Here is a 57,671-nt window from a genome sequence, read left to right as displayed (position 1 = left end):
TTTTTTTCACATCCTGTATGGCTACACCACTTTTATCCAAACAGGCAGCCATGGCTTTCGGGACCTGACTCAAAGCAAATTCGTATATCTTGCGCCCGTGCATCTTAATGTAACGCACATCAGGGTCGTGGGTTTTATTGAAAGAGTTGCCGAAAAATAAATAGTAGGCCTCATCATACGTGAAGGTAGCCGTTTCGTGTGCCAGTATGCCACCGGCTTCTTCGGTAGCTTCAATAATGGTAGCTCCCGCACCGTCAGAATAAATCATACTGTCGCGGTCGTGCATATCCACCACGCGTGAAAGCGTCTCCGCCCCGATAACCAAACAGCGTTTTGCCATGCCGGCCTTGATAAAAGCCTGCGCCTGTATCACGCCTTCTACCCAGCCCGGGCAACCAAAGAGCATGTCATAGGCCACACACTTGGGATTCTTAATCCGTAAATCAAACTTGACACGGGTAGCCAAACTAGGCAACAAATCCGTTTGGATGGCGCCTTTTTTGACGTTGCCGAAGTTGTGCGCAAAAATGATGTAATCCAATGTTTCCGGATCAATGCCGGCATCTTCAATGGCTTTTTTAGCGGCCAGGGTCGCAATATCCGAGGTCAATAAATCATCAGAAACATAACGGCGTTCTTCAATACCGGTAATATCATAGAATTTTTCGGTAATCACTTCATTCGGAAGCGGAAAGGGGGTGCCGTCATCATTCAAAAAAACATGCTGTGCAAAATCCTTATTGGAAACTATTTCTGTTGGAATATAACTTCCTGAACCGGTTATCTTGATATTCATTGTGAATGCTATTTTGATGTTAAATTATTAATAAAAATAATTACTGACCTAGTAATTTGCAAGAAACAGAGAACTATTATGAATAATTTAAAAAATACAACCTATAATTACTGATGCCGTAATTAATTGTCTTTTTGCTGCGCAATTTTAATCTGCATAATGGTTCCGATACTCAGGGCCTGGGTTTTGATTTGTTCCGCTTTGGGCCCTTGGAAGTTTTCATCTACCGCAGCATAAAAATGATGCAGCCATATTTTAAACAACTCCGGAGACAGATACGATTGGGCATTAACATCCAAATGAATTTGTGTTAGGTTCTTCGTATAACCGCCGGTGCCTAAAATAGCCTGCGACCAAAAAGTCACCAATATCGGCAAATGTTCTTCCAGTTTTATTTTGACTACCTCGGTAAAAATATAGCTGATGGCATCATCAGCTAACAGCTTTTTATAAAATTCATCGACGAGTAAATACAAATCGTCTTGGGTTTGGATGTCTTGCATTTTTATTATTTGATAACAAAAGTAACCTTCTCTCTCGTTTTAATACCTGATGAAAGTCAGTTTTAACTAAAAATACCCGAAACCGACTCAAACGGGTATGTACGGTTTTCTAATCGGGAGGAAGGCAGTGTTGTTTGGGGTAAAAATAACCAAAAACAGCGGATAGACCGGGAACGGCAACAGCATTGTTTCGTGTTGGCTGAAGCCAATAACTATAATGTTCCCCGATATTTCTATGTCTAAAAGTGTTACCTTTGAATGGGTCTCTATAGGTTTGCATTCATTTTTAAAAGCGACAACATGAAAAAGATCTTTTTACTCCTGCTGCTCTTCGGATTGGTTTCCTGCCGGCAACAAGGCAGCAACACAGCAGCCTTGCAAAAAGAGGTAGACAGTCTGCGGGCCAATGCCTACAAGCCGGGTTTCGGAGAATTTATGAGCAGTATACAGGTACACCACAACAAGTTGTGGTTTGCCGGTCAGCATAAGAATTGGAAGTTGGCCGACTTTGAAATACACGAAATCATGGAAGCGGTAGACAATATCAAAAAATACCAAACCGAACGAAAAGAAAGTCAATGGATGCCGATGATAGAACCGGCACTCGACAGTGTCAATCGTGCCATCCAACAACAAAACAAGGTGGCGTTTGACCGCAGCTATACCACCCTGACGAATACCTGTAACCACTGCCATGAAACGGTACATTTTGAGTTTAATGTGGTTAAAGTCCCCGATACACCTCCTTACAGCAATCAGGATTTTAAAGCCAAATAAGAGGGTTCACTATCCCTGCTCATGGCAACGCGAAGTCTTATCCTTAGGTTAGGGTACCCCAAACGTAACAGCATCCCGATTGCCTTGGACGGTTCCGTCACCGGATAGTTATTACCCTTGCTTTACAATCCTGGAACCCCTCGCCGTTATTTCGCAACGCATCCCGTCAGGCAACCAAAAAAGTTGCTGATACCGTCGTGTTTCAAAACGAAAGGATTCTGGTTTTCTTCGGAGTGTGTCCGATATGTGTCCGATGTGTGTCCGATGTGTGTGCGATGTGTGTGCGATGAAAATAGGGTTTTATACGGACACATCCCGCACAGAACCCGTACGCAAATGGAACACACCATGAATAAGAGCGGCATGGTTTATGTAGTACATGAAGTAGGAGCCCGAATTATACGGCGGGTAAAAAGGATTAGTAGTTGAACTAAAATCGAATCGAGTATGGCCAATTTACATCACAAACAGCAATTGCAGGGGCTTATCGGACCCTTGTATGTACGTAACCTGAACGGTAAAACGATAGTACAAACCCGCCCAATCCACCCCAAACAAAGTAAGGGTACCCGTGCCAGTTCCGTCGATTTTAAATATGCGATGACCCAATCGCAGGCCATACGACAGGCGTTTCAACCGTTGTTGGTCTTAGGAACCCATCCCTATACCAGCCAGCGCCTGGCAGGGGTATTGCATAAAGGGTTTCATGTGCCGCAGGGGGTTGAGGAACACTATACCTTATTTACCGCCGATTTAAGCCATTTGATGGGGTTTGAGCTGCACAAAACCTGCCCGTTGGAACCGTTGGTGCCCGTGGCCTTTCCTTTTGCGTTGGTGGCTGACGGCAGTTTGCACTTGGCTCCGGTAGCGGTACCGCCTGTGAATGCTAAATTATTGCCCGAGGAGAATACCTCGTGTGCATTGGTGCTGATGGTGGCTTCCTGGCACCCCGACTTGGGCGCAACGGCCCAAACGACCGTTTTTAGTTTTGCACTGCAACGGCATGCCCCTACCACTATAGCGTTACAGACCGAGCCGTACCCCGCAGGCACCCGACTCATCGTGGCAGCACAGTTGCTGGTGTGGAACAGCCACACCGTACTGGGCGATAAGTATTATGGCAACAGCAAAACGTTTAACCCGGTACAGATTAGGTTTACGGGGGTGGTGTAGGGGAGGTTTTAGTGGATGACTACGCGAAGGGATTTGCGCGTTAGCTGGTGAGTTATTTTAGAATTTTATTATTGTCTTTAAAAGCTTTATATAGTTCAGTATTCTTTTTAAGATTTGGTTTGAAAAGACCTTTTTCTTTTGAGTAATATTCAATAAAGTATTCTTGATTTTTATTGTCGATAGTTTTCTCTTTGAATTTAATTGTAGGGACATACAGAATTTGATATCCATAGACATAATTCGAAGTAAGGGAGTTCACTAAATACCCATTTATTATACTTTTTCTATTCACAGTAACCATAAATTGATTACAGTATTTTACACGTTGTTTTATGGTTCTAATTTTCTTTGAACCACTTTCTGAAAAGACAATTTCATTTGTTTCAAAATTTATACCTTTTATTTCTGAAGAATTTATTAATGGATTGTTTGATAAGTCTTTTTCAGTTGACTTAAACTTATTTGCATAGTACACTTGCTTTGTTATTGAATCTACTTTAACAATATTGGTGTCAACAATAAAAGAGGTGCCTTTAGCATCTTGCAACAATTGATTATAAATGTTAGGATATTCAACTATGCTTTCACCTAAATAAGAAGCAATAGGTTTTTTAGGAGTATAAATTTCAATTATATCTACATTTTTTGAAGTTTCATTTTTACAAGAAACTAAGAAGATTAGTAATATTATAGAGGATGTTCTAGACATGTGGTTTTGATAATTGCTCAGAAGGTACTTCGGCTTGACGTCAGTAGCCACCAAGTTAGTAAAAAATGTGATGCGGAAAACTGAAAATGGCTATGTTCTTGGCAGAGCAGGATGGAGTTGTTGCGCAAAGCCCCTGTTGGCGGTAGTTCATTAATAAATCGGTTTTCTATATTTAAGCCAGATTTTAAATATTCCAATTCCGGTTAGATTCACAACTAAATAAAAAAGAATACTGTCTAATAATTCAGGAGACTTCAATTCGCCCCAATTAGTATCATAACCATATATTAACTCCATTATTTTACTAACAATATTTCCGCCAACGATTAACGCAACAATTGAAATTATTGATGCATAAATTAACTTTTCAAAAAAAATGAATTTGTCTATTGGAATTAAATATATAATAAAGCAAATGCAGATTATCAAGAAGTAATGAATAAATGGAGGGTCGCTATAATAATATGCATGATATGGAGGAACTTCAAGTTTTACGCTCAACAAGCATATTATGACTATAAGAATCGCTCTAAATTCAATTAGTTTTTTTATCATTTGCTTCTATTCAAGAAAATCATTTTATGAATTACCGCTGACTTCTGCATATGCTCAGCTCGCTTTTAATTGTATTCTTTTAGAGATACCATACTCAGCTTTTGAGTTCCTAAAGTAAGAAAAATTGAAACACTTTATCTGATAAGAGGTTTTTTTTGTGAAGATGAAAAAGGAGTGATGGTGAAACACAATTCTTCTTCCGTTCGTTTACAAAACAGTGTAAAGCCCCCAATAGGCAAACCAACCCATCAAAATAAGCAAGGCGACATGGTTTGCCGTAAGCAGTACTTGGGAAACGACAGGCCAACTCTTGGTTTGGATGATTTTCCAATTAGCGATACCTAACGGGAGGATGAGGCACAGTACCAGAAAGGGTACGTAAGCCATGATGTTTTGAATGGTAAATATATAATCTTGATAAGGGGCCGGGTTGTAAAAAATACCCACGTTTCGGAATAAGGAGTACATGTAAAAGGCCATAAGGATTCCCAAAGGAAACCAGGCTATTTTCACCCAGGCATGGCTGGTTGCTTTTCGGGTGCTGATATAGCTGACTAAAAAGTACAAAGAGCTAAAGAGAAACAGCCCGCCACAAAGCAATAAAAACAATTCCAACTTAGGGGTGTTTTGCGGCACGCGGTAGGTCAGCAGTCTTTGAAATTCCGCATTGGGAGGGAATAGTTTAGGGATTTCAAAAAAGTGATCGCCTTCGGCCAGTTCTTCTTTGAGGTTGTAGTGTAGGACCTTGCTATAATCGTGATAGAAGTAGAGGGTAATACCTCCGGTTTTTAAGTCCCAGTGAGAGGAGAGTAACGTGCCGTCTCCTATCTTTTTGCGGCATACGTGCATGGAGTCAGACAGGGCTTTGCAAAACTCGGGAGTCGTATCTACTTTGGTATTTAACAGTTCAACGCCTTTGCGATAACGGTCCAGTTTGTTGGCGTAAGCGGCATCCGTCACCGAGGGACAGAAATTGGATAAAACGTAATGGGCGTCATTACCAAGCGTCATGGTATAGGGTTCCACGATTAAGTACCGGCCTGATTTTTCGATGTAAATAAATACATCCTGCAGAAAAAAACTATGATTGTATTGGCTGATATAGCGTTTGACTTCGTCTACGGTTTTGCAGGTGTGTAAGATGTCTTTGAGATAACTGCATTCGTTGGGAATGGGTTTTTTATGACTCAGGTCCACTATGTTTGTTTCGGGTGTGGCGGTCGCCAGACGAGAAAACGAAAGCCCTGCTTCGTTCATCCCCGATTGAGGAGCGAATCCATGAACACCGCTTATTCTACCCCCTGAAAAGGCAGCGCCATAGGTGCCGGGTTGGACTGCGTTTTCAAACCAAATTCTGGGAGCGGTATAATAGGCATCAAAGTTGGTTCCGACTATTGTTTTGTTTCCGATGGTGATCTTATACATGCTACACGGATATCCGTTTGGAAAAGAGAGTAGCAAAAAGAACAGCGTCAGTACCGTTCGGAGGAGGTTCCTTTTTATCATGAGGTCAGGGTTGTTTTTTATACAACGGAGAAAAGTACTGAAAATTGTCTGATTTATACCTGTTTGAGGTTAGTGGTAGTATTTATTTATTGTTGACAGGCTCTTTTGTTAGGGTGCGGAAATAAAAAAAGGTTTCAAGTTGCCCTGAAACCTTTTTGTTTTTATTGGTTTGACGCTTACATATACGCCTCAATCGGTGCACAAGAGCACACTAAGTTTCGGTCGCCATAGGCTTCATCTACACGGCGTACGCTTGGCCAGAATTTGTTTTCGGCTATGTACTCCAGCGGGAAGGCTGCCTGCTCTCGGGTGTATGGGAACTCCCAAGTATCGGCGGTAATCATCGCTAAGGTATGCGGCGCGTTTCGTAAAATGTTATTGGCGTCGTCTTTGGTTGACGCTTCAATTTCTTTGCGAATGGCAATCATGGCGTCGCAGAAACGGTCTAATTCTGCCAGGTCTTCTGACTCGGTAGGCTCTACCATTAAGGTGCCCGCTACCGGGAAGGATACTGTTGGCGCATGGAAACCGTAATCCATTAAACGTTTGGCCATATCGGTTACTTTGATACCTTTTTCTTCAAAGGCACGGCAATCTAAAATCATTTCGTGTGCGGCACGTCCCATTTCTCCTGAATACAAGATAGGGTAGTGTTGCTCTAAACGCGCTTTCATATAGTTGGCGTTTAAGATGGCGTATTGGGTGGCGCTTTTTAATCCTTCGGCACCCAACATGGTGATGTAGCCGTAAGAGATTAAACAAACCAAAGCCGAGCCGTAAGGGGCAGATGAGATTGCCGTAATGGCTTGGTCACCACCCACCGGAAGCACCGGATTGGTTGGTAAGAACGGCACTAATTTTTCGTTAACACAAATAGGACCTACACCCGGGCCTCCACCTCCGTGAGGAATGGCAAAGGTTTTGTGTAAGTTAAGGTGACACACGTCAGCCCCGATAGTCGCCGGATTGGTCAACCCTACCTGAGCGTTCATGTTGGCTCCATCCATATATACCAAACCACCATTGTCGTGAATGATTTGGGTGATTTCACAAATGGCGCTTTCAAATACACCGTGGGTAGACGGATAGGTTACCATCAAACAAGACAGGTCGTCTTTGTGTTCGATAGCTTTGGCTCTCAAATCTTCCACGTCAATATTTCCGTTCTCCATGGTTTTGGTCACAATGATGTGCATGCCTGCCATAGCGGCTGAAGCCGGATTGGTTCCATGAGCCGAAGCGGGAATCAAACACACATTTCGGTGTTGGTCTCCACGTGATTGGTGGTAGGCACGAATAGCCATCAAACCGGCGTATTCGCCTTGTGCTCCGGAGTTCGGTTGTAACGTTGTACCGGCAAAACCGGTGATTACGTTCAATTGTTGTTCTAATTTTTTAAGCATGATTTGGTAACCCTCAGCTTGCGCAATAGGAGCAAAAGGGTGGATGCTGTTCCAGTTGGCCATAGACAGCGGCAGCATTTCGGCGGCAGCGTTTAGCTTCATGGTACAAGATCCCAATGAAATCATGGAGTGGTTTAAGGATAAATCCTTACGCTCTAATTTTTTGATGTAACGCATCAACTGCGATTCCGAATGGTGGTTGTTGAATACCTCATGTGGTAAAAACGCTGAGGTTCTTACCAAAGCGGCAGGAATGTTGGCGTTGCTGTTTACACTGCTTACCGTGAAGGCTTCTTTACCTACTGCTTCAGCAAAGATGGCAATGATTTGATTGACATCGGCCAACGATGTGGTTTCGTTTAACGAGATGGCAATGGTCTCAGCATCTATGTAAAAGAAGTTTACTTCGTGTTTTTCGGCAATCGCTTTTACTTTGTTGGCGTCTGCTTTTACCGACAGCGTATCAAAGAAGGCAGTATTGGTTTGGTAAACACCTAATTTATTTAAGGCATCAGCCAGGGTAACGGCTGAAGCGTGTACTTTGTTGGCAATATAACGCAAGCCTTTTGGTCCGTGGTATACGGCATACATCCCGGCCATAACGGCTAAGAGTACTTGAGCCGTACAGATATTGGAAGTGGCTTTTTCACGTTTGATGTGTTGCTCGCGGGTTCCCAAGGCCATACGCAAGGCACGTTTTCCGTTGGCATCAATAGACACCCCGATGATTCTGCCCGGCATAGAACGTTTATATTCTTCTTTGGTTGCGAAGTAAGCTGCGTGTGGTCCGCCGTATCCCATTGGGATTCCGAAACGTTGGGTGGTACCTACCACCACTGATGCACCCATTTCTCCCGGAGGGGTTAGGGTCGCTAAGGATAAAATATCGGCTGCCACGGCTACTTTAATTTCGTTTTCCTGGGCTTTGGCGATGAAGGCGCTGTAGTCGTTCACCTGACCGTATTTGCCCGGGTATTGTAAAATAGCCCCGAAGAAATCGCTTGAGAAATCAAAGGTTTCGTGGTTGCCCACAACTAATTCCACTCCGATAGGTGTAGAACGCGTTTGCAATACGGATAAGGTTTGCGGTAATATTTCTTCAGAAACGAAGAATTTACGGGTGTTGTTTTTCTTTTGGTCGCGGGTACGCACATCAAATAATAATGCCATGGCTTCGGCAGCAGCCGTTCCTTCATCCAGTAAAGACGCGTTGGCGATTTCCATTCCGGTTAACTCAATCACCATGGTTTGGAAATTCAAAATGGCCTCCAAACGTCCTTGTGCAATCTCGGCTTGGTAAGGCGTATAGGCGGTGTACCAGCCCGGGTTTTCAAATATGTTGCGTTGGATTACGGCAGGAACAATGGTAGGGTGGTAGCCTAAACCAATATAGGATTTGAATACTTTGTTCTTTTGGCCTAATTCCTGAATGTGTGTCAAATACTCATACTCGGTCATGGGAGCCTCTAAGTTCAGGTCGTTCTTAAGGCGAATGTCGTCCGGTATAGTTTCGTAAATCAATTGGTCAAAATTTTCGACTCCGATGGTTTTGAACATGTGGTTTAGGTCGCTCTCACGTGGACCTATGTGGCGTAATGCAAATGCGTCTGTTCTCATTAAATTCTAAGTTCTTAAGATATGAAGTGTGTTGTTTTTTAACGCCAACAAAAGTAACTATTAAAGTCTAAATTTTAGGTTAAAATGATTTCGATTTTCAGGTTTTTTTAAACCAAAAAGAGCACTTATTAACAGATTGCTTAATTTTGTAAGATGAGCTTCTTAAAACGCCTTCTTGATTTTTATATCAACAGCAGTCTGCACGTGGCTTTGTCGGTGTATGCTTTGGTTCGGATGACGGGCTATTTGTTTCAATTGGAAGCCATCACTGCTCCGGCTTTCTTTGCTTTTTTCGGAACGGTAGTCGGGTATAATTTTGTGAAATACGATGCTTTGGCACGAACCCACAAACTGCAGATGCGAACTGGTTTGAAAGCCATTGCGGTGTTGAGTTTCTTCGCCTTCCTGGCCACCGGATATTTCTTTTTTCAGTTGGAGCGCACGACCCGAATTATAGCCGTGTGTTTTTTGCTGCTGACTTTGTTGTACACGCTTCCTTTTTTCCCCAACCGACGAAACGCACGCAACTGGGCAGGGGTTAAGATTTATATCGTAGCGCTGTGTTGGGTTGGTGTGACTTTGTTTTTGCCGGTCATCAATGCCGGTATCGAATGGACGAAGGATGTGTATGTAGTGGCCGTACAACGTTTTATTCTAATCTTTGTGTTGATACTCGTCTTTGAGATTATTGACTTGCTGCAGGATGATCCTCATTTAAAAACCGTGCCCCAACAAATAGGAGTGACATGGACTAAGATAGTAGGGTGCATGCTGTTAGCCGTTTTTGTACTACTCGAATTAGCAATGACTTCTGTTGCTTATCCAACCTTGCTTTTAAAATCGGGCGTTGCCCTCACTACCGGGCTCTTTTTGGTTTTTGCTCACAAAAGAAGGACTTCCTATTATTCTTCCTTTTGGGCAGAAAGCATTCCCATTTTGTGGTGGGGTTTGCTGTTTGTTTTGACCAAGTTGTGAATAAAGAGTAGCTTTTAGTGCTATAACCCTGTTGAAATGGTATCGTTTGATTCCCTTGGGTTCGTTTTTGGGTTGTTGTACAGCGTTAATTTTTTATCAAATTCTTAATGCAATTAACAATTTTAACAACGAAGGCGTAATAAATTTATCATAAAAAACTTGAAAACCGAACCGCTAAAGTTAAAGGAGTTTTAATGGTTTCCATTGTTTTTTTTAAGTATTAATTTTCGCCTTATTAACCTAAATCTATAACGAATGAAAAAATCTACTTTTTCAGGGTGTACCCGTATGCATGCCTTTTCGGCATCGGGTTATTACCTCTGTTTTTTGGTCCTTTCCCTCTTTTTGTTTGGACAGTCCACTTACGGACAAACCCTGTTAATCAACCCTGCTGCTGAAGGCGGGTTTGAAAACGGAACTTCTTTTGCAGCCAATGGTTGGACTGCTGTAAATGCCAATACGAATACTTGGAATGTAGGTACTGTACCGGGCTGGTTTTCAGGCAATGGAGGCGCCTATGTGTCAAACGATTCAGGAGCAACCTGGGCGTTTACGAATAGTGTGGTAAACACGTCTTCTTTTTACAGAGATGTAACTTTTCCGGCCGGAGCAGGTTCTGTTGTCTTAAGTTTCGATTGGAGAGCCAATGGGAATGACGGGAACTGGGACAATCTTTTGGTTTACGTTATGGACACAGCTGTGACACCCACAACGGCAGGTCCTGTTAATACCGCTACAACCACAACCGGTTGGACTGGGTATACTAACGGAACTACGGGGTACTTCCTTTTGCAAAGAAACGGAACGACAGCCCCTACCACTACCACTAATGTGAGCTACACCTTGAGTGCTGCTCAGTTAGCTTATGTATCAGGAGCGACCAAACGTTTGGTTTTTGTATGGAAAAATGACGGTTCAGGCGGAACCAATCCACCGGCTGCGATTGATAACATTTCTTTGGTAGCCTATACTTGTCAAACTCCAACGGCTTTGACTGCCTCAGCATTGACTTCCGGTTCTGCTACCATTAACTGGACTGCTCCGGCCTCTGTACCTGCTAATGGGTATGAGTATGAAGTGAGAACCAGCGGAACTGCCGGAAGTGGAGCGACAGGTCTTGTGACAAGCGGCAATACAACTGCCACTTCTTTGAATGTAACCACACTTACGGCCAATACTACTTATACGTATTACGTAAGGTCAAAATGTGGTGTGGCCGATTTCAGTTCATGGACTTCCGCAACCTTTTTCACCGGATATTGTATTCCGTCGTCTACTTCGAATGCCACGTATATCAATAACTTCTCGACGACCAATGGCAGTACTAATATTTCGAATTTAGCTTCAGGCTATGCCTTAAACGGGTACCAAGATAATTACAACACGGCTTCGGTAAGTCAGTATCCTACAGGAATCATCAACTTTGCTTCGGATATCGTAGGAGGTTCAGTAGGAACCTGTATTTGGGTAGACTGGAATAACGATTTGGTTTTTGACAATACTACCGAAAGAGTGTTTGCCACAACTTCTTATGGTTACAACCAAACGGGAAGCTTTAGTATTCCTGCAGGAACCGCTTTGGGGAATTACAGAATGAGAATCAGAATTGATTATAACAATTCAACTCCGGATGCCTGTTCCAATGCCAATACAAGAACAGAAGCCGAAGATTATAAATTAACAGTGATTGCTCCGCCTGCTTGTTTGCCTCCGACAGGGTTGACTGCTGCGGCTGCCACAGCATTTACGGCTACACTAAACTGGACGGCTTCGATAACAACTCCAAGCAATGGATACGATTATTATGTTTCTCCGGTAAATACCGCTCCGACAGCAGGAACTGCACCAACCAATAGTGTTGGAGCTGGCGTACTGACGGCCTCTGTAAATGGTTTGAATGCTTCAACCACTTACTATGTTTGGATTCGAAGCAATTGTGGTTCGGGCACTACCAGTGTGTGGACTTCTGTTCCGGTTTCGTTTGTTACGCCATGTAACCCGCCGGTTATTACCGGAACGACTACAGGTTCGGCTTGTGGCGAAGGTTCTTTGGCTTTGACAGCAACTCCTAGTGCCGGTTTCATCAGATGGTATGATGCTGCCACCGGGGGAACAGAAATTGGTTCCGGAAACCTTTTGATGACACCGGTGTTACACACCACTACGTCGTATTGGGCAGAAGCTGCTCAAGCCGGAAGTGTTCAGTCTACCGGTAAAACAGCCCCGGGAACGGACGCAACAGGCAGTTCGACGACCAACTACGGTATTGTATTCAATGCCGCAACCCCTATTGATTTACAAAGTATTTCCGTGTTTTCAACGACAGCGGGAACGATTAATATTAAAGTGACCAATTCGGCTCTGACTGAATTGTACGCCACCGGAAACGTTGCCGTGGCAGCGGGCGGAAGTACAACTCCCAATGTGATTCCGTTGAATTTTTCGCTGCCTGCCGGCACCGGATACCGTATTTTGATAAAAGCTTCCTCAGGCATTAGTTTGTTGCGCGACAGTACAGTTGCTTTCCCTTACAATGGGACTGATGGTAACGTAGCGGTAACCGCCTCTGAATGGGGAGGAACTACGACCAGCTACTATTACTATTTTTATGATTTAAAATACAAATCGGTTTGTGTTTCTCCGAGAACTGAGGTGGTGGCTACTGTGACTACTCCTCCGGCATTTGCTTTGAGTACCACCGCTACCACACCTATCTGTAACGGACAGACTACGGCTCCGGTGACCATTGCTACCGGTTCGGCAGATTATGATACGTTTGTTTGGTCAAGCAATAATGGTTTGTCAGGGAATGAAGTAACCGGATGGTCATTCAATCCGAGTGAGACTATCCAATATACTTTGACCGCTCAAGCCTCAGGAGCCGATTGTATCACCCATGCTACCGTAACGGTTGCGGTGAATGCCAATCCTACCGTAGCGGTTTCGGCATCCAACAATACCATTTGCAGTGGAGGTTCGGCTACTTTGACGGCCACTTCTCAAATTTTGGTACCGGGTACTGTGACTATCGGAACAGGAACGACTCTTACTTCGGCTACGACACAGCCGACAGCATTTTGTAATCGTTGGGCTCAATATTGGAATCAAACCATTTTTACTGCTGCTGAGTTGACGGCTGCCGGTTTGAAACCGGGAAAAATTACTTCCATTACGTATAACATCACCACGTTAGGATCGGGAACCAATGTGACCGCTTTCAGAGTAAGTATCGGAACTACTACGAATACCACGTTGACTGCTTTTGAAACGGCAGGATTGACTCAGGTATATGGTCCGGCTACTTATACTCATGCCGTGGGAGCCAATACCATTACTTTTGATACCCCTTATGTTTGGGACGGTGTTTCCAATATTGTTTTAGACATTCGTCAAAATGGGGTTGATAGTACGAACAACGCCATTACATATTATACGGCTACTACCGGAAATACTACTATCTCCGCTGTTACCAGCACCGCTATGACTACCAGCAGCGTTCAAAATTTAGTAACTGTTGGTACTGTAACTCCGACAACCTCTACGCAGCGTTTGAATGTGGTTTTTGGCGGACAGGTGGCAGAAACCAATACGGCTTCATTTACTTGGACACCGGCTACTTTTAGCGGTAACCCGATTGTGGTATCACCCGCGTCAGCGGCTACTTATACTGTCAGAGGAACTAACAATGCTACCGGGTGTTACAGTGAAGCGACGGTTAATGTGGGGGTAACTTCTACACCGGCACCTACCGGAGATGCCATACAAACATTTGCGGTATTTAATGCTGCTGAGGCTACCGTTGCTAATTTGGTCGCTACAGGTACCAATGTAGTTTGGTATGCTTCTTCCTCAGATGCCTTAGCCGGAGTAAATGCTTTGGCACCAACAACCGAATTGGTAAACGGAGCGGTTTATTATGCGATGCAAACCGTTGACGGTTGTCGCAGTATTTCCCCTTTGGAAGTTACCGTGACCGTTACGTTGGGAACTGATAATTTTGATTTGAGCGGATTGAAATACTATCCGAATCCGGTAAACAATGTGTTGAATATAGAATTTGCCGGAGGGATTACTACGGTAGAAGTTTACAATACAATCGGACAAAAAATAACCTCACAGAACGTTAATGCCATGACCACAACTATCGATATGAGTAAGTTGGCCAACGGCACCTATTTTGTGAAAGTAGCTTCAGAACACGCTGCTAAAACAATTCAAGTGATTAAAAACTAATTGCGCTGTTTTACAATGAAAAAGGCCGCCATTCTTTGGCGGCCTTTTTACTTTTAGGGAACTGCCGGTTTCGTCAACCTAAAGCAATTCTGTCCATTTCTTTTTCCTTTTGGGCAGAACGTATTTCTGTCTTTGTTCCTGTCTAAGTAAGGATTGAAAGTTGCCACCAATATTGGTGGAGAAAAAAAAGATGCACTACTATTTTTTTGTTTTTCAATACTGGTGGAGAAAAAAATAATGCAGCATTATGATGTTAAACATCGTGCATTATTATCTTAATCATGCACTGTTATTTTTTTGTCCACCATGCTTGATAGTATCGGGAGGCTTTTATGGTTTGCATGATACTCATAAAAAAAACCGAAGCGGACTGCGCTTCGGTTTTTATTGTTTTTATAGTAACCCTGCTCTTTTTAACAGGGCTTCCGGTTGTGGTTCCTGTCCGCGGAAACGCTTGTAGAGTTCCATCGGCAGTTCAGTACCGCCTTTGGAAAGTACGTTTTCTTTGAATTTAGTGGCGACTTCCTTGTTGAAAATGCCCTTCTCCTGGAAATACGCAAAAGCATCGGCATCGAGTACTTCGGCCCATTTGTAGCTGTAGTAGCCCGAGGAATAGCCTCCCTGGAAAATGTGTGAGAACGAAACGCTCATGCAATTTTCGGCTACGTCAGGGTATAACGCCGTGTCGTCCATGGCGGCTTTCTCAAAGGTTTTAATGTCTTTGATATGATGCGGTTTGGCATGATACGCCATGTCCAAGAGTCCGAAACTCAACTGGCGCAGCGTGGCCATGCCTTCTAAAAAGCTTGCACTTTCTTTGATTTTGTCTACATACTGTTGTGGTATGATTTCCCCGGTTTCATAATGTTTGGCAAACAAGGCCAAGGCTTCCGGTTCGTAACACCAGTTTTCCATAATCTGACTCGGCAATTCCACAAAATCCCAATATACTGAGGTTCCCGATAAACTCGGGTAGGTGGTGTTGGCCAACATGCCGTGCAGGGCGTGTCCGAATTCGTGGAATAAGGTCGTGACTTCGTTAAATGTCAGTAACGAAGGTTTGGTTTCAGTAGGAGGGGTGAAGTTGCACACGATGGATACGTGAGGTCTTTCATTCTTTCCGTTTTTGATGTATTGCGGTTTGAACGAAGTCATCCAGGCGCCGTTGCGTTTGCCTTTTCTCGGGAAGAAGTCGGAGTAGAAGATGGCAACCAACTGTCCTTCAAAATCCAATACTTCAAAAGTTTGTACATCCGGGTGGTATTTGTCAATATCGAATACTTCTTTGAAGGTAATACCAAATAATTTCTCGGCTACGGTAAAAGCACCATGCAATACGTTTTCTAATTTAAAATAAGGTTTCAGTATTTCATCGTCCAGATTGAACAGTTTCTGTTTCAGTTTTTCCGAATAGTAGGCACCGTCCCATTTTTCCAGTGTTTCCGGTCCGCCCAGTTCTTGGGCAAAAGCGGTGAGTTGGGCAAATTCTTTTTGGGCAGCCGGTTTGGCTTTGGTCAGTAAATCATTTAAGAACGATTGTACTTTCTCCGGAGTTTGTGCCATACGCTCTTCCAATACAAAATGGGAGTGCGATGGATATCCCAATAGCTGAGCTCTTTCGTGGCGCAGTTTTACTATGTTTTTAACGTTTTCCTGATTGTCGTACTCGTTTTCCTGAAAGGCTTTTTTACCCGCCGCGATGGCCATTTCTTTTCGCAACTCCCGGTTGTCAACATAGGTCACAAAAGGTAGGTAGCTTGGGAAATCCAAGGTAAACAGCCAGCCGTCCAGGTTATCGGATTTGGCTAAGGAGCGTGCCATTTCTTTAGCACCTTCGGGTAGTCCCTGCAAATCGGCTTCGTGGGCAATGTGCAGTTTGTACTTGTTGGTTTCCGCCAATACATTTTCGCCAAAGGTCAGTTTGAGTTTGGCCAAATCGGTATCAATCTCACGCAAACGGGCTTTTTTATCCTCGGGAAGCAAGGCTCCGTTACGGGTAAAACTTTTGTATTTTTTGTCTAATAAAGTGGCTTGTTCGGGAGTCAAATGTAAGCTGTCTTTTTGGTCGTGAACGGCTTTGACTCTTTTGAACAACTCTTCATTCAACGCAACGTCGTTGACGAAAGCGGTGAGTAAAGGCGAAACGGCCTGAGCAATCTTTTGCATTTCGTCACAGGTTTCTGCCGAATTCAAATTAAAGAACACAGACGATAAGCGGTCCAATGCTTCTCCTGAAAAGTCAAGCGCTTCAATGGTGTTGACAAAAGTCGGTGCTTCCGGATTGTTGACAATGGCATCAATTTCGGCACGGGCAGCTTGGATATTGGCCTCAAATGCCGGTTGGTAATCCTCTATTTTAATTTGGCTGAAAGGTGCCGTATTGTGTTTTGTAGTGAATGTTGAAGTTAAGATTTTCATGAGTTATGCAATGTCCCCTTGAGGGGACTTTAGGGGTGTATTTTTAGTTGATAATTTTTTAATGTTTGTTCCAAAGTTAATAAAACACTAAACATATTTTGTTTGATATCGGCATCGGTAAATCTTAAAAAAGTTACACCCTCTTTTTCTAATTCACCTTGGCGCATTGCATCATATTCATATTTAAATTGATGACTTTCTCCATCAATCTCAATTGCCAGCATCAATTCATGGCAATAAAAATCAACTATATAATTTAGTAGTGGAACTTGTCGGTGAAACTGAAATCCGTAACCTTTATTTTTAATGTTTTTCCAAAGCAGGACTTCAGATAATGTAGAATTGCTGCGGAGTTGTCGGGCATATTCTTTTAAATGTGGACTATATGGAATGATTTTGTTTCTCATTATAAATAAGATTGACACCCCTAAAGTCCCCTCAAGGGGACAATTATTTTTGAGTGTTTATTTCTTCATTTCACTCGATGATTTGTTCACCGCTTCTTTGAGACCTTCTTTGTAAAAAATGATTTTGTCGAGTACCATTTTGTCATGGCTTCCGATGATTTGAGCGGCCAGTATGCCGGCATTTTTGGCTCCGTTCAAAGCTACAGTAGCTACAGGAACCCCGCCCGGCATTTGCAAAATAGACAGGACAGAATCCCAACCGTCAATAGAATTACTCGATTTTACGGGAACGCCAATCACCGGTAACGGACTCATAGACGCCACCATACCCGGCAAATGGGCAGCACCGCCTGCGCCGGCTATAATCACCGAAATACCGCGATGGTGGGCATTTTTACTGAAATCAAATAATTTTTCAGGGGTTCGATGTGCCGAAACAATGTCAACTTCCGTTTCGATATCAAAACTTTTCAGGATGTCGATGGCTTCCTGCATAACCGGCAGGTCGCTTTTGCTTCCCATGATGATGGCTACTTTGCTCATAGTTTTATTTTGTGCTGATTACTCTAATACTGTTCTTCACTTCTTCGGCGATTCTTCGGGCTTCGCTCATGTCTTCATTGACAATGGTCACGTGTCCCATTTTGCGGAAGGGTCGGGTTTCTCTTTTGCCGTAGATGTGGGGCGTTACCCCGTCAATGGCCATAATCTTTTCGATATTCTCATACACAACCGGTCCTGAAAACCCTTCTTCGCCTACCAAATTTACCATAATTCCGGCGACTTTGCTTCCGGTATTTCCCAGCGGCAAATCCAGAATGGCACGCAAATGGTTCTCAAACTGCGACGTATAACTAGCTTCAATGCTGTAATGTCCCGAATTGTGAGGACGTGGAGCCACTTCATTAATCAAAATCCCTTCGTCGTGGGTTTGAAACATTTCCACCGCCAGTAAACCCACATGATTGTAGGCTTTGGATACTTTTAAGGCTTTTTCAGTGGCTTTTTTAGCGATGTGGTAGTCAATTCGGGCCGGACAAATCACGTACTCCACCTGGTTGGCTTCGGGATGAAATTCCATTTCCACCACGGGATAGGCTTTTACTTCTCCCGAAACAGAACGCGCGACAATAACGGCCAATTCGTTCTTGAACGGTACCATTTGCTCGGCAATGCATTCCACATTGGGTAAATTTTCGATGTCAGCCATCGAACGAACAATCTTTACGCCATTGCCATCATACCCAAATCGGGCACATTTCCATACAAAAGGCAGGGCAATCATGTTGTTCTCCATCTCGGTTCTCAAATCGGTCAGTGTGGCAAAGCGTTTGAAAGCGGCGGTCGGAATTTGATTCTCAACATAAAAGTCTTTTTGAACTCCTTTGTTCTGAATGAGGCGCAGGGTTTTGGGTGACGGATAGACTTTGAGTCCTTCGGCTTCGAGTTGTTCCAAAGCCTCCAGATTGACATTTTCAATTTCAATAGTTAACAGGTTCACTTTCTTGCCAAAATCGTAAACGGTATCAAAATCCATCAGATCCCCAATGAAAAATTTAGTGGCACCATACTGGCAAGGGGCATCCATACTCGGGTCAAACACGTAGGTTTGGATGTCAAATTTTCGGGTTTCGGCCAAAAGCATTTTGCCTAATTGCCCGCCACCGAGTATCCCCAGTTTAAAATCGGAAGAGAAATAATTCATTCGTTGTAGTTGTTGTAGTTGTTGTGGCAAAGATACAGATTTCAAATTCCAATTCCGAAGCTTCCGGACAAATCCTAAAAAGCTATGCGTTTATTTTACGCAAGACTTCTTTGGCAGCGGCTTTGTAACCGGCAGATTGCGCGTGGAAGTCTTTGTTGATGATGTTGTTGAGTTCTTCTTTGAGCCAGTCTTCTTTTTGGGCATAGTGACATAAAGTATGCATCGCATAGGCTTTTGGGGCGACCTTGGCATCGCCAATCAGCCAGTCTAAACACACCTCAATCAGTTGTTCTTTCTGGCGGTCGTTGAGTGTTATCTTCTTGGAAACGCTCAGAAAGTAGACGGTTCTCGACATGCCCCGAATGGCTGATTCGTGTTTGTACTTAGGTATGGTTTCCATGATACGATCAAGATAAGGAACCAACATTTCAGTATGATCTTCTACCAGCAATTCAATAATCCAAATGGCTTTATGGTGATTTTTGTTAGACAAATCAGTAGCTATTGCTGCCAATTCACTCATGTATTCCCGATTTTTGATTACAAAAAAACGGATGGCATTGCGACTAAGAGTGCTGGCATTGCTTTTGGCTATAAGGTCGTGGAAAAACGTATTCATTTCGTAAATATATCAAATTTGCAAAAAAGTCTCATTCGGTAGTACTTAATACTTTAGACTTCTTTAAATTTGCACCTTATTTTAAATTCAAAATCACTATGATACATCTTCACGATAAAACGTTCGAGCCATTTATTTCTTCAGAGGAAATTGATTTTGCCATCCAAAATATGGCCAAGCAAATGGATGATGATTTTTTTGAAGAAGTGCCCGTTTTTGTGGGGGTTTTGAATGGGTCTTTTATGGTGTTGTCGGATTTGATGAAAAAATACCGCGGCATGTGTGAAGTGAATTTTGTAAAAATGGCTTCTTACGAAGGGACACAGTCAACAAACCAAGTAAGACAGTTGATTGGTTTAGAACAGAATCTGGAAGGCAGAACCGTAGTCATTGTAGAAGACATCGTTGATACCGGGAATACCATCGAAGAACTGAAAGCTATTTTTAAAGAAAAAAAGGTGAAGCATTTAAAGATTGCTACCTTGTTTTTCAAACCGGAAGCCTATAAAAAAGACATTAAAATAGATTACGTAGGGATCAGAATTCCGAATAAATTCATTGTAGGCTATGGATTAGACTATGATGGTTTAGGCAGAAACTTACCCGATATTTATCAACTAGCGGAATAACTCATAACTTAAAACACATCACTACCAAAATGATTAACATCGTTCTTTTCGGAAAACCAGGTGCTGGAAAAGGCACGCAAGCTGAATTTTTAAAAGAAAAATACAACCTGACCCATCTTTCTACCGGGGATATTTTCAGATTCAATATTAAAAATAATACGGAGTTAGGGCAATTGGCCAAAACGTTTATGGACAAAGGGGATTTGGTGCCCGATGAGGTAACGATTAAAATGTTGGAAAGCGAAGTGGATAAAAACCCGCACTCTGCCGGTTTCTTATTTGACGGTTTTCCAAGAACTTTAGCCCAGGCCGATGCACTGGATAAATTTTTGGAATCAAAGAATCAAAATATTACCGCTACAGTGGCTTTAGAAGCCGATGATGAAATTTTAGTACAACGGTTGTTGGAAAGAGGGAAAACCTCCGGACGCCCGGACGATCAGGATGAAGAAAAAATCCGTAACCGTTATCAGGAATACAACGAAAAGACCGCTCCTTTGATGGATTATTACAAAGCACAAGGAAAGTTTCATGCGGTAAACGGTATAGGTGCTATTGAAGAAATTACAGAACGATTAAGCCAAGTAATCGACAGCTTGTAGTGGACAGTTTCAGGTAGCAATTGGAAGCTTGAAACCTAAAACTTGAAACCAAAATAAATGGAAATACTGATTATCCTTTTTTTAATTCTGCTCAACGGAGTGTTTTCCATGTCGGAAATCGCACTGATATCTGCGCGTAAAAACCGCCTGGAAACGGCAGCCAAAAAAGGGAATACCAATGCCAAAGTGGCTCTTGATTTAGCCAATTCCCCCAACAAGTTTTTGTCTACGGTGCAAATCGGGATTACGCTTATTGGAATACTTACCGGAATTTATTCGGGTGAAAAGATTACGCACGATATGCAGGCTTTTATAGCCACATTTTCGGCACTGAAACCTTACTCAGAGAGCATAGGAGTAGGGGTTGTCGTAGTGATATTGACGTTTTTTTCTTTGGTTTTGGGCGAACTGCTGCCAAAAAGAATCGGACTTAATTATCCGGAAGCCATTGCCAAAGGGGTAGCCGTTCCCATGAAAATGGTGTCTATAGCCACCATGCCGTTTATTTGGTTGCTGACCAAATCCACCGATGGTATTTTGGATATACTCAAGATCAAACCTACCGCCGACGGTAAGGTCACCGAAGAAGAAATCAAAGCCATCATCAAAGAAGGTACGGAAGGCGGCGAAGTTCAGGAAATAGAGCAGGACATTGTGGAGCGGGTGTTTCACATTGGCGATCGAAAAATTAATTCCTTGATGACCCACCGCCAGTCCATCGTGTATCTTTCGTTGGAAGATACAATTGAAGAACTGAAAGCCAAAGTGCTGGATGAATTGCATTCGGTATATCCGGTGTGCAAAGACAATATGGATGATGTGGAAGGCATCGTGTTGCTCAAAGATTTGTTTACCAGTTTTGAAAAAGGGAATTTCAAATTGAAATCCATTACCAAAGACCCGGTGTACCTCATTGAACATACCTCGGCTTACAAAGCCTTGGAGAATTTTAAAAAGTCCAAAGTACATTATGCTTTGGTGACCGATGAATACGGGGTGTTTCAGGGAATCATCACCCTGAACGATATCTTAGAAGCTTTAGTAGGTGATGCCTCTGATTTTGATGATGACGAATACAAACTCATAGCCCGTGAAGACGGCACCTGGTTGGTAGACGGCTTGTATTCGTTGCATGATTTCCTGACCTATTTTGATATGGATGAATTAACCAATGATTATGAAGTGACTACCGTGAGTGGCCTAATCATGACCGAAATGGGCAAAATACCTACCACAGGGGAAATATTGGTTTGGAACAAATTAGAGTTAGAAGTCATCGATATGGATGGCGTGAAGATAGATAAAGTGCTTGTTAAAGCGATTAAAGAATAAGAGCGATGAAGAAAGATTGGAGATGATGGCTGTTAGCTGTTTTTCAAACTTGGTTCACTCGCTATAGCGATTAGGAATTATGACTGAAGGAAACTTTGTAGACTACGTAAAAATATATGTGTCTTCCGGTAAGGGAGGCAAGGGCTCTTCGCATTTACACCGCGAAAAGTTTATTGAAAAAGGCGGTCCCGATGGAGGTGACGGAGGACGTGGCGGCCATGTCATTATCCGTGGAAACAAAGGATTGTGGACGCTGTTTCACCTCAAGTTTGCCCGACACATCAAAGCCGGTCACGGTGGCGATGGCGGAAGCTCGCGCAGTACCGGTCACGATGGGGAAGACAAAATCATCGAAGTGCCGTTGGGCACTGTAGTAAAAGACAAAGAAACCGAAGAGATCCTGTTTGAAATTACCGAACACGGGGAAGAACGCATTTTAGCGAAAGGTGGCAAAGGCGGGTTAGGGAACTGGCATTTTCGTAGTGCGACCAATCAAACGCCACGCTATGCCCAACCTGGTATGCCGGTAGAGGAACGCGATGTAATATTGGAATTGAAGGTGCTGGCCGATGTTGGTTTAGTAGGTTTTCCGAATGCCGGGAAATCGACCTTGCTTTCTGTGCTCACCTCTGCCAAACCCAAAATAGCCGATTATCCGTTTACCACGTTGAAACCCAATTTAGGGATAGTGGCGTACCGCGAATTCCAGTCGTTTGTAATGGCCGATATTCCGGGAATTATTGAAGGCGCTGCGGAAGGGAAAGGCTTGGGGCATTACTTCCTGCGCCATATTGAACGCAACTCCGCCCTGTTGTTTTTGATTCCGGCCGATGCCGATGATATTGCAAAAGAATACGAAATTCTGTTGGATGAATTGCGTCGCTACAATCCGGAAATGTTAGATAAAGACCGTTTGATTGTCATTTCAAAATGCGATATGTTAGACGATGAATTAAAAGCTGAATTGAAAGGACAATTGGACAAAGCCTTTAAAGGCACTCCGTACCTGTTTATTTCCTCTGTGGCCCAGCAGGGACTTACGGAATTGAAAGACAAGCTGTGGGAAATGCTCAACGTAGATACCCAGCTGCCGGAAAACAGCCATGGTTTATAAAACAAAAATCCTCACCGAAGTGGGGATTTTTTTATACGCTATCTTTTTTGAGCTATTGTGCAACGTTTTATTTTTTCTTTAATTTAATTTCGAGTACTCCATTTTTTCCCTTCACACCATATTTATCAACTGCACTTTTATCTTTTAAAACAGTTATTGAATCTACATCTTCTGGTTTTAAATCTCTGATGAATTCTTCGGTTACTTCTTTTCCATCAACAATATAAAGCGGGTTCGCTTTTGTTTTTTGATTATAAGAATAACAATCTGAAATAATGTCTATTCCTTGTATATATTGGTCTGAGTAATATTTTATATCAACAGGATATTGAGGCTTTTTATCCTTATCAATTTTTACATAAAAGTTGAGTTTGTCATCTTTTTTAATTCCCCAATAATCCGAACATCCTCTGGAAGTCCAAGTTTCTAGTGAGTCATATTTTTTTAAGACGTCGGATGCTTTTAAAGTTTTTAATTCTATATAGTTTCCGTCTGGTAAATACCCTTTAAATTCTCTTTTTAGATGGATTTTTGCGATAATAATATCGTCAGTTTGGTATTTTTGAAAAATAACGCCTGGATATAATTCGCTTTCATAACCAATTCTGTTTTCAAATCTTCTGTCTTGAACAAACTCGTCTGAACACATATCCATTTCTTCGAGTTCTACTTGCTTTAAATTCGAATCTTGCTCTTTTAAATTATCTATTGTTAATTCACATAATCTAATTTTTGAAAGATCAACGATTTTATTATTTTGAGAAAAAGCCTCAAAAGAAATCAAAAGAAGTAAGAGTAAAGAGGTATTTTTCATGTACTGGGTTATAAAATATTACATCTACCAACTCAAATGTAATAAAAATACCGCATGGTTTTACAATTTTATTCTTCTCCTGCCTCTAACTCCAAAGTGCCTCTTTTATTAGGTCATAGTGTCTATTTAAAGATACAATGGTCTGTTTTATACGGTCATTTCGAGCGGTGGAATGATTCCGAAACTCGGTTGTGGCATTCCGAAAGGTATTTTTGGTAATTCGAAGCCCAAAAGAAGGGTTTCGATACCCACAGGAAACCCTTCGAAGCCTGAAAAAAAGAATTCATAGTACGGGTAAAGCCATTCGAAGACGATTCTTCATCCTTCGAAGCCGGTTTTAAGCATTACGAAGCTCGTTCTTAGCATTACGAAGCCCGTTCTTAGGCTGCGAACCCTTGGAAATGCTCAAAAGTTGGTTTTTGGTCGATATGACATTTTCAAATTTTCAAATCCTCCAATTGATACGTGCTTTGGTCTGGTTTTCTGCGGAAAAAACGAAGTTTAAATCGGCAAAAAAAGCTATATTCGCACCGCTTTTAACACCGTTCTTTGTAACAAACTCAAAATTCGGCAGACTATTAGCATTCAATCTAATAACACTTATAACTTTCATTATGAAAAAAATTATGCTATCCTTAATCGCCGGGATATTGTTGCTCCCTATGAGCATGAAAGCCGACGAAGGAATGTGGTTCTTAATGTTCATTGAGCGTTTAAACCACCGCGACATGCAAAAAATGGGGTTGCAACTGACCTCAGAAGAAATCTACAGCATCAACCACCACAGTCTGAAAGACGCTATCGTTCAGTTCAACGGAGGGTGTACCGCTGAAATTATTTCTAAAGACGGATTGGTTTTAACCAACCACCACTGTGGTTATGATGCCGTAGCCGAATTGTCTACTGCTCAGGACAACATTCTTAAAAATGGCTATTGGGCCGAGAACAAGAAAGCCGAAAAACACGCGCAAAGCGGATTGTACGTGCGTTTCTTTGTGCGTATGGACGACTGTAGCAAACGTATTTTGGCTAAAGTAAACCCATCGATGTCGGAAGCCGACAGAGAGAAAGCGATCAATGCCGAGATTGCCGCTATTGAAAAAGAAAACAACGAAGGTGGTAAATACACGGTATCGGTGCGTTCGTTTTTCCAAGGCAATGAATTCTACTATTTTGTATACCAAGACTACAAAGACGTACGTTTGGTAGGTGTTCCGCCTGAAAGCTTAGGTAAATTTGGTGGTGATACTGATAACTGGGAATGGCCACGTCAAACTGCCGATTTCTCTATGTTCCGTGTATACGCTGACAAAGATGGTAACCCGGCAGACTATTCTGAAAACAACGTACCATTGCAACCGAAACACTACTTGCCTGTAAACTTAGGTGGAGTGAAAGAAGGTGATTTTGCCATGATTTTAGGCTATCCGGGAAGAACCAACCGTTGGATGCCTGCAGGCGGTATTGAACAAAACGTGAAGTTTGCTTATCCGGCTTGGGTAGAAGGTGCTAAAACCGGTATGGACAATATGAAGAAATACATGGATCAAAGCGATGCACTTCGTTTGGTATATGCTTCGAAATATGCTTCTACAGCGAACTACTGGAAAAACCGTCAAGGGATGATTGATGCTTTAACCAAGTTCCAAACATCGAAAACAAAAGCGGCACAGGAAGCTAAGTTTGACAAATGGGCTAACAAACCGGCCAATAAAGCCAAATACGGAAATGTTATTACCAACATCAACAAGTTCTACAGTTTGACTAATGAAAAGTCAAGACACGATAACTACATGCAACAATTGTTCAGAACTACGGCTTTTGGTGCTATCGGAAGAAACTTAGGGAAACAGTTGGATTTGTATGTGAAAGCAGATGCGGCCAAACGTGCTCAGGCAGCTCCGGCTATTGCTGAAATGGCGGAAGAGATGTATAAAGAATTGTACATTCCGGCAGAGAAAGATTTATTGGCAGCGCAATTAAAATTGTATGCGACCAAATCAACAGGTTATAAAATTGCTCCGATGGTGGAGAAAATCGGAAAAGAAAACAACAACGACTTTACCAACTATGTGAACGCTGCAGTTGATTTAAGTATTTTCGCTTCGGTAGATAAAATCAAAGCATTCTTAGCCTTACCAAGTCAAGGCATGTTGGATAACGACCCGTTGTATGTGTTGTCAAATGATTTGTTGACGCATTTTAACTCTAAATCAGACGAAATTGCCAAAGCACAAAACGATTACAGTGCTTCTTTCCGTTTGTTGGTAGAAGGGTTAAGAGAATCTAAAATCGGTACGATCAAATATCCGGATGCTAACTCTACGTTGCGTTTAACTTATGGTAAAGTTCGTGCATTGCCGGCTGACAAACGCAATCCGGTGTCGATTAACAACTATACTACTTTAGACAGTCAAGTGAAAAAATACAAAAAAGGCGATGAAGAGTTTGACTTGCCGTTGAAAGTATTGGAAATGAACAAAAACAAAGCATACGGTCGTTATGCTGATAAAGACGGTTCGTTACACGTAAACTTCCTAACCGATAACGACATTACCGGAGGAAACTCAGGTTCACCGGTATTGAACGGAAAAGGAGAGTTGATTGGTTTGGCTTTCGACGGAAACATCGAGGCGATGGCCGGTGACGTTATCTTTGACAACAAATTACAAAGAACCATCAACGTAGATATTCGTTATGTGTTGTGGGTAATCGAGAACTTCTCGGGAGCCAAACACATTGTTGACGAAATGACTTTGGTGAAATAACAATCAAATCAGAATAAACAAAAAAGCCGCTTCGAGTAATCAAAGCGGCTTTTTTTATAAAAAGAGGTTAGGGTTTTAATGAAGGAGTTTTTTGGTCACTGTTTTTCCGTTGTTTAAGGTGATTTTGATGACCAATGTTTGACGGCTTTCATTTAACGTATTGATGAGGTACTCGTTCGCATTGATACCGGTGGCGGAATAAAGTTCTCTTCCCAGCATATCATACACCTGAATTTGCTGTATGTTCTCATCAAAAGATTGCACCGTGATTTGCTTGTTGGAAGAAACTACCACCACTTCGGTTGCCGCCGATTTGCTGTTATTGCCATTGCCTCGTTGGTATTTATAACGCAATTTAAAACGGGTATTGTTCGTGCCTGCAGGGCTGAAAAACGTATACGGCGCTTCGCGTAAACTTTGGGTAATTCCCATTTCGGTATCTTCTATGTAAATGTTTCTGTTTGGATTTTCGAATAACCCGTCTACTCCACCAATAGCAATGGTGTAGTTTCCGGCTGTAGCTGTTTTTAACCCCAGAGGTACGATGTCATTTGGGTTGAAAGGAGTTGAGCGTCCTTGAATTACAAATTTATCATCACCAATTAAGGAATAAAGTGCCATTGGTGTTACGGCCAAAGTTCCGGCATCAAAGAAACTGTCGGTTCCCATGGTCGCACCTTCTATATAACCTACTAAGATTCTGTCGGATTCGTTGTTGGCGTTTAATAAATCCAGCCAGATTCTGTTGCGTTCCAGATTGTTTACATCAAAGCTGTTATTCACAGGTGCCTGATTCGACGATTTATAGAAGGTGGTATTCGAATAACTTTCATTGCGTAATGCATTGTTGAAGGAAACGGTCGTAGAACCTGTAGGACCGTCAATCATCTGAACAAAGAACCCTTGTCCCGCGCCTACAAATAAATCGGCTGATGCGGCAGGGCAACAACTGGTTCCGGTGAAGTTATAGGTAAAATAATCTCCCGGATTGTAATTGTATACAAAAGTATCATAGAAAGGGCTGGCAATTAAGGAAGGCAAAGTGCCGTGAGTCCAAAGACGGATTTGCCCCATAATCTTGGTGTTGTTATCATACAAAAACTGACTGCCACGAATAGAAGACGGATACGGATTGCCTAACAGATTCCAGTTGTCACTGTAATTGTTGATTTCGGTTCCGTTATATCCGGTATGGTACGCAGTATTTTGGTCACTGCCACGGTAAATGGTAGTGGTGATGATTCCGTTGTTAGGTACTCCTGTAAAAGAACCGAGTAATGTGGCCGGAACCGTCGCACTGAAACTTCCCGGGCCTCCAACGATATATCCTTTAGCCGGAAGCATGGTATTTCCGGCGGCACTTTCCCAAGTACCTTGTCCACCGTTGTTATTGGCAATGGTAGTGTTCCATTTGTAAATCGCTCCTGAAGCTATAGGGGCTGTAATATTATCCACATTGAAATTAGCTACCGGAGAAGACCAATACACATAATCCGGTTGTCGGACACTGGTGGTTCTTTCCATGGTAATACTTCCTGAATTGGTCACATTGTTTATCTGAATCAGATTCGCACTGTTTTTTACCGTAAATGTTCCGCCTGTAATCACTTTAACGAAATCGGTAATGGTAAGGTTGTTGCCGGAATTTAGGGTTAGATTACCACCGCTAAGCACCGATAAATTATAACCGTAAGCATTATACGAGGTTCCCGAAATAATAGGGTCGTTAGTCACATCAGGAATTACCACACAATCTAAATTTGTCGGAACACCGGTTGGTGTCCAGTTGTTGGCTTTGTTCCAATCGGTATCAACCGAGCCGTTCCAAACTTTGCTACCGGTTACGGTTACTGTGGTTTGGTCTGTTTTTTTGAGAGTAGTACCATTACAAAGGGTATAGGTTACTTCGGCGGTATATACAGTGGTTGCTGTCGGACAAACATTAACGGTAGCCGATGTGCCTACTACCGGACCGGTAGTTCCTGCTCCCTGGTACCATTTAATTGTAGTTATGGAAGTGCCTGAAGGGACAAAACGCCAGGCTTCGTTGGTTGCAGTCCAGTTGGTGTCCAAGCCGTTTCTTCCCGGTGCCACTACCGCTTGGGTTCCGGAGCCATTTTGAACACCTACAATAGCGTTTCCGCCGTTCCAAGGCGACACGTTGTTGTTGTCTATGTTTTTTTCTTTGATATATACTTCAATCACATTGGTATTTTCATAGAGTACCATCATACCGGTATATAAAATGCTGTTGTCAGAGAACATGGGAACATCGCTCCATGAAGCTACTAAGGCTCTGCAGCCGGTATTGAGTGTAATTAATTCCCAACCTACTACGCCTCCTTCACTTGGGTCAATGTCGTGGTATACGCCATAAATTGTATTAGCAAATAAAGCTCCGGTAGTACTCGGTAAGTTATTGCTGAAAGAGTATCCCGAAGCACCCCCGGCATTGGCAGTATTAAATGATAGCAAACCATTGGAACCTATGATACAAGAGTTATAGGAGTTACCGTAAAAGCAGAAATTAAAGGGTAGACTTATGGTCGGAGACCATACATCATCACTGCTGACACTTACAGAATTGGCTAAGCAGCTAAATTGGTAAGGAGGAGCATAAGGAATAGACTGAACCGTGTAGTTGGTGGTTTGGCCTAACTGCAGATAGGTGGCCTCCAAATTTACACAAGATGAGGATGTACAGGTAATAGGAGCAGGATCTGCACCGCTTAAGCCTAAACCTCCTGCGATTACGTCGGGACAACCTAAACTTGTCGTTCCGGTTCCGCCTCCAACGGTACAATTGGGCTGGTAGAAATTAATCGGTCCAATCCAAACTCCTTGTCCTAAAATAGCGTTACAATTTGAGCGTACCCAGATGTAGTAATTCGTTGAAGGGGTTAGTCCTGTCAGGTTAACAGTAGTTATTCCGGAAGCTGTTGAACCTGTTGGGGTTGCGGCTGCAAGAGGGTTGGAATTGGAGGTTGATAAAAAATATTGATAACCGTTTGTTGGGGCCGGTGAGGCGGCTGTCCAACTAACGGTAGTCGTAGTGGTTGAGGTAATAATCGATGTGATATTGGTTGGATATCCGGCACACGGCAGCGTGGTTACCACAAAAGTGTAATCTTCGGTTTCTCCTGTAATTCCCGTGTTACAACTTACAGGAGTTGAGGAACTGTAATTGGCTACAATTCGCATTCTTGTGGTGCCGGAAAGTGCTGTTACAGGAACGGTGAAACTTGCTGAGGGATTGGTAAAGATGTACGAGCCATTAGTGCTGTATACCCTTTCTCCTGCATCTGTAAAGACTCCGTTTTGATTCCAATCTACAAAAACAGAAACACCGAAGCCTCCTGAAATATTATTGATTGAAGCGGTAAAAGAAACGGTTCCGTTTTGAGTTTGGGAAACGGTTTGCGGACTGATAAAGTTGCCGTACCCACCGGCAGAAAACCCTGAATTAGTATTTGTGATATTGGTTGTGCCTCCGGTTGTTACAAAGTCATTGATGTAATTGGTAGAAGTAACTGCTGTGGAAGCACAGTAGCTGTTGAGTGTTGTAAAAGTAGCTGAAGAAGACCAGTTGCTGTATTCGCTTCCGCCACAATTGGAACGCAACCAAACATAATACGTAAATCCGGAAGTTAAGCCTGTAAAAGTATAACTTGTTGCTCCGGCTGCTATGGTACCACTTGCGGTACTGTTGTAATTAGGAGCAGCGTTCGTTGTGCTGATGTAATACTGATAACCCGAAGCAGGAGCAGGAGTTGGAGCTGTCCAATTTATTGTAGCTGATGAAGCTCCAATAGCGGTTACTGTTGCAGATAGTGTTGGGATAAAGCAATTTTCAATTTGAACTACGACGTTGTCCAGATTGAAAACGGTCGTACTCGGCGATTGTAACGCTTCTAAGCTAAAACCAATATAGTAAACCCCGGTACTGCCCGGTGTGAAATCGATTAAGTTGCTTTGTATGGCTGCAATACCACTATGCGTGTATAAAAGTGAGTTAATATTGCTGTAATTAGCTGTGCCGTTGGTTGTTCCGTAATATACTTTGAAATCGGAAGTTCCATTGTTTGAACCGTAATCATACGTCAATCGGTAAGTGGTACCGGCAACTAAATTAATCGGTTTTGTAATGAACATATTGGCAGCTTGATTACAATAGACCATTCCGGTTGCAAGACTTGTAACCCATGCAGAAGAGGTCGTGTTGCTACCGTTAACTGCAGATGTACAAGTAGGAAGCGGTCCGTTTAATCCGTTGAAGTTTTCGGTATAGGTTACATTAACCGGGTTGCATAATGTGGTAAAACTACCGACACTTTGCCAAGCTGAATATGAGGAGCCACAGTTTGAACGTACCCAAACATAGTACGTAGTGCCATCACCGGCTAAGCCGTTTACGGTGGTTCCCGTAGCTGTTCCCGATGGCTCGTTTCCGGTTACCAATGTCGTTCCGGATGGAGCAGGTATGGCTGTTGAGGTATCAGGTAATGTTGGCGATGCATTTGTGGTAATGTAATAATCATACCCATTGCCCGGAGCTGATGCGGGTGGTGTCCAACCAAGTGTAACACTTTGGTAGGTAAAAGAATTTATAGTGAGATTAGAAACGGTACTGCAAATAAGAGTCGCCGGAATACATCTTACTTTGATTAAAAATCCTGTCGCTGGATTTGTGTTGCTTGTGGTGGTGAAATTGACCGTAATGCTTCTGTCTATGCCATTAGTGGTATTGTAAATTGTGGTTGTGGGATTAGTAGCCCCACTGTAACTACTTAAAGGCGTATCACTATCGGTAAGTGAAATAGCTCCTGTTGAAACGGAACTACTGTTGATGCTGTTGAATGAAATGAACTCAAGTTGAATCTGATAATTAATTGGGTCGGCCGGAACAAATTTGACATTGTTGTTCTGACTCGGACTATGAACATCGGATGGTCCTCCGTTATCATAAAAATAGTAATCGATGCCGTTAGGGATGACTTGGGTACAAGTCGTTGTAACACCGGTTTTAGGGGTTATGATAACATTATCTGTCGCAGCTGTGGTTCCATCAGTGGAAGTGATGGCAATATCGTCAAAATATACAGCTTTGGCCGTCGTTAATGTGAATCTGACATAGACATTTGCCGGTATTGTCAGGGTTGCACTTTGTGTCCAGGGGACTGTTGCTGCTGAAGAGATTGTGGTTATGTTAGTCCATGCTGCACCGGGATAAGCTGCATTTTGCGTGCTGGAATAGTCTACAGAAAAAGCGGAACCTGATACTAAAGACTTGTAATAGAAAGTCATTGTACCTGACTTTGTGACTAACGGAGTGGTCACATAGTGAGCTGTTGTTGTTAATAAAGCGGCATACCTTCCTGTGTAAGAGTTGGCAGTCGATGTGGTATAGCTTTGAACGGAGTTTAACCAGCCTGCTGTTGCCGTTGCATTAAAACTTTCAAAAACCTGTGTGTATGCGTTACATTGAGCTGAGGTATTGTTTGTGCCAAACAAAAGAACTAAAAAAAGAATAGCAGTTCTTAAGTTTATTTTACTCAAAACAGGGGATTGGTAATAAATGGCTTTTGAGTATTTTTTTTTCATATTATGAAATTCTTGAGATTGACAGTTTAACGCGTAATATAATCTTATTTAGTGTAAAATTTTAATGTAAATTATAATTCACGATAAACTGCGCAATAAAATCGTTAAAAAAAAGATTTTATCAGAATTGCTTTCAGTAAAGAAAGTTAGATTTGATTATGGCAGAAAAGAAAAAAAGGTGCCCAACTATGACACCTTTTCAAATCATTACTATTGATGTTTTTTTAGATTTAGCGAATCATTATTTTTTCGGAATAATCGCCTTTTGTGGTATTGATTTTTACCAAATATGTTCCTGTGGGTACGTTCAGAATAGGAATCTCGACACTTTCCTGATTTTCCTGATTCAAGCTGTAATCAATAATTTTTTGCCCCAATAAATTAAACAAGCCTACTTTTCGAATTGTATTGTTTGCAGGATTGTTTTTAATGGTTAAAATATTGTTGCTGTTGGTGAAATAAATTATAGGGTTAGTAGCAGTAGGAGTATTTACGGTTAATGGATTGCTGACATAAGCCAACTCAAATCGATTGTCGAAAACACCTGAGTTGGTAGCAAAGGTATATGGACTCTCTTTTAAGTCGTGTTCAATTCCAAGTAGTTTGTCTCTCAGATAAACGTTTTGATTTTCTGAAAAGATACCGTCCATTTCGTCAATGGCTATGGTGTAATTGCCGCTGGTGGTAATTTTATAGCCCAGAGGAATAACGTCGTTTTCATTAAAAGGCAATGCTTTTCCTTGAATTACTAAATTTCTGCCATTAAGAATGGAGTAAATATTGATTTCATTGTTAGTAAAAGAATCTCCGTCATACAATCGGTCAAAATCATTACTGGCGCCTGCAATGTAGCCCACTAAAGTCTGTCTGAAAGTAGTGTCGCTGTAAAGATTTAACCAAACTCTGTTTTTGGAGTTGTCAGATAATTGACTGTTTTTAAAAAACTGTGAATTGTAATTCGTGATACGCATGCTGTCGTTAAAGCTAATAGTGCCATCACCGAAAACCTGCGCGAAGAATCCCTGACCGGCAGCAATTTTTCCGTTTGGTTTTAAACTGACATTGGTTGGATCTGACGAAGGAGAAGTTCCGACACCTCCTGATAAATTCCAGCTGCCGTAGTCCAGAGTAGTATAAAGTCCGCTGCCACTATAGGTTGTGACTGAAGTCCAAAAGAATAGGGTTCCTCCCAATTCAGTGTTGTTAGAATGTTGTAAAAAGGTGGTGGCATCAATGGCACTCGGGTATGGATTGGCCAACAGCATAGTGTTGCCGTTTACAATTGAACTCGAATCAAAACTGTCTACAGTAACATTTACCAAACCATTTTTAGGCGTTCCAATAAAAGGGAAATCAATAGTGCCGGTTCCTGTGCTGAAAGGCGCAATATTTTGTATACGAGTTATAAATCCCTGACCTGAAGTTGTCGCTGTCAAAGAAGTCCAAGCGCCGGCAGAAGTCCCGGAAATCCATTTGTATTTTAAGTCAAATTGGCTTGGGATTTGGCTGAAAACATCTTCGGCAACCGGTGAGCCCCAGTATACATAGGCGTATCTTGTCATAGGTCTGGTTGTACGGGTCATTCGTATGCTTCCTGAATTTATGGCGCTGTCGTTGGTTTGTACCAAGCTTGCATTGTTTTTTATGTCAATTAAGCCGTTGGTTTTTACAATTACTTCATTGGCAATAGTGATGTTGTTTGCTGAATTTACAGTGACCAAGGCATCAGTTTTTACCGTGATATTTTTACCATACGCATCATAGCTACTGCCTGATATAATTGGATCAATAGGGGTATCAGGAACGATAATGCAATCTGAAATTGTCGGTACACCATTTGGTTTCCAGTTGGTGGCTGAATTCCAGTCACTACTGATTCCTTGCCAAATTTTAGATTTATTGGTTACCGTTATGGTTTGGCTTGTGGCGCAACCATTAGCTAAAGTTGCATTGGCTGTAAATGTATACGTTCCGGTTTCCAGTTGTGCCAACGACGGTTTTACGTATACATTGTATGCCGGACTACCGGTAACATAAGCAGCAGTGCAGGCTGCATCCGTATAAGCATTTACCGGAGTGGCGCTGGTCCAACTCAAAGCGGTACTGATAGGACGATATCCATACAGTTGTACGTTGTCAACAGCCAAGCCGTCACACCATTCTCCGTAGTAACGAATACGGATTTTTAATTGAGGTTGGTCAACATAGGCCTCCAAATCGAAGGAAACTGTTTCGAATCGGGTTCCGATACCAATATCCTCGGTATATCGTTTAATTTCTATCCAATTGGAACCACCATCAATCGAGGCGTCAACAGTTACATAATCCAACGTTGGGTATTGCGCATCTTCGTAATAACGTGAATAAAACAACTTGAATGTCAGATACAGACTTGTGAAATTCATAGAGCTTACCGTGGCAGAAGCCATTTGATTGTGAATAGTCACACCTCCCACATCAGAAGTCGCCATGGCAAATCCATTTCCGTTTACACCGCTGGAGATAGCCGGAAACCAAACATTGTAATTGGTAATTGCTGTTGGTACAAAAGTACTGGTATGATTTTGCCATTGCGAAGTGGCATTTTCAGCGGTAGAAATAATATTGGTATTGGTAAATGTTCCCAAGCCACTATTGAATTTTTCATCTATTAAATACACTTCTTCTTCATCTCCTGTTGCAGTTAAATTCAATACCACGTCTTCTCCGCAAACTGTTGGACTTGAGGGGGAGTAAGTAAGTGTGGGTATTGGACTAACAATGGCAGATACAGCTGTTCGGGTTAACGATTCGCAGCCATTGTAAGCGGTTACATAATAAGTGGTAGTTGAGGAGATCGATGGTGTAGTCCAAGTCCCTGTTGTTGAGGTCCCTGCCAAAGTAGCTCCCGTAGGTGTAGTGTACCAGCGGTATTGTGATACTCCAGCAGAAGAGCTGGTAGCGTTTAAGGTTACGGTTCCCGAACCACAGGTTCTTCCGTCAGTAACAGTTGAGATTAAGGCATTGCAGCTTGAGACAACCGTGAATAAGTAATCTTCAGTTTCTCCCGGGTAATTGATATTTCCGCAAGAAGTAAAGCTATCAGTAGAGTTGGCGTCATAAGGAAATGAAAAGTCTCGGCTGTTTAAACGCAAACGAACCCGATAATTTCCTACCGGTGTTGAGGAAGGAATTATAAAACCAAAAGTGGTTGAATATGTTGAAATGCCTCCGGTGCTGTATACCGCTTCACCGACATCATTGAAATCCCCGTCTTTATTCCAATCGACCCAAGCTTTCATGTAAGATGAGTTTAATGCCTGAACAGAAATATTGATTCCTTCTCCTTGTGCCTGAACTGCCAAATTAGTAAGGGTTGTAAAATCCTGATAACCTAACGGGCTGGAAGAATATGTTGAATAATTCGAGACGTCATTCAATGTCCCCACAAAACTCACTTCGCTGAAATAGCCTAAACTTTGTTGTCCACTGCTGACTGACGGCGTGCAATAATTGGAACTAATGGTGGCTATGTTTCCGGTGAGAGGGCTGGTGGTATTGTATTTTGGACCGCCCGAACAGGCAGAGTTATAAGTAAAAATGAAGAAGTAATAAGTTGTGGAAACGGTTAGTCCAGAAGCGGTAAAAGCAGTGTTGGCATCGTTATCGATTACTATGTTTCCGGCACCAACTGTCCCGCCTATAGTGTATGAAGTACCATTGGCAGGGGAAGGAGCTATTCCGGTAGTGTTCATGACTACAAGATAATTATCGGGAGCGGGGCTTGGAGCCGTAAAACTACCTGCTACTGTGGTTCCTGTAGAATTCAAAATTAATGTTGTGGCTTGTAGTGTTGGAGCCACGCAAACGATAGGGTCGATAATGGTAATGGTGTAATCTTCGGTTTCCCCATAAGTTCCTCCCATGGTACAACTGGAGGCAGAAGTAACGTTAGTTTGACGGCCATAACGAACCCTCATACGCGTATTTCCTAAGGTTGCTCCGGCCGGAATAGCAATTGCAATGGTGTTTGTTGAGTTAGCAATAACGCCGTTTCCAATGGAAAAATATTCTCCGGCATCAGTAAAGACTTGGTTTTGATTAAAATCTATCCAAACAGCTAAGCCGTGTTTCTTATTTCCTGTCCCTGTTCCTATGCTTACATTGTAGGTGTTGCCACGTGTTAGTGATGTGGTTTTGGTTCCGGTTGCCGGAAAATTAGTGTATCCGCTGGCGGCACAGGTGGTGTTGTTATTTAAGGTGTTGATGGTTACGTTGGCGATATAATCACCATTAGTGGAACAATTCAAATTACCGGTTGGAATACAATAATTGGTTGACAATGTAGTTCCGCTTCCGCTTAACGGAGAAGATGTAAAATAAATTGGGCCTCCGGTACAGGTTGAGTTATAAGAAAAAATATAAAAATAATACAGCGTTGTAAGGTTCAATCCGGAAGCCGTAAAACTGTTGTCACTATCGATGTCGACTACCGTATTTCCGGTGCCGACAACAGAGCCAACAGTATAAGTTGTGCCATTTGTTGGGGTTGGAGTGGTTCCGGTGGTGTTTACAATAACCAAATAGTTATTTGGAGCAGGAGAGGCTGCAGTAAAAGTTCCGGCTATCGAAGTTCCGCCGGGAGTTAATGACAATACAGTGGGTTGGGCGGTAGGCGTGGTGCAAGGCAGGATTTGCAGTACGTTGATTTTATAATCCTGTGCATCGGTTAAGCTATTTACATTGCAGGGGGCTGCTGCGCCTTCGGAATTAAAGGCCAACTCGACCCGCAATCTTGACGAATCCACTATGGCACCAGCCGGAACTGTGAATGTATTGGTTACAGTTACGCTCTGTGCCGCGGCAACGGTTGATGTTGTAGAGAGTACTGTTTCGCTGGCAGTATCAAAGGTCCCATTCATGTTCCAGTCAATCCAGGCAGAAATGTTTTTTTGCGAAGTAGTTTGGTTCCAAATTGTAACGCTAATAGAGTATGAATTTGACTGATATAAACCTGTTGAAACAGTTGGGTAATAATTTACATAACCATTCCAGGCAGTGTTATTTTGATTAATAGTATTGAGGGTGACATTCGAAATATACGAGGTGGCTGCTGTGCTTCCTCCAGCAGTACAGTAAGTCACGCAGTTGGAACCATAGGAAGTCGTAATTGTCATGTCGCTGGTTGAAGATGTACAAGGGCTGTTGGCAATTGTCCATCTTAGTGTTGCTGTTGCTCCTAAGGCTAAACCGGTAACAGTTGTGGTGGGTGAACTTGGATTTGTTATCGTTGCTGTTCCGGAAACAACGGACCAAGTACCGGTTCCTGTGGTTGGAGTGTTTCCTGTTATTGTAGTGCTGGTAACACAAGCTGCAAGTGTTTGATTCGCTCCAGCAATTGCAGTAGTGGGAGAGGTACCTGTGGTTGAGGTAAGAGTGTTCGTAAGCGTAGTGGCGTTTGTTAAACCGTTTATTGTTCCGGTTCCTCCTGTTCGAGTGATGTTTCCTGTACTTGCGGTATTTACAGCTCTGACTTGGATGGAAGAAATCGTCATGGTGTCAGATTTGTTGGTACCGCCACAAGTATAAGTTACGGTGATTGTTGAGGCGGTCACTGAGATTGAAGTTGCCGACAAATTACCTAAGGCTGTTACAGTAACAGTTCCGGTTCCTGTCAAGAATTCAAAGTTAGCCGGAGCTGAGAGTATTAATGTCGCTCCGGTTCCGGCAGAAAAGTTGCTGTTGGCAGTTTCGGAAATGATAATATTTCCCAGTGTGGAATAAGTTGACGGAAACCCTGAACAGACCGGTATGGATAAGTTGGGTTTGGTTATGTTAACCTGAGCTGAAGCAGACAGATTAAATAAAATTAAGAGCAATACATAACCTAAATGGTGTAGCCCCAGTGTTATTTTATTTGAATTTGAGAGGTAATTTTTTTTCATAATCATATTCTTCTTCATTAGTAATTTTAGCAGAATTTGACAGAATTTACGGGGCAACGGGTAAAAACAATCCAATTCACAATTCAAATTAAATCTAATTTAGTATTGTTCCAAAAATTAACAATTAAAGTATAATAAATCCGATGAAATGCATTTTTTACGAAATAGTTTTTATTTTTTTAAACTTTTTAATAAAAAATAATGAATGAATAAATAAAAAAATCCAACACTTTTTTAAGCATTGGATTTTTCAAAAACGGGAATTATATACAAACTCTTTAACGGTTTTTTAAAGCTAATTTTTTATGATTTTTTGACTGAAATTACTTCCGTCATCACATAATATTTTGACAATGTAAGTTCCGGAAGCTATATTTCCAAGAACAATATGAATTTGTTCCTCCGAACCCTTTATGGCATAATCAGAAACAGATTGCCCTAATAAATTATACAGACCGATGGTTTTCAAATTGTTAGTCAAGGTATTCCTTTTGATGTTTAGTGTATTGTTACTGTTAGTAAAATAAATCATCGGATTTGATGTATTTGACAAGGTTGTTCCCAAGGTTTGTTCCGAAAAACGCAATGAAAAGCGATCCGTATAATTTCCAACGGGCAGAGCCGCTGAGAAATCATTGTTTTTGATGTTATAATCTATTCCGGTGGCATTATCGTGTAGGTAAATCTGAGTGCTTTCCGGTATGTTTTCTGTTTCTGATACCGATATGATGCTTAGACCTTCATTTTCTGTAACAATACCAATCGGAATTATTGCGTCTGTATTAAAATTGGGAACTGCCTGAATTGTAAATTTACTACCGCTAATGTTCCAATACATGTCTTCTGTATTGGCATCAATCATTGGAGCGTCATAACCGATATCAAACGAATTGGTCGCATTTTCATCGCTCCCTATCAATAACTGTCTGAACAGTCCTGAAGGGGATTGAAATTTTAATCTGATTTTTGGACGTGTGTCTGTAGCCGGCTCATTTACTACCGTCCCGTTTTTAAAGAAAACAGAACTGTTGGATGTTTCCGTTTTGAAAACTCTTTGACTGTTTTTAAAAGTAATGGTTCCCCCTGTTACCGGCGTGCTTAGATTTGGATTGTTGGTGGTCATATCATTTATGGCACCGGTACCGATAAAGAACCCTTGGGCTACGGAAATATATCGCGTAGGTACTTTTGTTCCCATGGAACCGTTCGCATCGATTAAAGGATCGTTCGAAATTCCAACAACACCCCCCATCAAAGAATAGGTGGCATAACCTCCTACATAGCCTGATAAAACATGGTTAGTTCCGCCAAAATGGTCCCAAAAATACAAGGCTCCGTTAAAAATGTTAGTTGCTGCTCTTCCTGTTCCGTCTTTGATGTTGTCTTTAATAAATTCATCTGCATCAAGAGCCGAAGGGTAAGGATTTCCAACTAAATAGTTTTGATTTAAGGCAATACTTATTGGAATGGTACCGTTATTTGGTTTTCCGACAAAAGTATAATTTTGATAAGTTGTATTGGTTGCCGTGCCGCAGTTCCCTTTCATAGTAAAACCCTCTCCCGGTTTGATGGTTCCGGTGCTGCCCACAAATTCCCATCCTGCATAAAGGGTGCTCACGCTTGTGTATTTGTAAATCCAAGATGTGCTTATTTTTATCGGACTCGTTAAAGCGCCATCGGCAAATGTCATTCCACTGCCGAAATTAATAGGTGTGGTTCCGAAAGGGTTTGAATTGCTGTTGGTCCCGTCTCTCAATACTTCACCAACGGTATAATTAACGCCATTAGTCGTTACCGGAGAGGACCAGTAATTGTAATGATAACTACTTTGTGTTCCTTGTTGGTCTTTCAAAATTCTACCGGTTCCTGATGTGGGATTAGCCATACTTCCATTTTGGACCAACTGAGCTTCTCCTACCAATCGCAAATCCCCGTTAAGCAGCGACAAATCATTAGCAACCGTCAATGCAAATCCATCAATCAAGCTTATGCCTATAGCTCCATTTGAATTGTTAAGCGTAAGATTATAAAAAGTCTCATTGTTTTTTATTCCTGAATTAATGCTTTGGACTTGATTTGGAGTTGAACCGTTGAATGTGATGGTTCCGTTTCCGGGAATGAATGTTCCACTGTTTTTCCAATCCCGACTTACATACAAGTTGGAATTGGCTGACATACTTAATGAAGCGGTATTGGCTATAATAACATCTTGTGCTCTGGCAATATTATTGTAAGCGGCAGCGTAAGAAGAAGTTGAAGGGTCGATTACAGGCATTCTTACTGCTCCGGCCGGAATTTGTGCATTTACAGTAGCAGAAGGCAAACCACCCGCCCAATTGTGGCAATCAAACCAATCAGTGCTAACTAATCCGGTCCATAATCCGGCAGTTCCGTTAAGTACGGTTACCACTGCAGCACCTGTTAAATCCTGTGGTTTTGCGGTACATTTGGAATCGCTTAAGGCCGTAATGGTGTATGTTTTGTTAGTTGAAATACCACTTACGCTGAATACATACGGATTGGTAGTTATATTATTCACTGTGGTAGAGGTTGAACCATTGCTGTAGGTTACACTCCAAGGTGCGACTCCAGTTAGGGTCACGCTAAAAGTGGCCGCATCTCCATTGCAGATAGTTTGTGAAGGGCCTATAGCTGCTGTTGGTCTTTGGTTTACTGTTACCGTGATGTAGGTTGTGCCGTCCGGGCCATAGCTGGTGCAACCGTTTAAATGGGAGGTAATGGCATAAGTTGTCGTCACTGTGGGAGTAACTACAGCTGTGGCACTAGTGCTGATAATTTGTCCGGTAAAAGAATCTACCCATTCTGTGGTTAAATTGGAAGGGGATTCCGGAATTAAAATATTGTCTATTGCCCAAGAACTATTGGCTGTCCCGGAGTAAACAAAACGAATTCTTAGGCTGGATTGCCCGATGTAAGCATTTAAATTGATAGACTCCGGAGGAAAAGGACCATAAGGAGTCCGGGTACTGGCACCTGTGTAACTAGCCAAAATAATGTTGTATGTTGCGCCTCCGTCTAATGATAATTGCACTGAAACACTGGCGCCAACTTGTAAATTGAAGGCATGATTAAAACTCAAAGTCGCTGTGGGTAAACCAAAAGTATTGAAAATGGGAGTTTGCATCACTGAATTGTAATTCCCGCTTGCAATGGCAAATTTTCCACTGGAAGTATAATTAGTGCCCGCATAGGTACCTCCGTTGGTTGCACTTAATCGAAAAGGGCCATCAGAAGTATTACTTCCGCCTGCATTCAGACAGTTTCCGCAACTATCAACCAACCAATTGGCGGGATTAGCATTGCTGAAAGTTCCGCCTGTAGCCAAATACGAACTTGTCGCAAAACCACTTTCAGAATATAAGTTTGATGAATCACCAATGCATATGGTTTGTGGTGTGGCAGTAACCGGTGACGGCTTAACATTCGGGATAACATCAACCAAAGTTACTCCTGAATAGGCCAGCCCACAAGAGCCGTTTTGAATTACCGCTCTGAAAAAGGAGGAAACCGTTATGTTGTTGTAAGTATAGGCAGTGCCGGTATTTGCAATAGCATTCCAAGTGGTTCCGCCGTTTGTGGAATATTCCCATCGAACCACTGAACCGGTTTGACCGCTCAAATATACAGTTCCGGTCGCAAAATGACACTCCGTAATATTTCTCACCACAGGAGTTATGCCCGGTAATGAACTTGATACTACTCCACCTATAGTCAATTCATTGACTGTGACAGAAGCATTATTGGTAACTGCAGTTCCCGAACATCCATTGCTGATTACACAATGATAATCGGTGCCGGTATCGGCCTGAGAAGCGGGGTTGATAGTTAAATTGGCTGTGGTCGCTCCGGAAATATTGATGCCATTACTCAAAGGAGTGGCACCTTTGTACCACTGATAATTCAAGGAACTACCACTCGCCATAACAGAAAGACTAACAGAATTGTTTTCACAAATGTTTTGATTGGTTGTAGGCTGCGATATTATTACAGGAGAATCAGGAACTGTAACCATGTTAGTCGTGACAGAACAACTTGTTGCATTGTCTGTAAAAGTAAAAGTCACCGTTCCAAGAGCCATGGCTGTAGCCCATCCATCATTGCTGACTGTGGCAATAGTGGTGTCATTGCTAATCCAGCTGCCTCCCAAAGGTGGGGTCAATTGAATGGTATTACCTAAGCAAATACTGTCAGGCGCAGTTATTGTTGGAAGTGCATTTACAATTACTGTTGTAGAGGTCGAGTTAGAACATCCATTTGAATTGGTATAAGTGTAGGTAATGATTGATGAGCCTGCTGATAACCCGGAAACTACACCGTCGGTATTGACCGTGGCAATGCCGGGTGCTGAACTACTCCAAATTCCTCCTGTTGTAGTGTCTGTAAGTGCTGTCGTAGCTCCGATACAAATAGTGGTTGAACCCGAAATGGCATCAACAAAGGGCAGTGGGTTTACAGTAAAAACTCCCACGCTGGCAGTATTTCCCGAAGGAGTGGTGATAGTAATGGGACCTGTGGATGCCGCAGATGGTAATGTTGCAGTTATCTGAGTGGAATTGTTTACGGTGAATGCTGCTGCTAATCCATTAAAAGTTACTGCTGAAACATTGGTAAAATAATTACCGGAAATGACAACCGATGTTGCTGCACCGGTACAACCGTTTGTCGGGGTGAATCCTGAAATGATTGGAGCAGGAGTGTAGTATACTTTGATTTGAATATAATCCACTGAGGCAGTCAAACTGTTATTGGCATTGACCGAAACAGCGACACCAAAATTACCGGCATTAATATCTGCAGCTGTCCAGGTAGTTCCCCATTTGTCGGTAGAGCTTCCATAAGTAGCAGTTGCCAAAGTAGTTGGCCAGGCAGTTGTAGTAGCCTTATTATTTCCGATAATGAAACCGTTTTTAACAATACTTACCACATTGTCTTTAGTAATTCTTCCTCCGTTGATGGCACTGGTTTTTCGGTTGATGATTACTTCAATACCGTCCACAACAACACCAGTTGGAATTGAGAATCCATAGTTGGTTCCTTGTAGATAATTGGAATTTGAACTTCCTGAAAAAACAGCTGTAGCACTAACACCGTCAGCAGCAATAATATTTCCCGAATTGGTCCATGCTACGGTACCGGTACCTGATAGGTTTGTCGCGGTTGTTGCGTTAAATGGTCCTGAGGTTTGAGCATCCAGAGAGGTTCCTGTCAGTAGGACAAGTAGAACTACCAGAAACAATGGTTTTTGGATTAGTAGCAAATTCAGCGAAAGCGTATTTTCCGAGTGTAGGTAGTTTTTCTTCATAGGGCAATGAATTTTAAACTGCGTTAATACTTTTACAAACTTATACTACATAAATGGCATAGGATAATTTAATAGATGTAACGCCTCAAAACTCGATTAAATGCACTTTTTTTAAAAGAAATTACCTTATTAAAACGTTAAAAAACAATTATTTACGATTTTTTCACATGGTATTTTATTTCGTTCGTCGACACTTTGATTCTCCTGAGAATAGTTCAATTTCACAAGCGACAGGAAGAGCTTTTGCGAGGGTATCATTTTTTTGATTTAAGGAAATATAAAATAGCAAAACTGAAAAGAATTATTTGTTTAAAAGAGAAACCCCGTTTGGTAGGAGCACCAAACGGGGTTTACTATGTAAAAAAAAATTGGGGTTTATTTGAGAAGTTTTACGGTAACTTTTTCTCCACTGCTTTTGACAACGGTTACCAAATAGACACCGTTCTGATAAGGAAACTCTATTTCAAAAAGATTGCTTTCAACAGTAGGTTTGAATTTATTAATTAATTTTCCGGAAACATCATAAAGATACAGTTGCTTAATAGTATCATCTGATTTAATATGCAACATATCATTTGCAATGTAAGCAAAAGTTGTTACCGTTTCATGTTCTGAATTGCTAAGGGTACTGTTTTTATAGCGAAGAATAAAACGATCAGCATAGTTACCGGCAGCGGCGGTAAAAGTATACGGAGCTGTTCTTAAATTGTGAATCACATTGAGTTGTGTATCTTCTAAGAAAATATCCTGACTGTCATTCGTAAACAAACCGTCAATTTGGTTGATACCGATACTGTACGTTCCGTTACTAGGTACGGTGGCTCCAAGGTTTACGTAATCATTGTCGTCAAAAGGAGTTGGTCTACCATTGATGATGACAGTTTTATCATTAATCCAAGAGTATAAAGCCAAATTGGTTGCTATTTTATGTGAAGCATCAAACAAACGGTCTTCTTCATATGTTGCTCCTTCAACATATCCTACTAAGGTAGTAGCTGCTGCATTATTTGCGTCTACTAAACTCAGCCAGATTCTGTTTTTTTCCGGTTCGGCACTTACCGTATTGGAATTGCTTTTGTAAAACTGGGAATTATCATAGGCAGCACTTCTCATGCTGTTGTTGAATGTTACTGTACTACTGGAAGCACTACCGTCATTCATGACTACGAAGAAGGCTTGACCGGCAGCAATTTTTCCGTTAAATCCGGGAGGTGTAGAACCTGTTCCGTTATAACTGATATAATCATTCACATCATAATTATTGGTGTAACTTCCATAGAACGGATTAGCATTACTGCTGCTGATAGGCGAGCCATGTGTCCATAGTCTTATGTTTCCATTGATATTAGTGTTCAAAGTCAAGAAACTAAGTGCATTAATAGCTGACGGGTACGGATTACCAATTAAGTTCCAATTATCGTCTAAGTTGGTTATGGTGGCACCATTATTTCCTATATAGTTGGCTCCGGTGTAGCTTCCTCTTGAAATGGTTGGTTTTCTTATACCATTGTATGGAACTCCGGTAAATGTGGCTGTTAACGGGGCAGCCACGGTGTAACTGTAATTACCGGGAGAAATAGCAATATATCCTTTAGCGGCTACCATAGATTCGGTTCCGGCTACCCAGTTGCCCTGACCTCCATTACTGTTGGCTATTGTTGGATTCCATTTGAATACATAACCGCTTGGAGAAGTTGGTGAAATATTACCTGAGTTAAAACTTTTCACAGGAGAACACCAGTAAACATAATCGTAGGCTTTAACATAAGCTGTTCTTTTCATAGAAATTGAACCGGTGTTAGTTGCTGTATTGTTAATTTGAATCAAGCTCGCGCTGTCATTCAAATTAAAGGAACCACCAGTATTTACTTTCACATAATCAGTAACAGTGATGTTATTTTGAGATTGAGCTGTCAATGATGAACCACCGGCAACCGTAAGATTGTAAGCATAAGCATTATAGGAAGTTCCGGAAATCACCGGTTTGTTAGTTACATTAGGAATAGTGATACAATCCTGATTCGTCGGAACTCCGTTAGGCGACCAGTTCGCAGCATCACTCCAATCGGTGCTTACTGCTCCTGTCCAGGTTTTTCCTGAAGAGATGGTTACAGTAGTTTGATCAGTGTATTTTGCAGTGGTACCATTACAAAAAGCATACGTAACTTCAGAAGTATAGGTAGTTGTTGCTGTTGGGCAAACACTCACATTGCTTGTAGTTCCCACTACAGGTCCAGAAGTACCCGCACCCTGATACCATTTTACTGACGCTACAGAAGCACCTGATGGTGAAAAACGCCAAGCTTCATAATTTACAGTCCAATCGGCATCCGTTGAGTTTCTATTAGGAGCCACAACAGCTTGAGTACCATTAGCATTTTGAATTCCAACTACGGCATTTCCACCGTTCCATGAAGAACAAGCATTTTTTTCTTTGATGAAAACGTCAATAATGTTACTGTTTTCATGCAATACTATCATTCCGGTGTAAAGTGAGTTATTACAAACGGTTGAATACATTGGGATATCACTCCAAGCTGCCACTAATGCTCTACATCCACTGTCAAGAGTAACCAATTCCCAGCCTACCTGACCACCTTTGCTAGGATCAATATCATGATATACACCGAAAATGGAATTCAAGAATAAGGATGTGCTTGGTAAATTATTGCTAAAAGACCAGTCAGAATAACCTCCCGGAGTATTAGTTGTCGTGTCAAAAGTGATTACTCCGTTAGAACCGATTAATACTTTGTTGTAAGTATTGCCATAGTAGCAAAAATTGAAAGGTAAATTAATTGTTGGAGACCAAACGTCATCAACATTAACGCTGATTGGATTGGCTAAACAGTTGAATTGATAAGGAGGTGCATACGGAATTGATGAAACAGAATAGCTGGTAGTTTCACGATAATCTGTATAAATTGCTTCAAGATTAGTACATTTATTAGTAGCAAAACAAGTGATAGGAGTTGGATCAGCACCATTTAAACCCGTTGCTCCTGCAATAATACTTGGACATTGCGTAGTACTGGTTCCTGTTCCGTTTCCTGAAGAGCAAGGTGTAGTCACACAAATAGAAAAAGTTCCTGCTCCGGATCCACTGGCAGAAGCATATACTCTTACATAATAAGTGGCGCCAACAGTTAAACCTGTTACGGTTGAGGCCTCAATAGCACTTCCTGATGTAGCATTAGTACACTGAAGGCTCGTTAATCCTGAACAGCTTCCGCTAAATACTTGAAAAACAGCGTTGCTCAAGGTGATAGGGCTAACAGTCACTTTATGACTGGTATTGGTAGCTACAAAGCTGTACCAAACGTCATCATCAGCAGTTCCTGAACAACCGGTTTGAGATTGTGTTGCGTATTGGGTAGTTCCGTTCGTGCTAGTAATACAGGTTGTTGTGCTGTTTACAGTCAAAGCAATGGCACCACTGCAATCATTGTTTACGGGAGCTACCGGTGTAGTAACGCATATTTCGAAATTTCCTCTGTAACTGTTTCCGTTACCGTAACTGTAAACTCTGATGTAATATGTTGTTCCGGCGGTTAATCCGGAAATACTGATTGACTCCGGAGAGGTAGAAGAAGTAGAGTTGATACATCCAAAACTGATTCCACCACAACTGGCATTGTAAACTTGGAATACGGCGTCGGTTAATGTTGAAGGGGTTACAGTGATAGTATGTTGAGTCGCAGCAGCTGTAAATTTGTACCAAACATCGTCATCAGCAGTGCCTTGACAGCCGGTAGCGGATTGTGTTGCGCCAATTGTAGTTCCAGAAGTCGAAGTGACACAAGTAACAGAAGGGTTCACCGTCAAAGCAATTGCATTGGCGCAATCATCATTAGTAATGCTCGTGGTGATTGAACCCGTCGTGTAAGAACTGTCACAGCCGTTGCTTGCTAAAACTCTGTAATAATAAGTTGTACCAGCAGTCAAACCTGAAACACTTAATGTAGTGGTTGGGTCTGCTACGGTAAATGGTGAACCTGGAATGTTGTTGGTAAATCCGGCATTTGTTGTAATTTGAATTTTATAGGTAATTGCATTTGAAGTACCTCCCGTTGGAGTAGTCCAATTTAAAGTAAAAGTGGTAGCCGTAACTCCTGATGTAGTAATTGGACTGGGTGCTGTTGGGCAAGTTGTTCCAGAACCAACTAATGGGCCTGATGTATTATATGCCGGGCTTCCGGTACACAAGGACGAGCTGGTGTAGGCATATACATAATAGTAGTATTTAGTATTCCCATTAAGTCCGGTACTGGCAATATTATAAGAACTTCCTGTCTGAACAAATGTCAATCCAGTGCCTAAGGTTGTGATATTGGAATCATTGTAAATGATACCATCTACCGGTTGACTTGGTGGAGTAGCACTTGTGGAACGAATCACTAAAAATCCATCCGCTGAGCCTAAAAAAGTAGCTGGATAAGTGGAAGAAGTTATAGCTCCGTTAGTAAAACTAAATGCCTGATTTGTTGGAGCGTCACATGGTGTAGAGAGGGTTGTAACAGTGCCGGTAACATAATTACTGCTACAGCCGTTATTAGCCAAAATTCTATAGTAGTATGTTGTATTAGCGTATAAATCGTTTATCTCTAATGAAGTGTTTGGGTCTGTAATTGTAAACGGAGAGTCCAAGATGGGTGTGGTAAAAGCTGCATCAGTAGTTACTTCTACAGTATAGTTGATTGTGGCTTCTGAACCTCCTGCCGGAGTAACCCAATTTATAGTAAAATCATTTTGAGTAATTCCGGTAGTCGTTACTGTTAGAGGAACAGACGGACAAGTAATGGCGCTTCCAGTCAATGGTCCGGCGGTATTGTAAACCGGCCCACCACTACACCCCCCATTGCTCGTGTAGCTGTAAATATAAATATAATATTTTGTGTTTCCTGTTAAACCGGCTCCGGCTATAGTTGTTGAACTTCCGGATTGCATGAAAAGTAAATCGGTACCTAAGGTTGCAATATTAGCCGAATTGTATAAAATACCATCTGTAGGTTGAATAGGTTCAACTGCTTCTGTTGAATAAATAACTAAATAACCATCTGCAGCACCTGTAAATGTTGCCGGAACAGCGGTGGAAGTTAAAGTGCCTAATGTTAAGCCGGTAGCCGGAGAAGTCGGGGCAACACAAGGATTCGATAAAGTTGTGACAGAGCCACTAACATAGCTACTCGAACATCCATTATCAGCTAAAATTCTATAATAGTATGTTGTAGTTGGATTTAAACCACTTACGTTTAATGTGGTGGTAGGATCAGCAATCGTAAAGGGTGACCCGGGAATGTTAGTGGTGTAACCTGAATCCGTGGTGATTTGAACGATATACGTAATAGCATTTGAGTTTCCTCCTATCGGATAGGCCCAATCTAAAGAAAAACTATTAGCAGTAATTCCGGATGGGGTTACTGATTTTGGCGTGCCGGGACAAGTGGTTCCGCTTCCTGTTAAAGGTCCTGAAGTATTATAAATTGGACTTCCTGAACATAATTTATAAGCATAGATAAAATAATAGAACTTTTTATTTCCTGTTAAACTAGTTCCTGCTATAGAAGTTGATGAAGAAGACTGTACAAAAGTTAAACTTGATCCAAGGGTTGCAATATTAGCTGATGAGTATGTTGTTCCATCAACCGGTTGTGACGGAGGGGTATTAACTGCCGAACGAATGACTAAATAGCCATCTGCCGTTCCTGAGAAAGTGGCCGGAAATGAAGTTGAAGTAATTGTACCTGCAGTAAAACCTGTAGCTTGAGATGGTGATGTAGCGTTTACGGAGGTTAAAGTATTGGTAAATGTAGTTCCTGTTGAAATACCGCTAATAGTTCCGGTACTGCTTGATGAGCGTGTTATGTCACCGGTAGAAGCTGTGTTGACTCCTCTAACCTGCAAACCACTGATGGTCATAGAATCCGTTCTGTTTGTCCCTCCACAAGTATAAGTGATGGTGATAGTTGTTGCGGTTACAGCAATGGTAGCAGCACTAATATTTTTACCCGACACATAAGATACGCTACCAGTCCCTGCTTGAAATTCAAAGTTGGTTGGCGCACTCAGTACCAGAGTTTTGTTAGTACCTGTACTGATGTTTGAATTCGATGTTTCATCGATTACGATATCGCCTAAAGCATTATACGCTGTGGGAAACCCTGAACAAGCCGTTACAGTTAGATTTGGTTTGGTAATTGAAACCTGAGCGTTTGCTTTCGATCCTAACAGGAAAAAAAGGATTAGTAGTATAATACAACATATACTACCAATCTTCTTGGCGAATGGACTTTCTAGGTTAAAATAATTTTTTTTCATCTCTAGGGGGTTAATCATTGTTTTTAAATGATTCTGCTCAATAAATGTTTTGCCATTTTTTTAAGAGTAGCCCTTGAAATAAAATACATTTGCAAGAGGCTCTAAACCCTTATATAATTTTAAAACAGATTTTGAAAAGAACTTTTGTTATTATTTGACAACCCAAACATAGATAAATAATCGTTAAAGTGACAAAAAAAATCGATGAAATGCACTTTTTGTATTTATAATGTAAGATATAGATTATTTTAATATGAAAAAACAGCTTCAACCTAAAACCTTGAATATAAATTTTATAAATAATTACTCATAAGAAGATTAATGGTTATTTTTGGCTTTTATTTCTCATGAAATTTTAAATAAAAAATGCTCACATGAAGTATAAATTGTTTTGGATATTCTTAATAGTACCATTTTTAAACTTTGCGCAATCTGACTTCAGTAAAGCCGAAAAATTATTCCAACAGGAGCAATACAGTTTGGCTAAGCCCCTCTTTGAAAATGTTTTAAAAGAAAATCCTAACCACTTGAAAGCATTAGAATATTTGGGAGATATTGCAGGGATGAATAAATCCTGGGATAATGCAATGGCCTACTATGGTAAATTAAAACAACTCAATCCCAAAGAAGGCAATTATTTTTATAAATACGGAGGTTGCTTGGGGATGAAAGCCAAAGAGTGCAATAAGTTTAAAGCGCTCAGTATGATTGGTGACATAAAATCAGCCTTTGAGAAAGCGATTCAGCTAAATCCAAATCATATTGAAGCTCGTTGGGCCTTGATAGAAGTATATCTCCAATTGCCGGGGATTGTGGGGGGCAGTGAAAAAAAAGCACAACACTATGCCGCCGAATTATTAAGAATTTCTCCGGTTGACGGTTATCTGGCGAAAGGTCATATTGCCGAATATTTCGAACGATATAAGGAAGCCGAAAGCAATTATGCTAAAGCTATTGCTGTCGGTGGTTCCAAAACAACCTATCAAAAATTAGCTGATTTGTATAAAAACAAAATGAATCAGCCTCAAAAAGCAAAATTAGTATTAGAAACCTACCAAGATAAAAAAAAGTCTTAAACCCATGCGTACACATTTTATAGCCATTGGCGGTGCCGCCATGCACAATTTGGCCTTAGCCCTTCATAACAAAGGATACCACGTAACCGGAAGCGATGATGCCATCTTTGAACCTTCCAAATCACGATTAGAAAAAAAAGGATTGCTGCCGGTTGAAATGGGTTGGTTTCCTGAAAAAATAACCACAGACATTGAAGCTATTATTCTTGGGATGCATGCCAAAGCGGATAACCCCGAATTGCTGAAAGCTCAGCAATTGGGATTAAAAATCTATTCCTATCCTGAATTTTTATACGAACAATCTAAAGACAAAACCCGTGTGGTGATTGGAGGATCACACGGAAAAACCACCATTACCTCTATGATTTTGCACGTGATGCATTACCATAATATTGAAGTGGATTATATGGTGGGTGCCCAATTGGAAGGTTTTGATACTATGGTGCATCTGACGCACGAAAATGATTTTATAGTGCTGGAAGGCGATGAGTATTTATCTTCCCCTATCGACAGAAGACCGAAATTTCATTTGTATCAGCCCAATATTGCCTTACTTTCCGGCATTGCGTGGGATCATATCAATGTATTCCCAACGTTTGAAAATTATGTAGAACAGTTTGAAATTTTTGTCAGCCAAATTACCAAAGGTGGCATTTTAGTGTACAATGAAGAAGATCCAAACGTTAAAAAAGTAGCAGAAGAATCCACCAATACCATCAGAAGGTTGCCTTATGGAACACCAAGCTATTCGGTGGTTGACGGTACTACTTTATTAGATACTCCGGAAGGTCCAATGCCTATTGAAGTTTTTGGAGCGCATAATCTTAACAATTTGGCCGGTGCCAAATGGATTTGCCAAAGCATGGGCGTAGACGAGGCTGATTTTTATGAAGCCATTGCCAGCTTTAAAGGGGCTTCCAAGCGTTTGGAAAAAATAGCGGAGGGCAAAGGCAAAGTAGCCTATAAAGATTTTGCCCATTCACCAAGTAAAGTGTCAGCAACGACTAAAGCAGTTAAAAATCAGTATCCTGACCGAAAATTAGTAGCTTGTTTAGAATTACATACCTACAGCAGTTTGAATGCCGAATTCCTTAAAGAATACGAAGGCGCTCTTGATGCTGCTGATGTGGCTGTGGTGTTTTATTCGCCTGATGCCGTAAAAATCAAGCAACTCGAGGAAGTAACCTATGAGCAAATTGCCAATTCCTTTAAACGCGACGATCTGATTATTTATACGAATCCGGCTGAGTTTAAAGAGTTTCTTTTTAATTATGATTTAAATAATTCGGCACTATTGTTAATGAGTTCCGGGAATTATGGTGGATTAAATTTTGATGAAGTTAAAGGATTGATTAATTAATCAAAAATTCTTACATTTATCATGTTTTTAGTTTTAAAAGCATGGATGATGAGTGAGCAAAATTTTTCCATAAAGCATTGGGCAGAAGATGACAAACCAAGAGAAAAGCTGATGCTGAAAGGCAAAGCGGTGCTCAGTGATGCTGAGTTGGTAGCCATTCTTATCGGTTCGGGTAGCCGTAATGAAAGCGCTGTGAGTTTGAGTAAAAAAATACTCGCCGCTGTAGATAATAACCTGAATGCATTAGGCAAATTGTCTCTGAAACAGCTGATGGAATTCAAAGGAATAGGAGAGGCTAAAGCCGTTGCCATTACCGCTGCTTTAGAACTGGGCAGAAGAAGGAGAGCAGAAGAAACATTAGAATTGCAAAAAATCACTTCCAGTAAAGCCGTTTTTGAAATCATGCAACCTATTATCGGGGAATTACCGCACGAGGAGTTTTGGGTGTTGTATCTCAATAATTCTAATAAAGTGATATACAAATCCCAGCTTTCTAAAGGGGGCATTACCGGAACGGTGGTGGATGTTCGGTTAATTTTTAAAACTGCATTGGAACACAATGCTACTTCCGTAATTTTGTCACACAATCATCCCTCAGGAAAACTCCAGGCCAGTGAGGCCGATATGGAAATTACTAAAAAGTTAAAACAAGCCGGTGATCAGCTTGATATTAAAGTGCTGGATCATCTTATTATTACCGAGCATGGTTATCTGAGTTTTCAGGATGAGGGTATTTTTTAAACTATGAAAGACTCAATTACGGACATTTTTTTTGATTTAGATCACACCCTTTGGGATTTTGATGCCAATTCTGTTTTGGCTTTTGACAAAATTTTTAAGGCACATCACCCAACCCTCGACACCGATACGTTTATTAAAGTGTATGCCCCCATCAATCAAGCGTGTTGGAAACTGTATCAGGTGGATAAAATCACCCATGAAGAATTGCGTTATAATCGGTTGAAGCAATCGTTTGATGCTCTGAATTATGGTATATCCGATGAAGAAATCATTCGTATTTCCCATGATTACATAACATTTTTACCCGATAATAATCAGCTTTTTGAAGGAGCCATTGAAGTATTGGAATATTTATACCCCAAATACAAACTGCATATCATCACCAATGGTTTTGCTGATGTGCAACAAAAGAAAATCAGTAATTCGGGATTAGGACGTTATTTTCAAACGATTACCAATTCTGAGATGGCCGGCGTAAAAAAGCCACACCCGAATATATTTGAATTTGCCTTATCTTTGGCGGAAACCCATAAAGAGAATGCGCTGATGATTGGAGATTGTATTGATGCGGACGTTCGGGGTGCTATTGATTTCGGAATGAAGGCCATTCTTTTTGATGAAAAAGAAAGTCATGCCATTGAAGACGTTTTGACTATAAAACATTTGCTTGAATTAAAAAATATACTGTAATGAAGAAACTGTTGCTGTTCCTTATCTTGTTGGTTTCGTTACCAACTATTTCCCAAAGCCTCAATGATTACCAGTATGTCATTGTGCCTGTAAAGTTTGAAGTTTTAAAAGAGAACGACAGGTATCGCATGAATACGATGACCAAACTATTGCTTCAGAAGTATGGATTCAAATCCTATCTGTCTACTGATGATATACCACAAGAAGTACTCAATGCCCGTTGCAATGCTTTAACAGCTTCCATGGAAAAGGAGAGTACCATGTTTGTGACGAAAGTAAAAATTGTTCTCAAAGACTGTAGGGAAAATATCGTTTACCAAACAGAAATGGGGACCAGTAAAGAAAAAGAATATGCGGTGGCTTATAATGAAGCCTTGCGTGCCGCTTTCAAATCATTTGATAAAGCCAATTATGTGTACAATGGTAAAAACGATATCGGAGCGGTACCCGTAACTCCTGCCGTTCCCAATGTTCCTGTTGTTGAGGTGCCGACTGAAAAAGTTGAGGAAGCCAAAAGCCCGGCAAATGAAAATAACACGGAGGTATTTTTCTTTGCTCAGCCGATACCTAATGGTTTTCAAATTGTAGACAATGAACCTAAAGTAATTATGCGATTGTATAATTCCTCACAAAAAAATGTGTTTATCGGAGTAAAAGGGGATATAAATGGCGTTGTGATTTTGAAAAACAATCAATGGTTTTTTGAATATTATAAAAATGACAAGCTGGTTTCTGAGCCTTTGAAACTTAAGTTTTAATATCCGTATTTGTCTTTCCAACGATTTTTTAAAAACGAACGCATTTCGTTTTCACGAGCATTGTTGCCCGGTTTGTAAAAAGCGGTTGCTTTGATTTCTTCCGGCAGATACTCCTGTTCCGAAAAGTTGTTCGCATAATTATGTGAATATTGATATTCTTCTCCGTACCCTAATTCTTTCATCAATTTGGTAGGTGCATTGCGTAAATGTATGGGAACCGACAAATCGCCGGTTTGTTTCACCACAGCTTGTGCTTCGCCAATCGCCATATAACTCGCATTGCTCTTGGGTGAGGTGGCTAAATAAACTGCACACTGACTCAGGATAATTCGGCTTTCGGGATATCCAATAGTAGAAACCGCCTGAAAGGTATTGTTGGCCATAATGAAAGCTGTTGGGTTGGCATTGCCAATATCTTCACTGGATAAAATGAGCATGCGTCGGGCAATGAATTTTACATCTTCACCGCCTTCAATCATTCGGGCCAACCAATATACAGCACCATTAGGATCACTTCCGCGAATCGATTTGATAAAAGCCGAAACGATATCATAATGTTGCTCTCCGGTTTTGTCATAAAGTACCGTGTTTTGTTGTACTAATTCTAAAACTTTGTCATTCGTAATTGTAATTTGACCTTCAGGGCTTGCGTTTACGACGAGTTCAAAAATATTTAGTAGTTTGCGTCCGTCTCCACCTGAAAGTCGCAATAAGGCCTCGGTTTCTTTTAATTTTATTTTTTTGGCCGAAATAATTTTATCTTCTTTCATGGCCCGATTCAGCAAAGCCAACAAATCTTCTTTCGAAAACGGATTCAGTATATACACCTGACAACGTGACAACAAAGCGGGAATCACTTCAAAACTGGGGTTTTCTGTGGTGGCACCAATAAGCGTAACCCATCCTTTTTCTACCGCTGCCAATAATGAATCCTGTTGTGACTTGCTGAAACGGTGAATCTCATCAATAAACAGTATTGGGTTTTTGGCGGTAAAGAGTCCTCCGCTGAGTTTGGCTTTTTCAATGACATCACGGATGTCTTTTACTCCGCTATTGATAGCGCTCAACTCATAAAACGGGCGGTTGCTTTGTTTGGCAATGATTTGAGCCAATGTGGTTTTTCCGGTACCGGGCGAACCCCAAAAAATCATCGAAGGAATTACACCGCGCGCAATCTGTTGCGTTAATGAACCGTTATCACCAACCAGATGTAACTGGCTGATGTATTCCTCTAATCGCTGTGGTCTGATGCGTTCGGCAAGTGGTGCTTCCATGTTGTAAAAATACAGTTTTAATTTTTTGAAACCAATCTCAGGGTGTTTTTTAAACTCTTTTCCCGGGGCTTGTTTTAGGTGTTTGAGATGAAGTGCAGAATGTTCATTGGACATTTGGTTTTGTTGATACAAAGCACCTGACAATCCGTGGCTGTTCTTTTTTTCATTTCAAATCCTCGGGGCTCTATTTAACAGGAAGGCTTCAGTAAAGTTTTTTGTTCAATTATTTTGTCATTATTTTTTTCAAAAGAAATTTTGATTAATTTTTTTGTCATTATTTTTTTTAAAAGAAATTTTGACAATTGCATTGAGGGTTCTAAAGGGAACCGTAACTGACAAAATAGCACTACTTTTGGTTTGGTTGTGTTTTTGATAAGACCAATAAGACTAAAACAATATCATGAACGACGAGCATTACTTTAAATTTACCCCATCCGTTTGGATTGTACCGGCATTATTGCTCTTAATGATATGGAGCGTCTTTTTTGTGGAACGAAGCTTTGGTGTTGATTTGTCCAATCACGGCATTATGCCCAGGACTTTTTCAGGCTTGCAGGGTGTAGTCTTTAGTCCGTTTTTACATGGTGACCTCAATCATATTGCCAACAATTCCATTCCGTTATTCATACTCACCACGGCATTAATTTACTTTTACAGAGCCGTTTCACTAAAGGTATTGACATACGGTATTTTGCTGTCGGGTATCATTACCTGGATTATTGGCCGAAATTCTTTTCACATTGGCGCCAGCAGTTTGATTTACGTGTTGGTTTCTTTTATTTTTTTCAAAGGATTGATGACGCAGTATTACCGTTTGATGGCACTATCACTGACTGTAGTGATGCTTTACGGTGGGATGATTTGGTATGTATTTCCTGAAATCGATAAACAAATTTCGTGGGAAGGGCATTTAGCCGGATTGATTAGCGGATTTGCATTTGCGATTCATTACAAAACTCCGGATTATGTGAAAGCAACGCAGTTTCCTTGGGAACATCCCGATTTTAATCCGGAAGAAGATATGTTCATGAAACATTTTGATGAAAATGGCAATTTTGTAAATACACCGGAACCGGAAGAAGAGTCGGAAGAACCGGTAAATCCAAATCAGATTCCCTATTTCTATACGTTCAAGGAAAACAAAGAAGAGGAGAATTAACTTCTTTGACGAACCGTTTCATATAAAAAAGCACCACAAGCCACAGAGACATTCAGTGAACCAATGGTTCCGAACATCGGAAGTTTGGCTTTCTCATCAACGATTTTCAATACAGAAGGATTGATACCGCGATCTTCGCTTCCCATAATGATAGCCACTGGCTCGTTGAGGGCGATGTTGTAGATGCTGTCTTCGGTTTTTTCGGTAGCAGCTACTGTTTTTATACCACTGCCTTGCAGGTAAAAAATAGCGTCTTTAATATGATCCACTTTACAAATAGGAACGTTAAACACTGCGCCTGCAGAAGTCTTTACGGTATCACCATTTACCGGAGCGGAACCGGTTTTTTGGACAATAATGCCATCAACCCCGGTGCATTCGGCGGTTCTTATGATAGCGCCAAAATTACGGGCGTCACTCAGTTGGTCCAGGATTAAGAATAGGGGAGTCTTACCGCTTTCGACTACGGTATCAACCAAAGTTTCGAGCTTAACAAATGTAATAGGGGCAATGGTAGCTACTGCACCTTGGTGATTGTTGGCCGTTAATCGGTTTAATTTTTCGACCGGGACATAGGAGAAATTGATGCTCTTTTTTTTCATCACTTTCATGAGTTCCTGCATCAATTCACCCTGAGCATCACTTTGAATAAATACTTTGTCAATTTCTTTGTGGGCGTTTATAGCCTCAATAATAGCCCTGATTCCGAAGATTTGGTTTTCTTTTTCCATGGCGCAAAGATATAAAAAAACCACCAGTGAAAACTGGTGGTTTTTGACTTATTCATAATTG

At 41.4% G+C, this 57,671-nt stretch carries 32 protein-coding genes (1 of these 32 only partly in view); 15 read left to right on the top strand and 17 right to left on the bottom strand.

Annotated elements, in window-relative coordinates:
• Both ACSVH6_RS11985 and ACSVH6_RS11980 read right to left on the bottom strand, forming a co-directional pair.
• Positions 1–796: the 5' portion of a 3-oxoacyl-ACP synthase III family protein gene (locus ACSVH6_RS11985; protein WP_438078803.1), read on the bottom strand. The gene continues 263 nt to the left of window position 1, outside the view; only the first 796 of its 1,059 coding nucleotides appear in the window; it begins with the start codon at positions 794–796; its stop codon lies off the left edge, out of view.
• A gap of 122 nt (positions 797–918) precedes the next feature.
• Positions 919–1,299, bottom strand: a complete 381-nt coding sequence (locus ACSVH6_RS11980) for a group III truncated hemoglobin (RefSeq protein ID WP_438078801.1) — start codon at positions 1,297–1,299, stop codon at positions 919–921.
• Between the two features lie 300 nt (positions 1,300–1,599).
• Here ACSVH6_RS11980 and ACSVH6_RS11975 point away from each other — a divergent pair, with 300 nt between their 5' ends.
• On the top strand, positions 1,600–2,076 hold the full coding sequence (locus ACSVH6_RS11975; RefSeq protein WP_438078799.1) for a hypothetical protein: 477 nt from the start codon (positions 1,600–1,602) through the stop codon (positions 2,074–2,076).
• 447 nt (positions 2,077–2,523) lie between these two features.
• Positions 2,524–3,249, top strand: coding sequence for a hypothetical protein (locus ACSVH6_RS11970; RefSeq protein WP_438078797.1), 726 nt, complete (start codon positions 2,524–2,526; stop codon positions 3,247–3,249).
• A 52-nt stretch (positions 3,250–3,301) separates the two neighbouring features.
• On the opposite strand, the gene ACSVH6_RS11965 is transcribed toward ACSVH6_RS11970, so the two are convergent.
• The 3 genes from ACSVH6_RS11965 to gcvP all read right to left on the bottom strand — a co-directional run bounded on the left by ACSVH6_RS11965 (position 3,302) and on the right by gcvP (position 9,039).
• Positions 3,302–3,958: a hypothetical protein gene (locus ACSVH6_RS11965; protein WP_438078795.1), complete on the bottom strand. Its 657-nt coding sequence runs from the start codon at positions 3,956–3,958 to the stop codon at positions 3,302–3,304.
• 762 nt (positions 3,959–4,720) lie between these two features.
• Positions 4,721–6,019: a hypothetical protein gene (locus tag ACSVH6_RS11960; RefSeq protein ID WP_438078793.1), complete on the bottom strand. Its 1,299-nt coding sequence runs from the start codon at positions 6,017–6,019 to the stop codon at positions 4,721–4,723.
• A 176-nt stretch (positions 6,020–6,195) separates the two neighbouring features.
• Entirely contained in the window at positions 6,196–9,039 is a 2,844-nt protein-coding gene (gene gcvP, locus ACSVH6_RS11955) for an aminomethyl-transferring glycine dehydrogenase (RefSeq protein ID WP_438078791.1), read from the bottom strand.
• Positions 9,040–9,192: 153 nt separating this feature from the next.
• Here gcvP and ACSVH6_RS11950 point away from each other — a divergent pair, with 153 nt between their 5' ends.
• Both ACSVH6_RS11950 and ACSVH6_RS11945 read left to right on the top strand, forming a co-directional pair.
• A complete protein-coding gene (locus tag ACSVH6_RS11950) occupies positions 9,193–10,014 on the top strand; it encodes a hypothetical protein (RefSeq protein ID WP_438078789.1) in 822 nt (273 codons plus the stop codon).
• 255 nt (positions 10,015–10,269) lie between these two features.
• The gene (locus ACSVH6_RS11945; RefSeq protein ID WP_438078787.1) at positions 10,270–14,247 is read left to right on the top strand and encodes a GEVED domain-containing protein; all 3,978 of its coding nucleotides are present in this window, start codon (positions 10,270–10,272) and stop codon (positions 14,245–14,247) included.
• Between the two features lie 393 nt (positions 14,248–14,640).
• On the opposite strand, the gene ACSVH6_RS11940 is transcribed toward ACSVH6_RS11945, so the two are convergent.
• The 5 genes from ACSVH6_RS11940 to ACSVH6_RS11920 all read right to left on the bottom strand — a co-directional run bounded on the left by ACSVH6_RS11940 (position 14,641) and on the right by ACSVH6_RS11920 (position 19,396).
• On the bottom strand, positions 14,641–16,665 hold the full coding sequence (locus tag ACSVH6_RS11940; RefSeq protein WP_438078785.1) for a M3 family metallopeptidase: 2,025 nt from the start codon (positions 16,663–16,665) through the stop codon (positions 14,641–14,643).
• Between the two features lie 29 nt (positions 16,666–16,694).
• Positions 16,695–17,072, bottom strand: coding sequence for an endonuclease domain-containing protein (locus ACSVH6_RS11935; RefSeq protein ID WP_438078783.1), 378 nt, complete (start codon positions 17,070–17,072; stop codon positions 16,695–16,697).
• Between the two features lie 57 nt (positions 17,073–17,129).
• Positions 17,130–17,615, bottom strand: a complete 486-nt coding sequence (gene purE, locus ACSVH6_RS11930; protein WP_438078781.1) for a 5-(carboxyamino)imidazole ribonucleotide mutase — start codon at positions 17,613–17,615, stop codon at positions 17,130–17,132.
• A gap of 4 nt (positions 17,616–17,619) precedes the next feature.
• Positions 17,620–18,777, bottom strand: a complete 1,158-nt coding sequence (locus tag ACSVH6_RS11925; RefSeq protein ID WP_438078779.1) for a 5-(carboxyamino)imidazole ribonucleotide synthase — start codon at positions 18,775–18,777, stop codon at positions 17,620–17,622.
• Positions 18,778–18,859: 82 nt separating this feature from the next.
• The gene (locus tag ACSVH6_RS11920; protein WP_438078777.1) at positions 18,860–19,396 is read right to left on the bottom strand and encodes a hypothetical protein; all 537 of its coding nucleotides are present in this window, start codon (positions 19,394–19,396) and stop codon (positions 18,860–18,862) included.
• A 98-nt stretch (positions 19,397–19,494) separates the two neighbouring features.
• Between ACSVH6_RS11920 and hpt the strand changes: the two genes are divergently transcribed.
• From hpt to obgE, 4 genes are all read left to right on the top strand, one after another.
• The gene (gene hpt, locus ACSVH6_RS11915) at positions 19,495–20,025 is read left to right on the top strand and encodes a hypoxanthine phosphoribosyltransferase (RefSeq protein WP_438078775.1); all 531 of its coding nucleotides are present in this window, start codon (positions 19,495–19,497) and stop codon (positions 20,023–20,025) included.
• 29 nt (positions 20,026–20,054) lie between these two features.
• Positions 20,055–20,627, top strand: a complete 573-nt coding sequence (locus ACSVH6_RS11910) for an adenylate kinase (protein ID WP_438078773.1) — start codon at positions 20,055–20,057, stop codon at positions 20,625–20,627.
• Between the two features lie 108 nt (positions 20,628–20,735).
• Complete coding sequence (locus ACSVH6_RS11905; protein WP_438078859.1) at positions 20,736–21,959, top strand: hemolysin family protein; 1,224 nt, start codon at positions 20,736–20,738, stop codon at positions 21,957–21,959.
• 79 nt (positions 21,960–22,038) lie between these two features.
• The gene (obgE, locus tag ACSVH6_RS11900; RefSeq protein ID WP_438078771.1) at positions 22,039–23,073 is read left to right on the top strand and encodes a GTPase ObgE; all 1,035 of its coding nucleotides are present in this window, start codon (positions 22,039–22,041) and stop codon (positions 23,071–23,073) included.
• 67 nt (positions 23,074–23,140) lie between these two features.
• Here the strand turns inward: obgE and ACSVH6_RS11895 are convergent, their stop codons facing one another.
• On the bottom strand, positions 23,141–23,887 hold the full coding sequence (locus ACSVH6_RS11895; RefSeq protein WP_438078769.1) for a hypothetical protein: 747 nt from the start codon (positions 23,885–23,887) through the stop codon (positions 23,141–23,143).
• Positions 23,888–24,501: 614 nt separating this feature from the next.
• On the opposite strand from ACSVH6_RS11895, the gene ACSVH6_RS11890 reads away from it, so the two are divergent.
• Entirely contained in the window at positions 24,502–26,655 is a 2,154-nt protein-coding gene (locus tag ACSVH6_RS11890; RefSeq protein ID WP_438078767.1) for a S46 family peptidase, read from the top strand.
• A gap of 75 nt (positions 26,656–26,730) precedes the next feature.
• Here the strand turns inward: ACSVH6_RS11890 and ACSVH6_RS11885 are convergent, their stop codons facing one another.
• From ACSVH6_RS11885 to ACSVH6_RS11870, 4 genes are all read right to left on the bottom strand, one after another.
• Positions 26,731–32,256: a fibronectin type III domain-containing protein gene (locus ACSVH6_RS11885; RefSeq protein ID WP_438078765.1), complete on the bottom strand. Its 5,526-nt coding sequence runs from the start codon at positions 32,254–32,256 to the stop codon at positions 26,731–26,733.
• A gap of 230 nt (positions 32,257–32,486) precedes the next feature.
• A complete protein-coding gene (locus ACSVH6_RS11880) occupies positions 32,487–38,180 on the bottom strand; it encodes a GEVED domain-containing protein (protein ID WP_438078763.1) in 5,694 nt (1,897 codons plus the stop codon).
• 295 nt (positions 38,181–38,475) lie between these two features.
• Positions 38,476–43,503, bottom strand: a complete 5,028-nt coding sequence (locus ACSVH6_RS11875) for a T9SS type A sorting domain-containing protein (protein ID WP_438078760.1) — start codon at positions 43,501–43,503, stop codon at positions 38,476–38,478.
• Positions 43,504–43,878: 375 nt separating this feature from the next.
• On the bottom strand, positions 43,879–49,821 hold the full coding sequence (locus ACSVH6_RS11870; RefSeq protein ID WP_438078758.1) for a fibronectin type III domain-containing protein: 5,943 nt from the start codon (positions 49,819–49,821) through the stop codon (positions 43,879–43,881).
• Between the two features lie 374 nt (positions 49,822–50,195).
• On the opposite strand from ACSVH6_RS11870, the gene ACSVH6_RS11865 reads away from it, so the two are divergent.
• From ACSVH6_RS11865 to ACSVH6_RS11845, 5 genes are read left to right on the top strand one after another with little or no spacing between them, the layout of a single operon-like run.
• Positions 50,196–50,897, top strand: coding sequence for a tetratricopeptide repeat protein (locus tag ACSVH6_RS11865; RefSeq protein ID WP_438078756.1), 702 nt, complete (start codon positions 50,196–50,198; stop codon positions 50,895–50,897).
• A gap of 4 nt (positions 50,898–50,901) precedes the next feature.
• Positions 50,902–52,257 carry a UDP-N-acetylmuramate--L-alanine ligase gene (locus tag ACSVH6_RS11860; protein WP_438078754.1) on the top strand — a complete coding sequence of 452 codons (1,356 nt, stop codon included), beginning with the start codon at positions 50,902–50,904 and terminating at the stop codon, positions 52,255–52,257.
• Between the two features lie 48 nt (positions 52,258–52,305).
• Positions 52,306–52,998 (top strand): RadC family protein, encoded by a 693-nt coding sequence (radC, locus tag ACSVH6_RS11855; protein ID WP_438078857.1) that lies wholly within the window; start codon positions 52,306–52,308, stop codon positions 52,996–52,998.
• Between the two features lie 3 nt (positions 52,999–53,001).
• On the top strand, positions 53,002–53,688 hold the full coding sequence (locus ACSVH6_RS11850) for a YjjG family noncanonical pyrimidine nucleotidase (RefSeq protein ID WP_438078752.1): 687 nt from the start codon (positions 53,002–53,004) through the stop codon (positions 53,686–53,688).
• The gene (locus ACSVH6_RS11845; RefSeq protein WP_438078750.1) at positions 53,688–54,446 is read left to right on the top strand and encodes a hypothetical protein; all 759 of its coding nucleotides are present in this window, start codon (positions 53,688–53,690) and stop codon (positions 54,444–54,446) included. Before ACSVH6_RS11850 ends, ACSVH6_RS11845 begins: the two co-directional genes overlap by 1 nt.
• Here ACSVH6_RS11845 and ACSVH6_RS11840 read toward each other — a convergent pair.
• On the bottom strand, positions 54,443–55,720 hold the full coding sequence (locus ACSVH6_RS11840; protein WP_438078748.1) for a replication-associated recombination protein A: 1,278 nt from the start codon (positions 55,718–55,720) through the stop codon (positions 54,443–54,445). The genes ACSVH6_RS11845 and ACSVH6_RS11840 overlap by 4 nt on opposite strands.
• A gap of 400 nt (positions 55,721–56,120) precedes the next feature.
• Here ACSVH6_RS11840 and ACSVH6_RS11835 point away from each other — a divergent pair, with 400 nt between their 5' ends.
• Positions 56,121–56,879 (top strand): rhomboid family intramembrane serine protease, encoded by a 759-nt coding sequence (locus ACSVH6_RS11835; RefSeq protein ID WP_438078746.1) that lies wholly within the window; start codon positions 56,121–56,123, stop codon positions 56,877–56,879.
• Here the strand turns inward: ACSVH6_RS11835 and rlmB are convergent.
• Positions 56,876–57,610 carry a 23S rRNA (guanosine(2251)-2'-O)-methyltransferase RlmB gene (gene rlmB, locus ACSVH6_RS11830; RefSeq protein ID WP_438078744.1) on the bottom strand — a complete coding sequence of 245 codons (735 nt, stop codon included), beginning with the start codon at positions 57,608–57,610 and terminating at the stop codon, positions 56,876–56,878. The two genes, ACSVH6_RS11835 and rlmB, sit on opposite strands and share 4 nt — an antisense overlap.
• Positions 57,611–57,671: the final 61 nt, after the last annotated feature.

Source organism: Flavobacterium sp. XGLA_31 (assembly GCF_051547105.1).
GTDB lineage: Bacteria > Bacteroidota > Bacteroidia > Flavobacteriales > Flavobacteriaceae > Flavobacterium.
Note: the sequence above shows the minus strand (reverse complement) of the source record. Positions and strands in the feature narration are given on the sequence as shown.

Coding starts and splice junctions, on each gene's coding strand:
- ACSVH6_RS11980 (WP_438078801.1), bottom strand. CDS start 1,299: ATGCAAGACATCCAAACCCAAGACGATTTGTATTTACTCGTCGATGAA.
- ACSVH6_RS11975 (WP_438078799.1), top strand. CDS start 1,600: ATGAAAAAGATCTTTTTACTCCTGCTGCTCTTCGGATTGGTTTCCTGC.
- ACSVH6_RS11970 (WP_438078797.1), top strand. CDS start 2,524: ATGGCCAATTTACATCACAAACAGCAATTGCAGGGGCTTATCGGACCC.
- ACSVH6_RS11965 (WP_438078795.1), bottom strand. CDS start 3,958: ATGTCTAGAACATCCTCTATAATATTACTAATCTTCTTAGTTTCTTGT.
- ACSVH6_RS11960 (WP_438078793.1), bottom strand. CDS start 6,019: ATGATAAAAAGGAACCTCCTCCGAACGGTACTGACGCTGTTCTTTTTG.
- gcvP (WP_438078791.1), bottom strand. CDS start 9,039: ATGAGAACAGACGCATTTGCATTACGCCACATAGGTCCACGTGAGAGC.
- ACSVH6_RS11950 (WP_438078789.1), top strand. CDS start 9,193: ATGAGCTTCTTAAAACGCCTTCTTGATTTTTATATCAACAGCAGTCTG.
- ACSVH6_RS11945 (WP_438078787.1), top strand. CDS start 10,270: ATGAAAAAATCTACTTTTTCAGGGTGTACCCGTATGCATGCCTTTTCG.
- ACSVH6_RS11940 (WP_438078785.1), bottom strand. CDS start 16,665: ATGAAAATCTTAACTTCAACATTCACTACAAAACACAATACGGCACCT.
- ACSVH6_RS11935 (WP_438078783.1), bottom strand. CDS start 17,072: ATGAGAAACAAAATCATTCCATATAGTCCACATTTAAAAGAATATGCC.
- purE (WP_438078781.1), bottom strand. CDS start 17,615: ATGAGCAAAGTAGCCATCATCATGGGAAGCAAAAGCGACCTGCCGGTT.
- ACSVH6_RS11925 (WP_438078779.1), bottom strand. CDS start 18,777: ATGAATTATTTCTCTTCCGATTTTAAACTGGGGATACTCGGTGGCGGG.
- ACSVH6_RS11920 (WP_438078777.1), bottom strand. CDS start 19,396: ATGAATACGTTTTTCCACGACCTTATAGCCAAAAGCAATGCCAGCACT.
- hpt (WP_438078775.1), top strand. CDS start 19,495: ATGATACATCTTCACGATAAAACGTTCGAGCCATTTATTTCTTCAGAG.
- ACSVH6_RS11910 (WP_438078773.1), top strand. CDS start 20,055: ATGATTAACATCGTTCTTTTCGGAAAACCAGGTGCTGGAAAAGGCACG.
- ACSVH6_RS11905 (WP_438078859.1), top strand. CDS start 20,736: ATGTCGGAAATCGCACTGATATCTGCGCGTAAAAACCGCCTGGAAACG.
- obgE (WP_438078771.1), top strand. CDS start 22,039: ATGACTGAAGGAAACTTTGTAGACTACGTAAAAATATATGTGTCTTCC.
- ACSVH6_RS11895 (WP_438078769.1), bottom strand. CDS start 23,887: ATGAAAAATACCTCTTTACTCTTACTTCTTTTGATTTCTTTTGAGGCT.
- ACSVH6_RS11890 (WP_438078767.1), top strand. CDS start 24,502: ATGAAAAAAATTATGCTATCCTTAATCGCCGGGATATTGTTGCTCCCT.
- ACSVH6_RS11885 (WP_438078765.1), bottom strand. CDS start 32,256: ATGAAAAAAAAATACTCAAAAGCCATTTATTACCAATCCCCTGTTTTG.
- ACSVH6_RS11880 (WP_438078763.1), bottom strand. CDS start 38,180: ATGAAAAAAAATTACCTCTCAAATTCAAATAAAATAACACTGGGGCTA.
- ACSVH6_RS11875 (WP_438078760.1), bottom strand. CDS start 43,503: ATGAAGAAAAACTACCTACACTCGGAAAATACGCTTTCGCTGAATTTG.
- ACSVH6_RS11870 (WP_438078758.1), bottom strand. CDS start 49,821: ATGAAAAAAAATTATTTTAACCTAGAAAGTCCATTCGCCAAGAAGATT.
- ACSVH6_RS11865 (WP_438078756.1), top strand. CDS start 50,196: ATGAAGTATAAATTGTTTTGGATATTCTTAATAGTACCATTTTTAAAC.
- ACSVH6_RS11860 (WP_438078754.1), top strand. CDS start 50,902: ATGCGTACACATTTTATAGCCATTGGCGGTGCCGCCATGCACAATTTG.
- radC (WP_438078857.1), top strand. CDS start 52,306: ATGAGTGAGCAAAATTTTTCCATAAAGCATTGGGCAGAAGATGACAAA.
- ACSVH6_RS11850 (WP_438078752.1), top strand. CDS start 53,002: ATGAAAGACTCAATTACGGACATTTTTTTTGATTTAGATCACACCCTT.
- ACSVH6_RS11845 (WP_438078750.1), top strand. CDS start 53,688: ATGAAGAAACTGTTGCTGTTCCTTATCTTGTTGGTTTCGTTACCAACT.
- ACSVH6_RS11840 (WP_438078748.1), bottom strand. CDS start 55,720: ATGGAAGCACCACTTGCCGAACGCATCAGACCACAGCGATTAGAGGAA.
- ACSVH6_RS11835 (WP_438078746.1), top strand. CDS start 56,121: ATGAACGACGAGCATTACTTTAAATTTACCCCATCCGTTTGGATTGTA.
- rlmB (WP_438078744.1), bottom strand. CDS start 57,610: ATGGAAAAAGAAAACCAAATCTTCGGAATCAGGGCTATTATTGAGGCT.